This window comes from Undibacterium sp. Dicai25W (assembly GCF_049340505.1).
Taxonomy (GTDB): Bacteria; Pseudomonadota; Gammaproteobacteria; order Burkholderiales; family Burkholderiaceae_D; genus Undibacterium; species Undibacterium jejuense.
Genome location: NZ_JBMPOQ010000001.1, coordinates 420,975 through 478,645 on the forward strand (window position 1 = coordinate 420,975; position 57,671 = coordinate 478,645).

The 57,671-nt window shown below is 46.5% G+C and carries 49 protein-coding genes and 2 riboswitches (2 of these 51 cut by a window edge); of the genes, 29 read left to right on the forward strand and 20 right to left on the reverse strand.

What is annotated here, in order from left to right:
* Positions 1-890: the 3' portion of an HPr(Ser) kinase/phosphatase gene (hprK, locus tag ACO0KY_RS02040; RefSeq protein ID WP_186911134.1), read on the forward strand. It extends 52 nt beyond the left edge of the window; only the last 890 of its 942 coding nucleotides appear in the window; the start codon falls outside the window, past its left edge; the stop codon is at positions 888-890.
* 1 nt (position 891) lies between these two features.
* On the forward strand, positions 892-1,752 hold the full coding sequence (rapZ, locus tag ACO0KY_RS02045) for an RNase adapter RapZ (RefSeq protein WP_186911133.1): 861 nt from the start codon (positions 892-894) through the stop codon (positions 1,750-1,752).
* Positions 1,753-1,835: 83 nt separating this feature from the next.
* Here rapZ and ACO0KY_RS02050 read toward each other — a convergent pair whose 3' ends face one another.
* The 3 genes from ACO0KY_RS02050 to ACO0KY_RS02060 are packed head-to-tail and all read right to left on the reverse strand — an operon-like array spanning position 1,836 to position 5,259.
* The gene (locus tag ACO0KY_RS02050) at positions 1,836-2,999 is read right to left on the reverse strand and encodes an ABC transporter permease (RefSeq protein ID WP_186911132.1); all 1,164 of its coding nucleotides are present in this window, start codon (positions 2,997-2,999) and stop codon (positions 1,836-1,838) included.
* Positions 2,996-3,829 (reverse strand): ATP-binding cassette domain-containing protein, encoded by an 834-nt coding sequence (locus tag ACO0KY_RS02055; RefSeq protein WP_423043798.1) that lies wholly within the window; start codon positions 3,827-3,829, stop codon positions 2,996-2,998. Before ACO0KY_RS02055 ends, ACO0KY_RS02050 begins: the two co-directional genes overlap by 4 nt.
* Positions 3,826-5,259 (reverse strand): alpha/beta hydrolase, encoded by a 1,434-nt coding sequence (locus ACO0KY_RS02060; RefSeq protein ID WP_186911130.1) that lies wholly within the window; start codon positions 5,257-5,259, stop codon positions 3,826-3,828. Before ACO0KY_RS02060 ends, ACO0KY_RS02055 begins: the two co-directional genes overlap by 4 nt.
* 417 nt (positions 5,260-5,676) lie before the next feature.
* Here ACO0KY_RS02060 and ACO0KY_RS02065 point away from each other — a divergent pair, with 417 nt between their 5' ends.
* The 12 genes from ACO0KY_RS02065 to ACO0KY_RS02120 all read left to right on the forward strand — a co-directional run bounded on the left by ACO0KY_RS02065 (position 5,677) and on the right by ACO0KY_RS02120 (position 19,806).
* Positions 5,677-9,654, forward strand: a complete 3,978-nt coding sequence (locus ACO0KY_RS02065) for a DUF3683 domain-containing protein (protein WP_423043801.1) — start codon at positions 5,677-5,679, stop codon at positions 9,652-9,654.
* Positions 9,651-10,094, forward strand: a complete 444-nt coding sequence (locus ACO0KY_RS02070) for an HIT family protein (protein WP_423043803.1) — start codon at positions 9,651-9,653, stop codon at positions 10,092-10,094. The genes ACO0KY_RS02065 and ACO0KY_RS02070 overlap by 4 nt, the downstream gene beginning before the upstream one ends.
* Before the next feature lie 11 nt (positions 10,095-10,105).
* Positions 10,106-10,522 (forward strand): gamma-butyrobetaine hydroxylase-like domain-containing protein, encoded by a 417-nt coding sequence (locus ACO0KY_RS02075; RefSeq protein WP_186911128.1) that lies wholly within the window; start codon positions 10,106-10,108, stop codon positions 10,520-10,522.
* A gap of 148 nt (positions 10,523-10,670) precedes the next feature.
* A complete protein-coding gene (locus ACO0KY_RS02080; protein WP_423043805.1) occupies positions 10,671-11,177 on the forward strand; it encodes an energy transducer TonB in 507 nt (168 codons plus the stop codon).
* Positions 11,178-11,545: 368 nt separating this feature from the next.
* Complete coding sequence (ubiE, locus tag ACO0KY_RS02085; protein WP_186911126.1) at positions 11,546-12,280, forward strand: bifunctional demethylmenaquinone methyltransferase/2-methoxy-6-polyprenyl-1,4-benzoquinol methylase UbiE; 735 nt, start codon at positions 11,546-11,548, stop codon at positions 12,278-12,280.
* Positions 12,281-12,401: 121 nt separating this feature from the next.
* Positions 12,402-13,328 (forward strand): Tim44 domain-containing protein, encoded by a 927-nt coding sequence (locus ACO0KY_RS02090; RefSeq protein ID WP_422992000.1) that lies wholly within the window; start codon positions 12,402-12,404, stop codon positions 13,326-13,328.
* A 315-nt stretch (positions 13,329-13,643) separates the two neighbouring features.
* On the forward strand, positions 13,644-14,216 hold the full coding sequence (locus ACO0KY_RS02095) for a ubiquinone biosynthesis accessory factor UbiJ (protein ID WP_186911245.1): 573 nt from the start codon (positions 13,644-13,646) through the stop codon (positions 14,214-14,216).
* Positions 14,213-15,778: a ubiquinone biosynthesis regulatory protein kinase UbiB gene (gene ubiB, locus ACO0KY_RS02100; RefSeq protein WP_422992002.1), complete on the forward strand. Its 1,566-nt coding sequence runs from the start codon at positions 14,213-14,215 to the stop codon at positions 15,776-15,778. Before ACO0KY_RS02095 ends, ubiB begins: the two co-directional genes overlap by 4 nt.
* A 10-nt stretch (positions 15,779-15,788) precedes the next feature.
* Positions 15,789-16,397: a methyltransferase domain-containing protein gene (locus ACO0KY_RS02105; protein ID WP_422992004.1), complete on the forward strand. Its 609-nt coding sequence runs from the start codon at positions 15,789-15,791 to the stop codon at positions 16,395-16,397.
* A 93-nt stretch (positions 16,398-16,490) separates the two neighbouring features.
* Positions 16,491-17,849: a CDP-diacylglycerol--serine O-phosphatidyltransferase gene (gene pssA / locus ACO0KY_RS02110; protein WP_422992006.1), complete on the forward strand. Its 1,359-nt coding sequence runs from the start codon at positions 16,491-16,493 to the stop codon at positions 17,847-17,849.
* A 102-nt stretch (positions 17,850-17,951) separates the two neighbouring features.
* The gene (locus tag ACO0KY_RS02115; RefSeq protein WP_423043809.1) at positions 17,952-18,782 is read left to right on the forward strand and encodes a formyltransferase family protein; all 831 of its coding nucleotides are present in this window, start codon (positions 17,952-17,954) and stop codon (positions 18,780-18,782) included.
* Between the two features lie 199 nt (positions 18,783-18,981).
* On the forward strand, positions 18,982-19,806 hold the full coding sequence (locus ACO0KY_RS02120) for a formyltransferase family protein (RefSeq protein ID WP_422992008.1): 825 nt from the start codon (positions 18,982-18,984) through the stop codon (positions 19,804-19,806).
* 13 nt (positions 19,807-19,819) lie between these two features.
* On the opposite strand, the gene ACO0KY_RS02125 is transcribed toward ACO0KY_RS02120, so the two are convergent.
* The 12 genes from ACO0KY_RS02125 to ACO0KY_RS02180 form a co-directional block, all read right to left on the reverse strand.
* Positions 19,820-20,953 carry a GNAT family N-acetyltransferase gene (locus tag ACO0KY_RS02125; protein ID WP_423043811.1) on the reverse strand — a complete coding sequence of 378 codons (1,134 nt, stop codon included), beginning with the start codon at positions 20,951-20,953 and terminating at the stop codon, positions 19,820-19,822.
* A 291-nt stretch (positions 20,954-21,244) separates the two neighbouring features.
* Positions 21,245-22,255: a LacI family DNA-binding transcriptional regulator gene (locus ACO0KY_RS02130; RefSeq protein WP_423043813.1), complete on the reverse strand. Its 1,011-nt coding sequence runs from the start codon at positions 22,253-22,255 to the stop codon at positions 21,245-21,247.
* 510 nt (positions 22,256-22,765) lie between these two features.
* Positions 22,766-24,682 (reverse strand): potassium transporter Kup, encoded by a 1,917-nt coding sequence (locus ACO0KY_RS02135; protein ID WP_423043815.1) that lies wholly within the window; start codon positions 24,680-24,682, stop codon positions 22,766-22,768.
* 358 nt (positions 24,683-25,040) lie between these two features.
* Positions 25,041-25,646, reverse strand: coding sequence for a hypothetical protein (locus ACO0KY_RS02140; RefSeq protein WP_423043817.1), 606 nt, complete (start codon positions 25,644-25,646; stop codon positions 25,041-25,043).
* A gap of 98 nt (positions 25,647-25,744) precedes the next feature.
* Complete coding sequence (locus tag ACO0KY_RS02145) at positions 25,745-26,329, reverse strand: hypothetical protein (protein ID WP_423043819.1); 585 nt, start codon at positions 26,327-26,329, stop codon at positions 25,745-25,747.
* A gap of 119 nt (positions 26,330-26,448) precedes the next feature.
* Positions 26,449-27,396, reverse strand: coding sequence for a 4-hydroxy-tetrahydrodipicolinate synthase (dapA, locus tag ACO0KY_RS02150; RefSeq protein ID WP_186911115.1), 948 nt, complete (start codon positions 27,394-27,396; stop codon positions 26,449-26,451).
* A gap of 45 nt (positions 27,397-27,441) precedes the next feature.
* Positions 27,442-27,894 (reverse strand): hypothetical protein, encoded by a 453-nt coding sequence (locus tag ACO0KY_RS02155; protein ID WP_423043821.1) that lies wholly within the window; start codon positions 27,892-27,894, stop codon positions 27,442-27,444.
* A gap of 190 nt (positions 27,895-28,084) precedes the next feature.
* Positions 28,085-28,558, reverse strand: coding sequence for a potassium-transporting ATPase subunit C (locus ACO0KY_RS02160; RefSeq protein ID WP_423043823.1), 474 nt, complete (start codon positions 28,556-28,558; stop codon positions 28,085-28,087).
* A 55-nt stretch (positions 28,559-28,613) separates the two neighbouring features.
* The gene (locus ACO0KY_RS02165; RefSeq protein ID WP_186911112.1) at positions 28,614-28,772 is read right to left on the reverse strand and encodes a hypothetical protein; all 159 of its coding nucleotides are present in this window, start codon (positions 28,770-28,772) and stop codon (positions 28,614-28,616) included.
* A 110-nt stretch (positions 28,773-28,882) separates the two neighbouring features.
* The gene (locus ACO0KY_RS02170) at positions 28,883-29,143 is read right to left on the reverse strand and encodes a hypothetical protein (protein WP_186911111.1); all 261 of its coding nucleotides are present in this window, start codon (positions 29,141-29,143) and stop codon (positions 28,883-28,885) included.
* An 829-nt stretch (positions 29,144-29,972) separates the two neighbouring features.
* Complete coding sequence (locus ACO0KY_RS02175) at positions 29,973-30,770, reverse strand: beta/gamma crystallin-related protein (protein WP_423043825.1); 798 nt, start codon at positions 30,768-30,770, stop codon at positions 29,973-29,975.
* Between the two features lie 216 nt (positions 30,771-30,986).
* Positions 30,987-31,532: a hypothetical protein gene (locus ACO0KY_RS02180; protein WP_423043827.1), complete on the reverse strand. Its 546-nt coding sequence runs from the start codon at positions 31,530-31,532 to the stop codon at positions 30,987-30,989.
* A gap of 396 nt (positions 31,533-31,928) precedes the next feature.
* Here ACO0KY_RS02180 and ACO0KY_RS02185 point away from each other — a divergent pair, with 396 nt between their 5' ends.
* From ACO0KY_RS02185 to bluB, 5 genes are all read left to right on the forward strand, one after another.
* Entirely contained in the window at positions 31,929-34,274 is a 2,346-nt protein-coding gene (locus tag ACO0KY_RS02185; RefSeq protein WP_423043829.1) for a glycoside hydrolase family 65 protein, read from the forward strand.
* A gap of 22 nt (positions 34,275-34,296) precedes the next feature.
* Complete coding sequence (pgmB, locus tag ACO0KY_RS02190) at positions 34,297-34,953, forward strand: beta-phosphoglucomutase (protein ID WP_423043831.1); 657 nt, start codon at positions 34,297-34,299, stop codon at positions 34,951-34,953.
* Positions 34,954-35,050: 97 nt separating this feature from the next.
* Positions 35,051-36,319 (forward strand): MFS transporter, encoded by a 1,269-nt coding sequence (locus tag ACO0KY_RS02195; RefSeq protein WP_423043833.1) that lies wholly within the window; start codon positions 35,051-35,053, stop codon positions 36,317-36,319.
* Between the two features lie 371 nt (positions 36,320-36,690).
* Positions 36,691-39,180: a TonB-dependent receptor domain-containing protein gene (locus ACO0KY_RS02200; RefSeq protein ID WP_423043835.1), complete on the forward strand. Its 2,490-nt coding sequence runs from the start codon at positions 36,691-36,693 to the stop codon at positions 39,178-39,180.
* A 135-nt stretch (positions 39,181-39,315) separates the two neighbouring features.
* Positions 39,316-39,505, forward strand: a riboswitch (cobalamin riboswitch).
* Between the two features lie 43 nt (positions 39,506-39,548).
* Entirely contained in the window at positions 39,549-40,325 is a 777-nt protein-coding gene (bluB, locus tag ACO0KY_RS02205; protein ID WP_423043837.1) for a 5,6-dimethylbenzimidazole synthase, read from the forward strand.
* A gap of 13 nt (positions 40,326-40,338) precedes the next feature.
* Here bluB and ACO0KY_RS02210 read toward each other — a convergent pair whose 3' ends face one another.
* Together ACO0KY_RS02210 and ACO0KY_RS02215 are read right to left on the reverse strand one after the other, a co-directional pair.
* Positions 40,339-41,919, reverse strand: coding sequence for a diguanylate cyclase domain-containing protein (locus tag ACO0KY_RS02210; protein ID WP_423043839.1), 1,581 nt, complete (start codon positions 41,917-41,919; stop codon positions 40,339-40,341).
* Between the two features lie 503 nt (positions 41,920-42,422).
* Positions 42,423-42,743, reverse strand: coding sequence for a single-stranded DNA-binding protein (locus ACO0KY_RS02215; RefSeq protein ID WP_186911103.1), 321 nt, complete (start codon positions 42,741-42,743; stop codon positions 42,423-42,425).
* Between the two features lie 236 nt (positions 42,744-42,979).
* Between ACO0KY_RS02215 and ACO0KY_RS02220 the strand changes: the two genes are divergently transcribed.
* Entirely contained in the window at positions 42,980-44,188 is a 1,209-nt protein-coding gene (locus ACO0KY_RS02220) for a hypothetical protein (RefSeq protein ID WP_423043842.1), read from the forward strand.
* A gap of 37 nt (positions 44,189-44,225) precedes the next feature.
* On the opposite strand, the gene ACO0KY_RS02225 is transcribed toward ACO0KY_RS02220, so the two are convergent.
* The 3 genes from ACO0KY_RS02225 to ACO0KY_RS02235 all read right to left on the reverse strand — a co-directional run bounded on the left by ACO0KY_RS02225 (position 44,226) and on the right by ACO0KY_RS02235 (position 49,775).
* The gene (locus tag ACO0KY_RS02225) at positions 44,226-44,543 is read right to left on the reverse strand and encodes a DUF2322 family protein (RefSeq protein WP_423043844.1); all 318 of its coding nucleotides are present in this window, start codon (positions 44,541-44,543) and stop codon (positions 44,226-44,228) included.
* Positions 44,544-44,643: 100 nt separating this feature from the next.
* Positions 44,644-48,528, reverse strand: a complete 3,885-nt coding sequence (locus ACO0KY_RS02230; protein WP_423043846.1) for an AAA family ATPase — start codon at positions 48,526-48,528, stop codon at positions 44,644-44,646.
* On the reverse strand, positions 48,525-49,775 hold the full coding sequence (locus ACO0KY_RS02235; RefSeq protein WP_423043848.1) for an exonuclease SbcCD subunit D C-terminal domain-containing protein: 1,251 nt from the start codon (positions 49,773-49,775) through the stop codon (positions 48,525-48,527). The genes ACO0KY_RS02230 and ACO0KY_RS02235 overlap by 4 nt, the downstream gene beginning before the upstream one ends.
* A gap of 213 nt (positions 49,776-49,988) precedes the next feature.
* On the opposite strand from ACO0KY_RS02235, the gene pxpB reads away from it, so the two are divergent.
* From pxpB to ACO0KY_RS02280, 9 genes are all read left to right on the forward strand, one after another.
* Positions 49,989-50,681 carry a 5-oxoprolinase subunit PxpB gene (gene pxpB, locus ACO0KY_RS02240; protein ID WP_423043850.1) on the forward strand — a complete coding sequence of 231 codons (693 nt, stop codon included), beginning with the start codon at positions 49,989-49,991 and terminating at the stop codon, positions 50,679-50,681.
* Entirely contained in the window at positions 50,674-51,600 is a 927-nt protein-coding gene (locus ACO0KY_RS02245; RefSeq protein ID WP_423043852.1) for a biotin-dependent carboxyltransferase family protein, read from the forward strand. The genes pxpB and ACO0KY_RS02245 overlap by 8 nt, the downstream gene beginning before the upstream one ends.
* Complete coding sequence (locus ACO0KY_RS02250; RefSeq protein ID WP_423043854.1) at positions 51,590-52,366, forward strand: 5-oxoprolinase subunit PxpA; 777 nt, start codon at positions 51,590-51,592, stop codon at positions 52,364-52,366. The genes ACO0KY_RS02245 and ACO0KY_RS02250 overlap by 11 nt, the downstream gene beginning before the upstream one ends.
* A gap of 63 nt (positions 52,367-52,429) precedes the next feature.
* The gene (locus ACO0KY_RS02255; RefSeq protein WP_423043856.1) at positions 52,430-53,155 is read left to right on the forward strand and encodes a DUF969 domain-containing protein; all 726 of its coding nucleotides are present in this window, start codon (positions 52,430-52,432) and stop codon (positions 53,153-53,155) included.
* The gene (locus ACO0KY_RS02260) at positions 53,155-54,144 is read left to right on the forward strand and encodes a DUF979 domain-containing protein (RefSeq protein ID WP_423044150.1); all 990 of its coding nucleotides are present in this window, start codon (positions 53,155-53,157) and stop codon (positions 54,142-54,144) included. The genes ACO0KY_RS02255 and ACO0KY_RS02260 overlap by 1 nt, the downstream gene beginning before the upstream one ends.
* Positions 54,145-54,158: 14 nt before the next feature.
* Positions 54,159-54,806, forward strand: coding sequence for a pyroglutamyl-peptidase I (pcp, locus tag ACO0KY_RS02265; RefSeq protein WP_423043858.1), 648 nt, complete (start codon positions 54,159-54,161; stop codon positions 54,804-54,806).
* 85 nt (positions 54,807-54,891) lie between these two features.
* A riboswitch (cobalamin riboswitch) is annotated at positions 54,892-55,124 on the forward strand.
* A 297-nt stretch (positions 55,125-55,421) separates the two neighbouring features.
* Positions 55,422-56,081 (forward strand): energy-coupling factor ABC transporter permease, encoded by a 660-nt coding sequence (locus ACO0KY_RS02270; protein WP_423043860.1) that lies wholly within the window; start codon positions 55,422-55,424, stop codon positions 56,079-56,081.
* Positions 56,078-56,962: a precorrin-4 C(11)-methyltransferase gene (cobM, locus tag ACO0KY_RS02275; RefSeq protein WP_423043862.1), complete on the forward strand. Its 885-nt coding sequence runs from the start codon at positions 56,078-56,080 to the stop codon at positions 56,960-56,962. Before ACO0KY_RS02270 ends, cobM begins: the two co-directional genes overlap by 4 nt.
* On the forward strand, positions 56,959-57,671 hold the 5' portion of the coding sequence (locus ACO0KY_RS02280) for a sirohydrochlorin chelatase (protein ID WP_423043864.1). 289 nt of this gene lie beyond the right edge of the window; 713 of the gene's 1,002 nt are visible here — the first part of the coding sequence; its start codon is at positions 56,959-56,961; the stop codon falls past the right edge of the window. Before cobM ends, ACO0KY_RS02280 begins: the two co-directional genes overlap by 4 nt.

The following is a 57,671-nucleotide window of genomic DNA, read 5'->3' on the forward strand; positions in this document are numbered from 1 at the left end:
ACATCATGCAACTGGGTTGGTTTGCCGGTTTTGCAGGTGCAGATAAGCAAATTACTGGCGATGCAGCTTCATCAGCAGATCAGGTCGGCCACCTTAACTTGATCCATCCGGGACGCATACAAGTGCTGGGGCATCAGGAACTCGCTTATTACAACCGCTTATCCAACGCCTCGCGCGCAAATTTGATCCGTGAACTGGTCGCTGGCGGCCCACCTGCATTGATCGTAGCCCAAGGGCTGGAATCACCACCACCGTTTCTGACCACCTGCGACGACAATAATATCCCACTATTTTCTACGCCTTATCCATCAGCACAGGCGATTGATTATTTGCGAGTTTATCTGTCTAAAAAGCTCGCGCAAAGTATCACGATGCACGGTGTTTTTATGGACGTACTGGGCGTTGGTGTACTCATTACCGGTGAATCAGGTTTAGGTAAGAGCGAATTGGGGCTAGAACTGATTTCACGTAGCCATGGCTTGGTCGCAGATGATGCGGTCGAATTTTCGCGTATTGCACCGAACATGATAGAAGGTCGCTGCCCTGAATTACTGCAAAACTTGCTAGAGGTACGCGGTCTGGGCTTGCTAGATATCAAAACCATTTTTGGTGAAACTGCAGTGCGTCGCAAAATGCGTCTGAAACTGATTGTGCATCTGGTTCGACGCAGTACGTTGGAAGAAAATTACGAACGTCTGCCAATTGATTCGCAAACCGAAGATGTATTGGGTTTGCCTATCCGTAAAGTGGTAATTCCTGTCGCTGCAGGGCGCAATATTGCGGTTCTGTTGGAGGCGGCGGTGCGTAATACTATCTTACAACTACGCGGTATTAATACGTTAGAAGACTTCATGGAAAGACAACGTCGGGCGATGGAAGCCGGAGATTAATATGCAGATATTACTTATCTCAGGCATCTCCGGTTCCGGAAAGTCGGTTGCGCTTAACGTATTGGAAGATGCTGGTTACTATTGCGTCGATAACCTGCCCCCCAGCTTATTACCGGGTCTGATTAAAACTCTGAGCCAGGAAGATCATACCAACGCGGCAATCTCTATCGATTCCCGTAGCGCACATTTACTCTCAGGTTTGCCGCAAACACTACAGGATCTGCGTGATCTGGGACATGATGTCAGGGTATTGTTTTTAACCGCTAGCACCGATTCTTTGGTCGCACGCTTTTCCGAAACCCGTCGCAGCCATCCTTTGTCACATCGTCTGGCGATGGAGTTGGCTTCGAATGTCGACCTGAGTCTGGTTGAGTGTATAGAAGAAGAGCGGGAAATTTTGGCTGGTATTCAAAATTTGGCGCACGTAATTGATACGACAGATTTGCGCGCGAATCAGTTACGTGCTTGGGTAAAAGTGGTAGTGCAGATTCAACGTTCACCATTAACTCTGATGTTTGAATCATTTGCATTCAAGCGCGGTGTACCATTGGATGCCGATCTGGTTTTTGATGTCCGTATGATTCCGAATCCACACTATGATCCTCTATTGCGTCCTCTTACTGGCCGCGATGAACCAGTCATACGTTTTCTGGATAATCAGGAAATGGCGCAAGATATGTATCTGGATATCCTGAACTTCATTACTAAGTGGCTACCTGCTTTTAAACAAGATAATCGCAGTTACCTGACTGTTGCTATAGGCTGCACTGGTGGTCAACACCGTTCCGTCTATATGGTTGAAAAGCTGACAAAATATTTTCAGAAAACTGAGCAAGTATTGATCAGACACCGGCGTCTTTAACTAGGCAATACCGAATCGATGCGATATAAAAAAACCCCATTGATCATTGTTGATCAATGGGGTTTTTCATGTCACCTAATGCTCTAACTCATCACCACTTTACGCATTTTTTGTGCAATATAGGCAAGGCTAAGGAATGTCAATCCAGCACATACGAACAAAGCAATGGTAACTGTCAGATAATTCAATGCTTCCCCGCGCAAGACCTGATTCATCATTTGATTTTGCGCCAGTACCGGAATCCATTTGAACCACGCTGGCTCTCTTCCTGGAAACATGATGGGTATGAGTGAAACGAAAGGAATAAACATGGACACGATCTGGTTTCTGACTTGTGCCTCTTTGTAACTTTTACAGTCAAGCGCAACGGCAATTTGCATCGCTGCGACGCTCGCTGCCAGAGGTATCAAAATCATCAGAAAAAACATGGCGTCTTTAAAATTAAACTGAAACTCAGCCCTTAAGGTGTCATTTTTGATCAGCCATTGCGATGGAAAAAAGCTCGCTATTGTCAATATAACGACCCCCACACCCACCAGCGCAACAGCACTCCATTTACCGACCGCCAGTTGCCACCCATTGACCGGATTCATCATCAAAGGCTCGAGTGATCCGCGCTCACGTTCTCCGGCGGTCGTGTCGATTGCTGCATACATGCCACCAACAACAATCGCCATCAAAACCATCATCGGCAACATCTCAGTTACTGAAGTTTTTCGTTCTTCCTGTTTTTGTAAATACCGCTCTTTCACCTCTATCAATTGCAGCAGTTCGGATGAAATGCCACGCATGGTCAGCCCCATTAACATGACTTCCTGATTATAACTATCGAGCAAATGCCGTAGTGGACGGACACCAAATTCTGCGTTCCGATTCGAGGTATCGTAGGCGACTTCGAGATTCACTTTTTCACCGTGTGATAATTTTTCTTCAAAGTCAGCGGAAATGATCAGCACAGGTTGATCAATTTCTTTACTGCGCGACTTTGCTTCGTAATCAACAGGAGCAGTTTTAATCTGGTATCCCTGACGCAAAATAAAATTTTCTAACTGCGGTGCGTATTGCATACCGACCGCCAGCACCTGTCGCTTATCTTCTTGTGATTCGACTTGTGAAAGCACGGTAGAAAACACCAGCAATATTAACGGTGCGCCGAGTAATGAGCTAAACAACGCCGTCATTAAGGTCCGGCGATCACGCAACGCATCTTTTAGCTCTTTCCGGATGATAGCCAGCAACGCTTTCATTGATGACCTCCTTGAGTCAAGTTCTGCTTTTCTAAAAATGCTAAGCGCACGAAGGCGTCCTCAAAATTCGCCTCATTAGCCTGTTGCATCAATTCTTCTACACTGCCACGCGCCACATTGCGGCCCTGCGCCACGATCACGACGTCATCGCACAGACGCTCTACTTCTTGCATGATGTGAGTAGAGAAGATGATACATTTTGCACCGCCTTCCGGAGAGCGCAACCAGCGCAAGAATTCACGTAATGCCCGTGTGGCCACGACATCAAGTCCATTGGTTGGCTCATCGAGAATAATGTTTTTAGGATCGTGGACTAAGGCGCGTGCCAAAGCAGTTTTCATGCGTTCGCCCTGACTAAAGCCATCTGTGCGGCGATCCAATAATTGCCGCATATCCAGCCATTCGGCGAGCTGCTCCGTACGGTGAATAGTCATTTCCTGTGTCATGCCGTGTAAAATGCCATAGTAGTGGATGTTTTCACGTGCAGTCAGACGTGGATACAAACCACGGGCGTCAGATAATACGCCCATTTGCGATTGCGTCGATGACACGCCAGCCCGTACCTGAACACCATCGACCATGACGTCTCCCATATCGGGTTGCAACAATGCAGCCACCATACGCAATGTCGTGGTTTTACCTGCGCCATTGGCACCAAGTAAGCCTGTGATCGCGCCATCATTTGCGGTAAAGTTCACGCCATTGACGGCATAGACAACTTGCTCAGTTTTCTTTTGCAAACCAATCAGGCGTGTGAGGTCACGCAAGTTTTTAATGCTGGGGTTGTCGTGGCGGACAAATTTTTTATGTAAGTCATTGACGATAATCATGGTTGTTGCTCCTTAGATTCCTGCAACGGTTGCCAGGCTAAAGGGCGGGGTATAGGTCGCACGCAACTACTATCAATTTTCAGAGCATCACTATTTTGTTTCGTATTCAAAAAACGGTACACAACATCGCGTACACAACCTTGTGCCATCAATCCGTGCCCGGCATTGTTCAAAGTGACATGGATGGCATTTGCACCCAGTGCTGTTGCTACCGCCGCGCCATGACGTATTGGTGTCACCGGATCAATCCCACCGCTGAGCAAAAGCACAGGTGACTGTGCAGGGGGGATGGTGAAAAATTCTGGCGGAATTGTTGCGCGCGGCCAGTTTTTACACGTGCGCTCATACATGTGATTCATCATTTGTTCAAACTCATCTTTAGCCGGTGGCAACTGATGAGAGAAAGCTTCAGAACACCAGACAGAAAAGTGCATGCCATAATTAATTGAGCCTGGGCCAGGTAAATTGGTGGCACCGCTTAAAGTCACCAACGCTTGATAATTTCCATGTTCTGCCTGCGTAATTGCATAAGGCAAAGCACTAGTAGTCGTCGATGTGTATAAAGTTTTATGCACCAGACTCAGCAATAACTCGCGGCGCATTTCAAAGTTCAATGGCGTGCCTAAGCGTGGATGAATGACACTGATTTGTTTAGGCATACTCGCCAACAAATGCTGCCATCGATGCGCCAGATTTGGGTAGCTGGCATTACATGCAGTTTGCTTTGCACAATCCGCAAACACGCCATCAAGTGCCGCCTGCGCATCGCCCGATGGCAAACTCATCTCTGGTGGCACCACGCCATCAAGTACAACACGCTTCACTGATTGCGGAAACTGCCGCATATATTCAAGGCCAACCCGTGTGCCGTAGGATGCACCCACCAGATTAATTTTGTCGTAGCCTTGTTGCTTTCTGACCGCTTCTAAATCTTGCACCGCGATGCTGGTGCTAAAAAATCGTAAATCACCGTAAGGAAGCTTTTTTAACCGTGCCAGGCATGCCTCGGTTTTTTTCAGCATCTGATCTTCATTCTCGACATCAGCGGCGTTTTCAACTTCAGGACAAGCCAGCGATGCACTGCGCCCAGTACCGCGTTGATCAACAAACACGATATCACGACGTTTGTTAAGGCGACTCAGTATTGCTTGCCCAAAACTGGCGACATTGATTGCGCTTTGCCCAGGACCACCAGCGAGTAAAAATATCGCGTCTTGTAATTTATTTTTATCTTGCGATGGCAAAATGACATACTGAATATCGATTTTTTTTCCAGTGACGTCATCTGGATTTAAAGGCCGCTCGACTTTACCGCAACGAAGTTCTTGCGGAAAATCAGGCAACCGACATGGCGTAATTTCTGCATGTACTGCACCACACAATAGCAACCCTGATAATCCAAGCAGCCTACGGACAACATCTTTTAACAAAGTGATCCCCTGGTAAAAAAATAACGGAGTGACAGTGTAAAGCCAAGCTTGCACTATGTGTCAAATAGTACATACAAATTTCTGTGCTTGCACAATCACTTATCCCAGATGTAGACAGGTTTTACATGTTTTTAGACATTAAGATGCGCAAGTTTTAATAGGCTTCATAATTTGCATTGCTATCTTGCAACTAAAGACGGTTTTTGAAAATAAATCGTACATTTCCCCGAATAAGCTTTGGAAAATTGCCACAAATACCTATCATTGCCTTACAAACTTCAAGGCTGTTGCCGCATGGTGCATCGCAATACGCTAGAATGAGTCTTTAAATCCAGGACTGATACCACGCCGACTCAGTAAACCGCGGTTTGCTGAACTTTCAGGTATTGGTCTGCAATCCGTCTAACCACGTCTCTGATGAACGCTCCAGCCCACATTCAGGCCTTGCTTGCAGATTCGCCGCAAGGTGCCGCACCGACCCGTGTCCGGGAAATTCCGTATAACTACACCTCGTTTTCTGATCGCGAAATTGTGATCCGCTTGCTCGGCGAAGATGCCTGGCAATTGTTGGATCAATTACGTGGCAAACGTCAAACAGGCCGCTCCGCACGCATGTTGTACGAAGTGCTGGGTGATATCTGGGTGGTGCGTCGCAATCCGTATTTGCAAGACGATATGCTGGATAATCCTAAGCGCCGTCAGGATTTGATCGACGCTTTAAATCATCGTCTGGCAGAAGTCGAAAAACGCCGCGTCAACACAGCGAATGACGACGATGCGGAACGCAGCAATAGCGTAGAAACGCTAGTGCAGGCAGCGCGTAAAGCGGTTGCCGATTTTTCTAAAGAATTTCGCGATACCTACGATTTGCGTAAAAAAGCGAATCGCTTATTGTCACGCTATACAGCCAAAGACAATATCAAATTTGATGGCTTAAGCCGTGTTTCACACGTGACTGACGCAACCGACTGGCGCGTCGAATATCCATTTGTTGTGTTGACGCCGGATACTGAAGATGAAATGGCTGGTCTGGTCAAAAGCTGTATCGAACTGGGACTGACCATTATCCCTCGCGGCGGTGGCACAGGTTATACCGGCGGCGCGATTCCATTGACGCCCATGTCGGCAGTGATTAATACCGAAAAATTAGAACAACTCGGCGAAGTTGAAATGACGCGCTTGCCAGGTGTCGATCGTGATTACGCGACGATTTATTCCGGTGCTGGCGTGGTGACCAAACGGGTTTCTGATGCCGCTGAAAAAGCGGGATTTGTGTTTGCCGTTGATCCTACTTCTGCTGAAGCTTCATGCATAGGCGGCAACGTCGCCATGAATGCCGGTGGTAAAAAAGCGGTGTTGTGGGGCACGGCACTCGATAATCTGGCTTCGTGGAAGATGGTTGATCCAAATGGCGATTGGCTGGAAGTTACGCGCCTGGAACACAATCTGGGCAAGATTCACGATGTTGAACTTGCCAAGTTTAAACTGGAATGGACACACCCCGGTGAGAAGCAGCCTTTCAAAATCGAACAACTCGATATCAAAGGCCGCGTCTTCCGCAAAGAAGGTCTGGGTAAAGACGTTACCGATAAGTTTCTTGCTGGTTTGCCTGGTGTGCAAAAAGAAGGCTGCGACGGCCTGATTACATCGGCACGCTGGATTTTGCACAAGATGCCAAAATACGCACGTACTGTTTGTCTGGAATTTTTCGGTCAGGCACGTGACGCGATTCCTAGTATCGTCGAAATCAAAGATTACCTCGATGGCGAAACTAAAAAAGGCGGTGCGATTCTGGCTGGCCTGGAACATCTGGATGAACGTTATCTGCGTGCCGTTGGTTACACCACCAAATCCAAGCGTGGTGTATTGCCTAAGATGGCGCTGTTTGGTGACATCGTTGGTGACGATGAAAACGCGGTAGCGCAAGCAGCGTCGGAAGTGATCCGCATTGCGAACACGCGTGTGGGCGAAGGTTTTGTGGCAGTAAGTCCGGAAGCACGTAAAAAATTCTGGCTCGATCGCGCAAAAACGGCCGCTATTTCCAAACATACTAATGCGTTTAAAATCAATGAAGACGTGGTCATTCCGCTCGATCGTATGGGCGAATATACCGACGGCATTGAGCGCATTAATATCGAATTGTCGATACAAAATAAACTCGCACTAGTTACGGCTTTGCAAGAGTTTTTTGCCAAACCACATTTACCGCTAGGTAAAAACGAAGATGCAGAAGCGGATGAAATTTCCGCTGAAGAAATGCTGGAAGACCGGGTTAATCAGACCGAGGTCTTGCTGAAACAAACGCAGGCACGCTGGACTTACCTACTGAACAATCTGGACAAGCCCTTGGCTGAAGCAAAGGCAGATTTGCTGGAACTCGGTCTCGATAAGCTGGCATTTGTGTTTGATGAAAGATTACAACGTCAGCCAGATGCCAGCGTATTTTCTATCGTTCAGGATCGCACTGTTCGCATTTCATGGAAAACCGAAGTGCGTGCGCATTTACGCCAGATATTTAATGGTGCAGCGTTTAAATTAATTCTCGATGAGTGCGTAGCACTTCACAAGAAAATTTTGCGTAGCCGCGTGTTTGTCGCTTTGCATATGCACGCAGGCGATGGCAATGTACATACTAATTTGCCAGTTAATTCTGACGACTACGACATGCTGCAAGTCGCGCATCATGCGGTAGCGCGCATTATGGTCTTAGCACGTTCGCTCAATGGTGTGATCTCGGGTGAGCATGGCATTGGTATTACCAAGCTGGAGTTTTTGACCGAAGACGAAATCAAAGATTTCCGTTCGTATAAGTTACGCATTGACCCTGAGGGCCGCTTCAATAAAGGTAAATTGCTGAACCTGCCGGATTTTGCTGCGGATTTACGCAATGCTTACACACCTTCATTTGGCCTGATGGGGCATGAATCTCTCATCATGCAGCAAAGCGATATTGGTGCGATTGCGAATAGCGTGAAGGATTGCTTACGGTGTGGCAAATGCAAACCAGTGTGTGCGACGCACGTGCCACGGGCGAATTTGTTGTACTCGCCACGCAATAAAATCCTGGCGACATCCCTGTTAGTCGAAGCCTTTTTATACGAAGAACAAACCCGCCGCGGTATTTCGATCAAACATTGGGATGAATTTTCTGATGTGGCTGATCATTGCACGGTATGTCATAAATGCGTGAACCCATGCCCGGTCGATATCGACTTCGGTGATGTGTCGATGAATATGCGCAATCTGCTGCGTAAAATGGGTCAGAAAAAATTTAATCCAGGTACTGCTGCGTCGATGTTCTTTTTGAACGCGACGGATCCGGCGACGATTAATATGACTCGCGAAGTAATGATAGGCTGGGGCTACAAAGCCCAACGCTTTGGTCATGATTTGCTGAAAAAATTTGCCAAAAAGCAAACCAAAGCACCGCCGGCCAGCGTCGGTAAAGCACCGATCAAAGAGCAGGTAATTCACTTCATCAACAAAAAAATGCCGGGCAATTTACCCAAGAAAACTGCGCGCGCATTGTTGGATATTGAAGATGACAAAGTAGTGCCGATTATTCGTAATCCACAAACGACCAATGCAGATACAGAAGCAGTATTTTATTTCCCAGGCTGCGGTTCAGAACGTTTGTTCTCACAAGTTGGTTTGGCAACGCAAGCGATGTTATGGAATGTTGGCGTGCAAACCGTACTGCCACCAGGCTATTTGTGCTGCGGTTACCCGCAACGTGGTAGCGGCCAGTTCGACAAAGCGGAGAAAATGATGACCGATAATCGCGTCTTGTTCCACCGCATGGCCAATACGCTCAATTATCTGGATATCAAAACCGTCATCGTGTCATGCGGTACTTGTTACGACCAATTGTCGACCTATGAATTCGATAAGATTTTTCCGGGTTGCCGTATCGTTGATATCCATGAATATCTGATGGAGAAAAACGTCAAACTCGAAGGCGTCACTGGTACGCGTTATATGTACCACGACCCTTGCCATACGCCAATGAAATTGCAAGACCCATTGAAGACCGTGAATGCCTTGATTACCGGCAGCAATGGCGATGTCAAAATCGAAAAGAATGATCGTTGTTGCGGTGAGTCTGGTACCTTGGCAGTGACGCGTCCGGATATTTCTACACAGATTCGTTTCCGTAAAGAGAGCGAAATGACCAAGGGCGCAGATAAGTTGCGTGCCGATGGATTTACTGGCGATGTCAAAATTCTGACTTCGTGCCCGTCGTGTTTGCAAGGTTTGTCACGTTATAACGATGACAGCAATACCGACGCTGATTACATCGTGGTTGAAATGGCCAAGCATATTCTGGGCGAAAACTGGATGCCAGAATACGTTGCCAAAGCCAACAACGGCGGTATAGAAAGGGTCTTAGTGTGAGTATTGACGGTAAAGAAGTGCGGTGCGAACTCTGCGATAGTAGCCGTGGCGATGTGATTGTCAGTAACGCTCAGTTGCGCGTTATTCTGGTTGATGATGCAAATTATCCGGGATTTTGTCGTGTGATCTGGAATGCACATGTCAAAGAAATGACGGACATGAGTGATGCTGACAGAGGGGCTTTGATGCAAGTCGTATGGCAAACTGAAGCCGTGGTTCGAGAAATCATGCAGCCGCATAAAATCAATCTGGCTAGTTTGGGTAATATGGTTCCACATGTCCATTGGCATGTGATTCCACGTTATACCGACGATGCGCATTTCCCAAATCCAGTATGGGCGGCAGCAAATGCTAGCGCACCTGAAGTCAGCACCGTAGATGCACGGCGCAAACTCTTGCCGCAATTACGCGCAGCGATACGCGCTAAACTGAACAACTGAAACTGCAAACGATGAGTCACGACAAACCACAACCTACCGCCCTCAATGCACGTACTCAATCACGCGTGCTCGAAATTAGTTTTGACGACGGCAAAGCATTCTCTATCCCGTTTGAACTAATGCGCGTTTATTCTCCATCCGCTGAAGTCAAAGGGCATGGCCCAGGACAAGAAACCTTGCAAACCGGTAAGCGCGATGTGGGATTGATCGGCATAGAGCCAGTTGGCAATTACGCTGTAAAGCCAATGTTCTCTGATGAACATAGTTCGGGTATTTTTACCTGGGATTATCTGTATTGGTTAGGCGATAATCAGGCGCAGCTATGGCAAGACTATTTGCAGCGCTTGCAAGCCGCAGGATACCCGGATGAAACGGGGCGCGATGCACCTATGCAAGCAAAGGCGAGTTCTTGTGGTCACTCGCATTAGTCTATTGATAGCGATTGAATGATTTTTACTTTAAGTTACCAGATAGATGATTTTAGGGTCAGCGTCATGTCGGCAAGCGACGTTAACCGTATCAGTTCTAACTGATTAACAATAACTTAAAGGTCAGCGTTTTTTTCTGGAGACAATCATGAAAAAGCGTTTCATCATCGCTACGATGTCGGGTTTGCTGAGCGCCTGCGTTAGTCAATACCCGAATGATTTCTATACCAGACCGGCTCCCTTGCCCTCGGGTACTTCCGGTCGCAACATGGAAGTACAAAAAGCATCAAGTAGTACGCGCTCTGTCGCAGATTCTGTTGATAACTACAAAGTAGAAATTGCCAGCAAAATAGCGCAAATGAATGCCAATTTTGTGTATGTCGGCAATCCACAAGCGATGCTCCGTTCGGTCGTCGTTGTTCATTATGTGTTGGCGGCAGACGGTCGCTTAGTCAAGGCTGAAATAGTCCGCAGTAATCAGGATAAGTATGCGGAAACGACGGCGCTCGCTAGTCTGCAAAATAGCGCGCCATTTCCAGCTCCAAATCCTCGGTTATTACGAGGCGGTCGTTTTGATGTTTCCGAAACCTGGCTGTTTAACGACGATGGTCGCTTTCAATTACGTAGTATCGCGTTGCCTCAAGCAAGCGAATAAAGCTTAACTCAATAACATGAAATCCTCGGATTAACATGAGCATCAGAGTGATTGATCATGCGCAAAAATAGTGTCTAAGAAACCTTCTTCCGCAAGCGGGAGGAGGTCAGAGACGAGGGCAGGGACGAAGGGGCGTGATATACAGGGAGCTAAAAAAGCTGATAGATAAAGCTTTTCTCGGCCATTAAGTTTTTGCCTCGGCTCTCACGACAGGTCAAATTTTGTCCCTCATTGTTAACAAATCTGCGCGCCGTGATAGCTCATACAAAGGAATAATATTGTATTAATTGCAATTTTATTCCTTTCCAATTGATGCCTTTCGCAACTACTTCCCCTATAATGCCGCATCCCATAGGAGTCTTGAGATCATGAGCAATACTACCCATTTCGGTTACACCACAGTCGAAGAAGACCAAAAAGTGCATAAAGTTGCCGAGGTATTTCACTCGGTTGCTGCCAAATACGACATCATGAACGATGTAATGTCTGGCGGCTTGCATCGCATCTGGAAGATTTTCACCGTCGCCCAGGCTGGCGTGCGCCCGGGCTTCAAAGTGCTCGATATCGCTGGCGGCACTGGAGACCTGACCAAAGAGTTTGTCAAACAAGCTGGTAAGACGGGCGAGGTCTGGCATACCGATATTAATGAGTCCATGCTGCGAGTTGGACGCGATCGCCTCTTGAATAAAGGCTTGATTACCCCCACCTTGCTCTGTGATGCCGAAAAGTTACCATTTCCTGATAACTATTTTGATCGCGTCACGGTGGCCTTTGGTCTGCGCAACATGACACACAAGGATCAGGCTCTGGCAGAAATGCAGCGTGTATTAAAACCGGGTGGAAAATTATTAGTTTTGGAATTTTCTAAGGTTCCTGATGTCTTACAAAAACCGTATGACTTGTACTCATTCAAAATCTTACCTTGGATGGGGCAAAAAATTGCAGGAGACGCCGAAAGTTATCGTTATCTGGCGGAATCCATACGCATGCATCCGGATCAGGAAACCCTGAAAAACATGATGGAAACTGCTGGGCTTGAAAAAGTTCAGTATTTCAATTTAACAGCTGGCGTGGCAGCTTTGCACACTGGCATTAAGCTGTAGCAGCATACCTGTTGTGTGCTGCGAGAGGAATCTCAGCTTAGTTTGCAGGATAATTTGCGACTTAGTTCGCAATTTAGTTCGCAATTTAGTTACTACTCAGCACTCTGAAGGAATGAACAAAATGAAAAAATTTTTAATCGCCATGGTAATGGTTGCCAGTACATTGGCAATGACGATGCATGACGCCGACGCAAAACGCATGGGTGGTGGTGGCTCTGTTGGCCGCCAGTCAAACAATGTGTCTCGTCAGGCAGCACCGGCGACACCGTCCAATACCAATAATCTGAATCAACAACGTCCGGCTGCGCCTGCAGCGGCTCCGGCGGCACCACAAGCACCTGCTGTGCCGCCTAAGCCAGCCAGCCCTTGGAAAGGTATTGTTGGCGGTCTGGTTGGCGGTGCCTTGTTGGGCGCAGCTTTGTCACACTTTGGCTTTGGTGGCGCGGCTGCCGGTATGCTGGGTTCCTTGTTGACGTTTGCCTTGATCGGTCTGGCGATTTTCTTTGTCATTCGCTTATTCCGCGGCAACAATAATGCCCCAAGCTCTGTATCACGCTTTGATCAGCCTGCGTATGCTGGTATGAGCAATACTGCAACGCCTGAGATCGGTTCGCGTATTGACCCGCAACCTATGCAAAGTGCTGCTGCAGCGCCAGTATCGGCTGCAACCTGGAGTATTCCGGCTGATTTCGACGTACCAGCATTTTTGCGCAATTCAAAAACCTACTTTATTCGTTTGCAAGCCGCGTGGGATAAGGCAGATATCAATGACCTGCGTGAATTCACCACACCGGAAATGTATGCTGAATTGAAATTAGAAATTCAGGAACGTGGTACAACGGCAAACGTTACCGATGTCGTATCTATCGATGCTGAATTGCTGGGAATCGAAAATACTGGTAATGATCATCTGGCCAGCGTTAAATTCACAGGCATGATCAAAGAGGCACAAAACGCACCGGCAGAACCATTTACGGAAGTCTGGAACTTGACTAAACCAGTCAATGGACAAGGCGGTTGGGTCTTAGCAGGTATTCAACAGCTCTGATCAAATACACTTATCCTGACGCAGATCGAAGATCGAAGATCAAAGATCAAAGATCAATAATTCGATTAGCTGTTAAACTTGAGACCGCCCGCAGATTTGCCGGGCGGTTTTTTATAGGGCTTATACAAAAATAGCGTTGTCTTAGTGGTTTTTTGGATAACATGGGTGTTAAGACATTGTCGGTCCTGCTACAACGCTCATTTTGCATAATTCTTGTTCCAACTGAAAATAAGCATTTCTGTTACACCGTCTTAGCCAACAACGTAGCAGGGCTTATCCTCAGGAACCATTTTGCTATCGTCTTTTCAACCCGATATGATCTCAAGCGCACCCTTTATTAATCATTTGCTGGCACAAGAAAAATGGGCCAGAGATAAACTTCTTCCGCACGCTGGAAAAATCGCTTGTATTGATATACAAGTAATGCAAATACGCTTAAAAGTGGCTGCGGATGGCTTATTAGAAAATGCTGAAGCATCCACCACACCTGATGTGACGATACGCGTTAAACCCAGTGATTTACCCTTGATGGCACAGAATCGCGAAAAAGCCTTTTCGTATGTAAAAATCGAAGGCGATGCTGACTTTGCCAATACAATTTCTTATGTAAGTCAAAATTTACGCTGGGAAGCCGAGTCAGATTTAAGTAAATTGTTCGGTGATGTCGCGGCTGTGCGTATGGTTTCTGGAGCTAAGTATCTGGCCAAAACTGCACAAGAAACGCATCAAAAAATCCAGGAAAATCTGGCGGAATATTTTCTCGAAGAAAACCCTTTGCTGGTACGCCCAGCTGAAGTAAATTCTTTTGGAACTCTGATAAATAAAACTCGCGATGATGTTGAACGTTTGATCAAGCGCATCGAAAAACTAGAAAGGATGCGTGGATGATTTTCAAATTTTTGCGCTTAATAAAAATAGTCCGTGTAACGCTGCGTTATGGTATCGACGAGATTGCGATCTCGGGTCTTAAAATTCCTCGCACTGCAAAATTCGTAGAAACCTTGTTGTTCTGGCGTGATTTATCCGCGCCCCGGGGCGAGCGTCTGCGCAAGGCGTTAGAAGATCTGGGACCGATTTTCGTTAAATTTGGTCAGGTGCTTTCAACACGTCGTGACTTGATGCCGCCAGATATCGCTGATGAGCTATCTAAGCTGCAAGACCGCGTTCCGTCATTTGATCCTGATCTGGCGATTGCCCAAATAAAAAAATCGCTAGGCGCGCATCCGGATGAATTATTTGCCAGCTTCGAGCGCATTCCCGTCGCTTCTGCATCGATTGCTCAGGTTCACTTTGCCACGCTCAAAGATGGACGTGAAGTGGCCGTCAAAGTTCTGCGTCCTGGTATGAAGGACACGATAGATAAAGACGTTGCCTTGATGCAGGTGGCCGCTGGGTGGTTAGAAACCTTGTGGGCAGATGGCAAACGCTTAAAAGCGCGCGAAGTGGTCGGCGAGTTTGACAAATATTTGCACGACGAATTGGATCTGATGCGTGAGGCTGCCAATGGTAGTCAGTTGCGCCGTAACTTCCTGGATTCTGACTTACTGCTGGTGCCCGAAATGCATTGGGATTATTGTTCATCCTCTGTCATTGTGATGGAACGGATGAAGGGTATTCCGATTTCGCAAACAGAACGCTTGCGCGAAGCCGGTGTTGATATGTCAAAACTATCGCGTGATGGTGTGACGATATTCTTTACGCAAATTTTTCGTGATGGTTTTTTTCATGCTGATATGCACCCCGGAAATATTCTGGTGTCGACCGATCCGGCAACGTTTGGTCGTTATATTGCACTCGATTTTGGTATCGTTGGTACCTTGAATGATTTTGACAAAGACTATTTATCGCAAAACTTTTTAGCGTTTTTCCGTCGCGATTATAAGCGCGTTGCTGAAGCGCATATTGAGTCAGGCTGGGCGCCAAAAGAAACCCGCGTAGACGAATTAGAAGCGGCGGTACGTGCTTGCTGTGAACCGATTTTTGATCGTCCATTGAAGGACATTTCATTTGGACAAGTGCTATTGCGCCTGTTCCAGACATCACGTCGCTTCAATGTTGAGGTTCAGCCGCAATTGGTGTTGCTGCAAAAAACTTTATTGAATATTGAAGGACTAGGACGGCAGCTGGATCCCGATCTGGATTTATGGAAAACCGCGAAACCTTATCTGGAACGCTGGATGAATGAGCAGGTAGGCTGGCGCGGTTTGTTGGATAAACTGAAAGCAGAAGGTCCACGTTACAGCCATATCTTCCCGCAGTTACCACGTCTGGCGCATCAGGCATTGACCAGAATTGGCGAGCGAACTGACAATTCAGACGCATTAAATGCATTGCTGATTGAACAGCGTCGCACCAATAATCTATTGCGCGTGATCGTCTATTTTGGTGCTGGATTATTCATCGGTATTATTGCCGCACAATTATTGCTGCATTTTTATTTCGTCGAATAAGCGGACGATCATGGCAAATTTTATGCAACGCGATCCTACCAATCCAGACTTTTGGGATGAACGTTTTGAGAAAAATTTTATGCCTTGGGACAATGGTGGTGTACCGCAAAATTTCAGAGATTTTGTGGCGTCCAGACCTGCTGCGCTACATTGTCTGATACCCGGTTGTGGTAACGCCTATGAAGTGACATTGTTAGCTGAAAAAGGGTGGGATGTCACTGCCATTGATTTTTCACCCGCAGCCGTGAAGAGTGCCCAGTTAGCCTTAGGTAGTTTGGGTAAGCATATCGTTCTGGCAGACTTTTTCACCTATGTACCCAAACAGCCTTTGGAGCTGATTTATGAGCGTGCTTTTTTCTGTGCCTTACCACCGGATTTGCGTCCACAAATTGTGAATTGCTGGTCGCAATTGCTACCCGCTGATGGTTTATTGGCTGGCTATTTCTTTTTTGATGATGCGGCTGACGCCAGTAAGAAAGGACCACCATTTTCTATTCATAGCGAACGCTGGAAAGAACTGCTTGAGCCGTATTTTGAGATGTTAGAGGACAGTTCAGTTTCTGACTCCATTCCCGTGTTTGCTGGCAAAGAACGGTGGCAAGTCTGGCGCCGCCGTTAATTTGTATTAAAAAAGACAATTTTTTTGCGTGGAGACTGTTTTAGCCTCAGTCACAATGCTACTATCAGCGTGTTTTTAACTAACGATTCCGCTATGCGCTTCCAACGTCCTCGTTCTGCACTTGAGCAATTACCCGCTATTCCATTGAAGCCGGAATCGGTCAAGACCTTGCTGAGTGCGACAGAGTATCGCCAAGAATTACTGAAGCAAATTTCCAAAGCGAAGCACCGGATTTACTTATGCAGCCTTTATCTGCAACATGATGAAGCAGGTGCTGAAGTGTTGGCCGCCTTGTACGCTGCAAAAGCAGCACGTCCCGCTCTGGATATCGCATTATTGGTAGATTGGCACAGGGCACAGCGTGGCTTGATCGGTGAAGCAAAGCAAGTTGGTAAGATGATGGGCAATGCCGCCTGGTATCAGGAACAAAGCGCCCTACATCAAGGATGCATACCCATTTACGGCATTCCGGTGCAGACCAGCGAATTGTTTGGCGTTTTGCACTTAAAGGGATTTGTCATTGATGACGGTGTCATTTATAGCGGCGCCAGTATCAATAATGTCTATTTGCATCAACAACAAAAATACCGGCATGATCGCTATCTGCTGATCCAAAATGCGACCTTGGCGAACACGATGGTGGACTTCATTCGCCGGCATTTATTGTGTAGTGCTGCGGTTCATCGCTTAGATAGAATTGATTCACCAGGCACGCGCAGTATTCGTGCTGAAATACGCGATTTTCGGGCGAATTTAAAAAAAGCACGTTACAGTTTTGATGCAGATATTAAGCAAAACACTGACGCATTGAGTGTGTCGCCACTGGTTGGTGTTGGTAAAAATAATCCGCTTAATCGCGTGATATGCCAGTTGCTCGCCGCAAGTAAAAAACAAATTACGATTTGCACACCGTATTTTAATTTCCCGTTAGCTGTCACACGGGAAATCAATCGCGCTTTAAAGCGTGGTGTGAAGGTCGATATCATCGTCGGTGATAAGGCAGCAAATGATTTTTACATTCCACCCGATCAGCCGTTCAAGGTGATTGCCGCGCTACCGTATTTGTACGAAGCGAATCTGCGTCGTTTTGCGAAATCACATCAGTCAGAAATCAAACATCAGCAATTGAATTTGCACTTGTGGAAGGACGGGGATAATACCTATCACCTGAAGGGGATGTGGATTGATGACGATTATGCGTTAATGACAGGGAATAACCTTAATCCACGTGCTTTTCGACTAGATTTGGAAAATGCGTTGTTGATCCACGATCCTCAGCATCAATTGCAAATCCAGAGAAATGCCGAACTGGTGAGTATCATCCAACATACTTCGGTGATTACCCATTATCGCCAGTTGGAGAAGGTGCGCGACTATCCGCATGAAGTGCGCAAGTTGCTTGCACGTTTAAGTTCCGTCCGACTTGATCGTCTCGCTTATCGGGTATTGTAAGTGATGGCAATGATCGCGCTTACATGTGAAGATAAAGCGGGGGAGTTGGTTAAATTGATGTCTGTATTTTCGCAAAACCGTCATTCACTTTGAGCTTATTTTATGCGCTTTGCTTTTGCAGGTTGCGATAGAAATCTGAGCATCTTCGAGGCACTGGTTGCTGCATCGTGGCAACCAGTCAAAATTTTCTCTGTTCCTGAACAAGAAGGCATTGCTTATCACGGCGCTCTGCTCGCTTGTGCTAACGATCATCACATCTCATTGCAACTCGATCCCTTGCGCCCACATGATTTGCTGGCGCTGGAAGCGCTTGCTTGCGATATTTTGGTCGTTGGTAGTTACAACTATAAAATTCCTGACTGGAATGAGCATTTGCCGTATGCAATCAATTTTCATCCATCGCCATTGCCAATAGGACGGGGTCCATATCCTTTAGTAAATGCGATTTTGCACGAACATCGCCACTGGGCGGTCACTTGTCATCGGATCGACGCCACCTATGATACAGGGGCAATTCTTGCAGCCCAGACATTTGCAATCGATCAATTTGATACGCATGAAAGTTTGAATATTAAAATTCAAATCGCTGCCGCCCAACTAGCGGCACAGATTGGTCAGAAATTCGGTGCTTTATGGGACGCAGCTAGCATACAGTCAGAGGGCGATTATTGGCCCTTGTTTTCAGCGGCTGATCGCACCATCGATTTCGCTACTTCTGTGCATCAGATACGCTTGCAATTACAGGCTTTTGGCAAGCTTGAATGCTGTGCGAGAGTCAATCATCAGGAAGCCCGCGTGAAAAGCGGCTATGCGTGGTTTGAGCCGCATAATTTAGCGATTGGTCAGGTGGCGCATGAATATGCGTCTAACATTGTGATTGCATGCAAAGACGGCTTTGTCGTTTTCAATGATTGGTATTTCGTCAAAGGCTAATTGTCGATCATAAACTTAGCTTCATGTAATGGTCTCGGGAACATAAAAGCTTTTATACATGCCGATCCAAAAAGTTACAAGACAAGCAGGTAAATGAAGCATCATAACGATGATGCCAACGGCGCTAAGTGCAAAAATTTAGTGTTGGGATGAGCAGAGTATGGGGCCGTCGCGTCTGCGCCCAAAGAACGAGAAAATCATGCGCTTTGCATTTGCCGGTTGTGACAGAAACCTTAAATTATTTGAAATGCTGATGCAGGCAGGATGGCAACCTGTCAAACTTTTTTCCGTTCCTGAAATTAATCTTTTGAGCAGTAACAAGGCAATAGTGGCTTTGTCGCAGCTAAATAAAATTCCTATTCAGCTATCTCGCATCAATGAGCAAGAGTTAGCCGCGTTAAAAGATGTAGGGTGTGATTTGCTGGTGGTTGGCAGCTACAATTGGCGCATACCTGACTGGCGTTCTAGTTTGCCGTTTGCGATTAACTTCCATCCAGCGCCACTCCCGCTTGGACGTGGACCTTATCCTCAGGTTAAAGCGATTTTAGAAAAGCATCAGCGATGGGCGGTGACTTGCCACAAAATAGAATACGAGTTTGATGCAGGTGCAATTCTTGATAGCGAAAATTTTTCCCTCGACGAGTACGATACGCACGAAAGCCTGAGTATCAAATTACAGATGGCAGAAGCTCGTCTGGGTTTGCGCGTGGCATTAAACTTTATCAATTTGTGGCAAAGTGCAAAACCGCAGACCGAAGGTGAATACTGGCCACTGTTTAAAGATGAAGACAGAACCTTAGATTTTTATCAGTCTGCTTATGTCATCAAAAAGCAATTGCGAGCCTTTGGTCTTTTGGAGTGCATTGCCTACGTCAATCAGAAACGACTTTTTGTCAAAGCCGGTTATGCCTGGGATGAGCCACATACCCATCAAGCCGGGCAAGTTGTTCAGACGAGTGGATTAACGGTGGTTGTCGCTTGCCAGGATGGCTATGTTGCTCTTACTGATTGGTATCTGGGATAGATAATTGATATTCTCAGGCCTGATTTAATTTTCTGAGCAGGGTATTTTTTCGCCATTGTCGCAAGCGGTATATATGTTGTCCAAAAGTGCGTCGTAGAAAATTATTTCTCACACAATGATATTCCACATAATTGATCACCTCAGGGCCCCAGCGGGTCTTTGAAACATCTTCTCCAACAGACAAATTAATGCGTTGAATTTTTTGCGTTATCGCCCATTGAATGGTTTCTGCAACCAATGTGGTCATCACGCTATATTTGCTATAAGTGAGATCATAGCCTGAGTAGTATAAATACAACTCATCGTTCATTTTAAAGCCCAAGCGCATAGCGACAGGTTCGCCATTTAATTCCAGGCTAAACAGGATACAACGACGGGAAAACTCAGAATCAAGAAGTGCAAGGATAAAATCCTTGTGTTGAGCTTTTGCAAAATAGTCAGGATGTGACACATCAGCATCCGCTGAAGCGCGCGCAGTGTGTAAGGCAAAAAACTTTGTGATGTTTAGCTTCAGATTTTCTGAACCATCGATCAGCTTTAATTCTGGATGTAACTGATCACGTTTTAATGAGTTGTAGCAGTGCCTGAGTGATTCTTTGATATTACGCTTGAGCTTCGTTTTAAATGTGTGCCAATCGTCGTTCAGGTGGAGAACAAAATTAGGAATAGTACGACTACTTAAAGGATGTATTTCTTGATTATGCGTCAAAAAATGTTCAGCATGCGCCTGCGTATGAATCAATTGAAACTCCGCCAGGCCAACTATTTCTTGCCTCGACATGGTCTCCCAAAATCGCAAAATGCTATCTTTATATGCTGGCAATGCAAGAGGTAATCTAAGTTCGGTTAAATTGGGATCAGCACCGAACGGACGGACATAACGATAAACATGAAACCGGTAAAAACCTATGTGGGTATTGCATAATGGCATTACCGCAACCAGTTTTTCATTTTCATACATCGCACAAATAGCTAGTTCATCGCGGTGAAACAAAGAAGTATCTGAGAAAAAACGCCACCACAGGCGATTCCAGTCGAATGTTTGAAACGGCAGCAAATCAGGAATTTCAGCTTCAAGCGTGCGCCAATCTGACGCGAGTGCATCGAATCCAGTTTCAGTCGTGATGATGGTATGTCTTAATGTCATGTGGAACCAGGCAAGCTGAAGCAAAAAAATTCAAATTCTCTACGTCAACTGAAATCGCAAAGCTACATTATTTTTCTTATAGGAAATATTATTATCTTGCAAAGTGGACTACTTGAGTAGCGTTATTATACTTTGTTACAACTAGCTAAGTTATTGATTATTTTGGTATATTCCTTTAATTTTTAAAAATTGGTATTTATTCATATCGCAAACAACGATACAGGATGCAAGGCAACATGAATTTTAAAGTCGCCATTTATTACTGTGTCTTAAGATTTTTTATGCCAACTGTCAGGTTTCACGTTTTACTAACAAAGTCGGTAACATCTCCGATTCAACATGCTCTCCTTGAATCAGCGACAGAATTTTTTTCGCCAGCAGAACGCCGCCATCGTGCAGGTATTGATGCACACTGGTCAGTGGAGGGACAAAACTAGCCGCACTAGGAATGTCGTCATAGCCAACCACTGAAACCTGTTTAGGAATATCTAAGCCGTGTTCAGTTAAAGCACGGATCGCTCCCATCGCCAGTAAATCACTGGCAGCAAAAATGCCATCGAACGGAAAATTTGGTGCTTGTAATTGTTGAAGTAAGCAATCGTAACCAGCTTCAAAAGTGAACGCAGTTGGTTGCATCTTCTCAACTTGCCAACCAGATTGCGCAACAATATGTTCAAACCCTAAATATCGCTGTTCGATTTCAGCGTGGTTAATATCGCCAAGAAAAAGAAATTTCTTGCGACCATCTGCAAGAAAATATTCAGCAACACTGGCACCGCCAGCATAATTATCACTACCGACGACGATACAAGTAAAATCCTTGTGTGGCGCACCCCAGACCAATAGCGGCAAACCACATTTCTGTATTTCTTTTAGCGCTTCGCCATGCGAACCCTGACCAAGCAGAATAATTCCATCCGCACCTTGCACCGGTGAGGTATTAATCAGTTGTTTGGACGTCAGTACCGCACTGTACCCGGCAGAAGTCAACTCTTGCGTGATTCCGCCTAATAATTCCAAAGGATAAGAGCCCGACATAGGACGATCTTTAGCTGGCGTCATTTCAACCACAACCGCGATCGAATAACTGCTACGCAGGCGCAGATTGCGGGCGCTCAAGTTCAGGCGATAGCCTTGTGCTTCAGCAATTTGTTGAATTTTTTCACGGGTTTTTTCCGTAACCAAGGGGCTATTTCGCAAGGCGCGAGAAACGGTGATCGACGAGACCCCAGCGAGCGCCGCTAAATCTTCCATCGTGCGGTTGGTGTCGGTTTTTTTTGCGGTCTTCGGCTGATTTGGCATTCCGGTTCTTTCAGTATTGCGGGGCGATCTGTGGGGCAATGGCAGTGGTGTTGATTATGGCAGATTAATTGATTTTAAACCAAGAGGACTTACGTAAAACCGCCCCAACTGCGTTATGACTCCTTGCCGTACTAAAGTACTGTCTACGTCGTCATGCCTTGCTGGGACGATTTTACGTAAGCCCTCTATCCGGAAATATAAAACCGCCCTAACTGCGTTATGACTCCTTGCCGTACTAAAGTACTGTCTGCGTCGTCATGCCTTGCTGATCGCAGCTTATTCATTGCGTAGGGAGGCGGCAACCCGTGCTCGTTCCGACACGTTGCGATGCCGTTTGGGAAGGAAAGCGTCCATTTTATTGCTATTCTGCATATGGCAGAACGTTACCATGTGGTGACGAGTTTGGCTTTACATTATGCGCAGAAAGGGCAACGATTGAGTTGCCCCATCAACACTTTTAAGTGCATTAAGGAAGATCGATCTAAAACTGAATAACTATGTTGTGTTGAATTAGCGTGCTTCACTCAGTTCTAATCTTGCCCCCATCTCGACTACACGGTTAGGCGGAATGTGGTAGCGTGAAGTGGCATCATTTTCGTTTTTTCGAAACCATATAAATATATTCAATATCAGCCGACGAAGTAAGTTGCCGCTACCCTCATTGATGACCAGCGTCTCATGACCGAGATAGAACGACGTAGTCATCTCATCAAAAAAATGGTGTCCTGTTTTTAGCTCTGCGAGTTCCAACATGCGTGGGACATTTGGTTCTTCCATATAACCATGCCGGGCTACGATGCGGATGAAACCAAGTTGTAATTCATTAATCACCAATCGTTCATTATCATCAACTCGTGGAGTTTCATCGGTTTTTAAAGTCAATATAATCGTTTTTTCGTGCAAGACCTGATTGTGTTTCAGGTGGTGGAATAATACGGTTGGTACGTTGACTATTTGTTCAGTCAAAAACACGGCTGTTCCTTTGACTTGATATGGAGGTGATATTGCAAGGCTTTCAACCAGACTTTCAAGGCTGATACCTGAGTTATCACGCAAAGAATACAGTACCGAGCTACCTCTGAACCAGCTATAGGTAATCAGTAAAACACCAGTACCGATGAGGACTGATAACCAACCACCTTCCATAAATTTCAAGCTATTTGCACCAACGAACGCGAGGTCGATGGTGAAGAAGACGCCGGCAACGGCGGCAATTTTCCAGTTAGACCACTTCCAGCGGCTTTTTGCCAGTGCGGTAAATAAGACCGTCGTAATCGCCATCGTCGTCGATACGGCAAGTCCGAAGGCCGCCGCTAATTGCGCGGAGGAGGGGAACATCAACACTACGGCAATCGTACCCAGCATTAATACCCAATTCAGTCCTGGCAAGTAAATTTGACCAACGGTACTGTCAGAAGTGTGCACGGTTTTAACGCGTGGTGAAAGTCCCAGATGACTTGCCTGACTGGTTAAAGAAAATACTGCAGTTATTAAGGCCTGTGCTGCTACGATGGTAGCTAATGTCGCCAGAATCACCATAGGATATAAACCCCAATCTGGTACTAGTGAATAGAATGGGCGACTGGCTGCGGCTGGCTGACGCAACAGCAAAGCGCCCTGACCCAGATAATTGAGTGCCAATGCGGGCAAGGCGACTGCGTACCATGCAAGACGAATTGGTTTGCGGCCAAAATGTCCCATATCGGCGTACAGCGCTTCTCCACCAGTTAAACAAAGTACCACCGCGCCAAGAGCGATAAAGCCTTTACCGCCGTTCTCTTTGAAGAAGATTGCGCCATAAATAGGATTAAACGCTTTCAATATTGCGGGTGTCTCAAATATTGAGACGATCCCCATGGCACCAATAACGATAAACCAGAGTAGCAGAATCGGACCGAACGCCACACCCACCTTGCCTGATCCATAGGGTTGAATTGCGAATAAGCCAATCAGAATGACAATCGTCAGTGGAACTATATAAGGATGGAAAGCGGGCGTCGCGACTTCTACCCCTTCAATCGCACTCAAGACTGATATCGCAGGCGTAATCACTCCGTCACCATATAGCATCGCCATGCCAACCAGCGCTAATAAAATCCATATGGTTTTTTTCTTTGACTTACCGGTCGTGCTATTGCCAACCAATAAGGCCATGAGCGCCAGAATACCGCCTTCTCCGCGATTGTCAGCACGCATTAATACAAACACGTATTTTAGACTGACCATCAATATTAATGACCACAAAAAGAGCGATACGATGCCGGTGACATTAGCTACGTTTGGCAATACCGCTGCGCTTCCTTCAAACGCTGCCTGTAACGCATAGAGCGGGCTCGTACCAAGATCACCAAAAACAATGCCGATGGCAGCCATGGCGACAACAACGGTAGATTTAAAAGAAGTGCTTGTGGCTGGGTTTTGGGTCATGTTTAAGCTTCACTTCCGCAGGCGTTGAGAAAAAAGAATAAAGTGAAAAGTGAATCGCGTTGGAGGTACTATGCATTTGAGCAATTTTCCGCCTCAAATACTAAATGGTTAAGTAGCGCCGTGCAAATCTGATGGCAGTGAAGTTGATGTGCATCGTTGTTTCCGTGATCTGCGAAGAGTTTAGAAATATTTGAGGCTGAATTTTGTTCAACACGGTTTAACACCTCTATGGAAAAATCATTGGTATTGGTGCCACATGGACAGAATGTCGCGATCAGGCTATGGACAAGTTACATACTATTCCAGTCGGACTTTGCTATCTCCGATATTCGCCACGGAAAAAATCGCTTCTTCATCACTAATGCTGATTGATGTGACAGATTTCGTGATTGCGGAATACGATTTGATACAAGTCTTTCGCTATGCTGTCGAGACTTTTACCCTTTCCATAAAAGAGTAATTGAATTGAGAAATGTTGCTTTATGGATTTGAGATATAACTGCGTATTTTTAGCTAAATCGTTAGCGTCGGTGGTATCGTCAGTAGTATTGGAATTAACGACAATAACCAGCGTATGCTTTTTTGAGGATGAATTTTCTTCTTTTATTTGCTGTCTTAAATTCTCTAAATTTTCTTGACTCAGATAAGAAGCGTCGGTATTCAGAATTGTCATATCGCTGATTTCGCTCAACGGCTTAGCGACCTGATGATGCAGAGGAGAGGTTACAAATACATCGTTGTAATAGGGGCGTACCCGTTCCAGCTCTGTGAGTAAATGTCCAGATACTACGTTGTACGGCGTCGGATAATGTTTTACTTCGTAGATATTCCACACGGGTTGTTTCTGTGAAACAAAAAGAACATTGCGACCTGCATTAGCACGCTGCAGACTCAAGGTTTTGCTTAGCTCGGAGGCATAAAGATAAGAGAGTTCGCCGGGACTGGCAATGATATTGACCAGCATCAGATTCTCCATAGAAAAAGAATGATATTCACAAACAGGATTTTCTCTTTTTGAGTCATGCAAGCTGATTTTTATTCATCTTGATTAAGCTGAGAAAGTCAAGAAAAATACAGATGTAATCCTCGCAGAATTTTTTCAATCGCAATTGCACATAGCAGTAATCCCAGGGTTTTTTGTATGCTTAATATCAGCATTAAAAATGTGTTGCATTGGCCCCATTTATTCGAAAATTGCTCGAAGATGACAATCGCCGCTGCCATAGAACAGAAGCTCATTAGGTAATCATTCAGACCGCTGTTTTGCGACATACATAACAAAACTAAGACTGCAACGCCGCTCATCATGCCGGTGTTTTCTACTATTCTGGTGATTTGTTGTTGTCGAATATTTTCTTTAATGTGAGGTGTGAAATTGGTCTTTATGGCGAGTAAAAACAGCAAGATGCCGGCACCAATTTGTAGGCTGGCCTGGTTGGTTTTGTCCCAGACAGCTAACGACGAAATGACGTACGCACAGATCAAACCAATTAACAGGATCGATAATAAAAATAAACGGTTTTGGTCACCGGAAGTTCTTGTCGGTTCTAACTCAGAGGCCTTGTTAGTTTTTAGCTTGAAATTTTTCACTGTGGATGAAGAGATCAATACAAAAAGTAACACGACGAAGGACGTGATGGAAATCATGGATATACCATCACGCTTCTGCCAGAACTGACACGCAAAGTAGCGCGAGCGTCAGCTAACATTGATTGATCTATTTGCCCGTTGTCATTGGTGATAGTAACGATCATGATCTGCGCCGCTTAGTGGATTAATGCAGGGTGATACGCATAGGAGACTTTTGGTGGTGTTATTTCTGGCTTTTTGATTGCCATAAATACTTCTAATTCTCTGGCCAGAAACTGCTTTCCAACTTTTGACATGGGAGTCATGGGCAGGCGGCATTCTTCTTGAAGATAGCCTAACAATGAGAGAGCAGCTTTGATAGGCACAGGATTCGGTTCGCAAAACAACAGCCGTATCATTGGCAGCATTTGATTAAACAGCAGCACGGCGGCGGAGGTTTCTCCGGCAATGATCAAATGTCGTAGATACGAAAATAAATCTGGACGTAAATGTGCGGCAGCGGAGATCGCGCCATGACCACCTATCGACAAAAAGTCAAACAGGCTGACATCATCACCGCATAAGACTTGTAATTTCGTTTGTTTGATCAGACGCGCCGTTTGTTCCAGTTTGCCGTTGCACTCTTTGATCGCCAGGATTTGCTCATGCTGTCCATATTGCGATAGAGCTTTCACTGTTTCAAACTCAATATTGACGCCCGTTCTGGATGGAACGTTATAGATGATGATAGGCAGCTTTGTTGCTGCGCACATCGCTTCAAAATGCAAACGTATGCCTTCCTGTGAAGGTTTTACATAGGCTGGAGCAGAAATCAGGTAAGCAGCTGGGGGTTGTCCAAAATTTTCTAATTTGGTGAGTTTTTCCGCAGTACTGCGAGTATCGCTACCTTGAATTCCCATAGCGAGAGGGAACGTCGAAGGGACGACCTCTTGTATGGCTGCCAGGATTTGGGCTTTTTCGCCTTCGTCTAACATCGCGGCTTCTCCTGTGGTGCCACAGACGACGATACCGTTGACACCGGATTTGTACAAATCTCCCGCAAGCTTTTGTATCGCGTTAAGATCAACTTCTTGTCGACGGAACGGTGTCACGATTGGCACCCAGATGCCTTCAAATATACTCATGCTGCTACCTTTGTTACCAAATAAGTTTCTAATTTTTTTATGAAATCAGTGACGTAATGCTGTATTCAATGGTGTCATACGACCGAATTCTGCATTGGGTAAGGTACTAACAATTGCATGAATGATTTCGTCGGCAATTGGCTTGGATAAACATAGCCAGACTTTAAGGCGGCTCGCATGTTCAATTGCTTGCATGCGCATAAAGGTTACTTGTTCACCACAAGTGTTGAGAATTAAATGCCTGAATTGACTGGCGCTGTCGCTGTCTATTGTGATGCGCATCATGAAATCCTGTTGTATGGTGTGACGTTTTACGCGATAGGCCACTGCTGTGACATTAGGCGCTGTGACATTAGGCGCTGTGACATTAGGCCCTGCGACATTAGACCTATTGTTAGTCCTGAAATTTGGTGTACTGTTGACGGCATTACTTTGACTATTACCATAGCTATTCCATGGAAAGCGCGCTTGCTGTGAAGCTGATTTTGTATGATTCATGTTGTGCTCAGTGATTATTGGCGACCTGTTAAAGATAGCCCTATGTACGTAAAGAATCTCTAAAATGCTGATGATGCCCTGTAAAAGTGGCGTAAAAATGGAGACTAATTTTGATTTAAGCTTATAGGTGGGAGGCAAGGAGTTCAAATGAAACGATTTACTATTGCATAACCATGGATTGCATTAATGGCTAGCGGCCTGATTTCTTTACCTGGGTCAGACTTAAATCTTCTTTATGGTTTGCTTTGTTGGTGACATACAGATCAAGACAGAGATTGAGTACAAGCAGATTCACCTGATACTCACGACGACTTGCATCAGCAGGCATTTGGCTTTGTCGCACCAGCTCATTCAACGCAGAAGGTTCAATATGCCGCAAGCGTGCAATTTTTGCGACTTGGGCTAACGCCTCATTCAGAGAGATATTCAGCGGATTTACATTACGCTGATTGATGCTTTTTGTGTTGGCTATCGCAGTGGCGTAGGGAACTATCAAATCTGCTTGAGAATCTTTCTCGATCTCAGAAAAGTACATTCCTGGCAATGCTGGCAATGGATGTTTGAGTGCAGCTTTTTTTCTGCTTACGATATCCGCGCTACAGATCATCAGCAAAAATATCCCAGCTAAACTAAAGCCAGCGACGAGTGAACGCAAGGTGCTCATGGATATTTTTGCACGATTATGTCAGTGCCGCGGTGGCACAACATAACAACGTACCTTAGCTGAGATTTGTTGCCAGGTAAGCGATCAATACCACTGCGATGACTTCGACCAAAAGATAGACCTTAAGGGTTTTTAATTTCTGCGCGTTCTCAAAGCGCTCTCTGGCACTGAGCATTGAACGGTCATCATGATATTTAAGTTGTGAGAGACGCATAATTTACCTTTTAAGTAAAATGAATATGGCCTCTATCGTAATAAGTATGAACTCAAGATGTTGCTAATTTTTGGCGCGAATTTATATAGATTTTATCAAGAAGCCTCAATTTATTTCACCAGATAATTTGGCCAGAAAAATGCCCACCATAAGGTTTTCAGTGCGCCAATCACATCGATACGCTTTCTGTCTGGTGCAGGAAAAGGAATCCGTTTTGTGACCATGACTATCAATCCAATATTGAGCCAGCCGATCATCATTAATTCGGTTTGAGATTCATACATAAAATCAACCAGCATCGGTAAAAATAAAACGATACCGTAAGCAATGGCCATACCGCACAAGTGATACATTGTCGGTTGAAGTTTCATATGGATAACGAGAAAAAATAATTGACTGATTGTCAGAACAAATATGGCATATTGTTGGCATAAGTCACTAATTGACTGAGCCAGTCTAAGTATACAAAAGTACGTACAAAGAATTTACAAAAAAATAGCCGATGTCTGTAAAGAAACTATCAAGATACTGTTCATCTCAAAGTTGTCGATAAAATTTTTTTTCTTTGATTCTGTATGAATGGTCCGGAGAGTGCGATCTGCCTGCTTTGGGAAAATAACCCAGGCATTCACAGAAAAATTGGCCGATATTTGTATTTGCTGCTCAGCCTTGCGTTGATGAAAATCATCTTTTATCTATGCAAGAATCCGGAGTTCTTCGCTTGGTATTCAAGGGTGAATGAAACAAAGAAATTGCTGACCAATTGCGGATTTCTGATTCCATCGTCTAAGTTTATCGGTGCTGTAATATCAAAACAAGGAGGTTCGTAGTTTAGCTGAATTAATATTGATTACTACGCAACTAAGAATTTTTGGTGTTGAAAATAATCCTATCGTTTATCAAGGATCCGCTAACGAACGCGAATGAGGTTAGTAGCGAAGAATGGAGTTTTTACGTAGGACGTGTTGAATCAAAGCGATAGAACGCGGTGGCATTACCCGAGCGAAACCTCAATTTTAAATTGAAGTTTGATATATTTTGATATTCAATCTCATCGATAGCTTAAGCATGATTTAATCGTAGGACTAGTTGATTATGTTGTCGAAGCTGAACGTGAATTTGTTATTGATAGTTTCTATTCAGTTCCTGTGAGCCCAATAATGCTCAATCTTTATGCTATCAAATACTTCAGAAGAAACTTTATTGCCGAGGTTCACCATTGCGGTTCACAGAAATGGTCGCTCCTGGCGCATGGCGTGTTTGCATACGGTGTTCATAACCACCAAAATCGTAGGTAACGTCCCATGAATCGGGTTCTTGATTTGGTACCGTCCGACAACGCTGAACGTTTTTTGAATAGCTTTCTCCAGAGTTAGACCCAACGTTGGAACCAAGAACTGCGCCCGCAACGGCGCCGCCTGCAGTGGCGATATCACGACCGGTTCCGCCGCCTATCTGATGACCAAGCACGCCGCCGAGGATGCCTCCAACGATTGCGCCACCGACATTGTTATGGGAAGGTTCATTAACCTGTTGACGTTCGGTCCAGCAGCGCTGTTCTGCAGCACTGTACACTGCATGTACTGAGGTAACTTGCGCCTGAAAAATATCTTCATCTGGACGACGGCGATATTCATATGCAGGTCCTGTTTGCTGTGGCACCTCATTATCGTAGTGATCGTTATGATTGACGGGCCTTACTGAGGATATCCGGTCATTCATGCCCATAGCACTTAGAGAGGGATAATTCCCCTTTTGGAGAATCATGCATTTGCCTCCAAAACCTGCGTTATCGCATATTTCCCAGCGGCCATTCTCGACAATGATTGACGAGGCTTTATCATTGAAACCATACCGATTCAAATCGCCAATTTCACGTGAAGTTGAAAAGACACGTCCGCGCCATTCGTTATTTTCATAAAGCGTGATTTGTGCCATCGCTTGTGCTGACAAAGTCAGGGTCGCGGTCATAAAGGCCGTTTTGAAAAGCAGGTTCATTGTCTTCTCCAAAGCATGTTTTATTCATGACGGAACAAATTGTAGAACGTAAAATTATTGGTTAGTGCTCCCAGAGATTCCGGGCATCGATCATCGCCGCTTAAGTTGGATACATGCTCAAAGAAGGAACAAAAAGCTGGCGAAAAATGTCGCTGTGCAGTGCCATTTTTTACCTAAATTTCGGCTACTGCACTGCGTTTTTTTTAGCCTATGCGACTATTGTCCGTATTTTGTTTTAGCAGAATCTATGCAAGTATTTTTGCTTGCGCCAGATAGTGTATCGCACTTCTCTACTGCGACTTTGTAATTAGCTGTTTGCTTATCATCGCGTGCGTCAGTGCGCGCGTCGATCACTTTTTTATCAGCGGTTGCGTCGGCTTTGGCAGCCTTCATGGTCGCCTTGGCTTGCTTAATACATACGTCTTTTTGATTGCCACCTTGGTTTTCGCATTTAGCTTTATCTACATCATAGTTAGCATTTGCAATGTCTTTGCGGGCATTGCTTCGTTCACTTACAGTACCTTTGTACACCGCTTTAGCATTGGCTTCGATTTGAATGCGTGCAGCCTTAGCTTCCGCAACACAAACATCTTTTGCATTTCCCGCCATTCCGTCGCATCGCGCATTGGCAATTTTATAGTCTGCAGCGGCGCTATTTTTTGCGGCATCATAGGTTGTATGGGCTTCGGCCGTTGCTGCGATTACGGGCGCAGCGAAGGCAATTGAGCCTCCTACCAATAGCAATGTGATTGCGATTTTCATTTTAAATCCTTTAATTGTGAGGAGTAGCATTTTTTAGCCTGTTTCGAACCGTCGGCAAAGTGCGTCTTGTAATTCGAACCGCATGCAATTACTTTTACATGTTGTTCAGCATTGGTTCTGTTCGGCAAAGCACATAGCTAATTTCAATGATTACTTCTCAAAAAGCGTCCTGTTTGCTGCCAAATTATTTCATGTTGACTTTGCTTGTGATGAATATGCTTGACTGCCATCAGCAGAGACCATGGGGATAAGTTAGTTATCTTTATTGCGCTTTCTTTATATAAATTAATTTAAATGTAACTATTAAAACGGGATTTTTTTTTGATTTAATTTGAATTGACATCGATAACATTTTTTGTTTCAATGAACGTAATTTCAATTACAGAGACAATTACCGTGTCATTACCTGTTGATTCTCATCACACGTTTGCGCTTGATTCCTGGAAAATTTCCGAAGGAAGTTACGATGTTAAAAATAACTATTTGTTGGAGAGTTTATTTGCGCAGGGCAATGGCACGATAGGGCTGCGTGGGACGCATGAAGAGTCATATTGCGGTCCGGCGGGTAGTTCACAAGAGGGTAATTATCTCAATGGCTTTTATGAGTCGGAACCTATTACGTACCCTGAAAATGCGTTCGGATTGGCAAGAAATAATCACTTTATGCTTAACCTGCCGAATGGCAAAGGGTTGGAGTTGTGGCTCGCGGATGAGGTGTTTAATCTGGCGAATGGGCGAATTCTCAGTTATCAACGTGAGCTGGATTTTAAAACCGGAATATTGACGCGCATCGTACGTTGGGAATCGCCCAAAGGGCGTCAAATTGAGGTGCAATCTGAACGGCTCGTGAGTTTTGTTGAGCGCCATTTGTACGCGATACGCTATCGGGTAACGGCACTGAACTTCAATGCGACATTACGTCTTGTGTCGACACTTGACGCCAATGTACAAAATTTAGCAGCCGGGGACGATCCGCGCGTTGGTTCTAAAATCAGCACGCCGCCATTAAAGATCCAGCGGTATCAAAATACGCCAACGATGCAGGCGATGGAGCATAAAACGACGCATAGTGAATTTCACCTCGTGAGCGCCATTGCACATGCCAGCGAGGATTGGGCAGCAGAAGAAACCAATGGTAGCGCCGAGCAGCAGGTGCTAGAACGCTACTTCAGTGCGCAGATTGAACAAGGCCAATGTCTGTCCTTATGCAAATTTGGTAGCTATTTCTCATCTCGTGATTATCCTGCAAACGAGTTGATGCAACGTAGTGTTGAATATCTTGAGCGGGCATGTGAGCAAGGGTTTGAATACCTGGCGACACAACAAGCGGCGTATTTGGATGCGTTCTGGCAGAAAGCAGATGTAGAGATTGCGGGCGACCCGGCGCTGCAACAGGGAATACATTTTAACCAATTTCATTTGTTGCAATCGGTCGGGCGTGATGGACAAACTAATATCGCTGCTAAGGGTTTAAGTGGCGAGGGATATGAGGGGCATTACTTCTGGGATACCGAAATTTACATCCTGCCTTTTTTCTTATATAGCAAGCCAGAAATAGCCAAAAAACTTCTTGAATATCGTTATCGCGGTTTAGCGCATGCGCGTCAGCGGGCGCGAGAAATGGGTCATCAACGAGGCGCGCTCTATCCTTGGCGGACGATCGGAGGCGAAGAATGCTCGGCGTATTTTCCCGCTGGCTCGGCGCAGTACCATATCAATGCCGATATTGCCTATGCGGTCAAACAATATCTTGAAGCCACCGGTGATAGTGATTTTATCGTGAACGGCGCTGCCGAAATGGTGTGGGAAACAGCGCGTATTTGGCTAGGTCTGGGGCATTATCCGACAAGCCGACCTGAGGTTTTTTGCATCAATGAAGTAACCGGCCCCGACGAGTACACAGCGTTAGTGAATAATAATTACTACACCAATGCGATGGCAAAAGCGCACTTAGAGTTTGCCTTGCGTCTGGTAGAACAATTACAGCAAGAATCTGCGGCTGACTACTCGCGGATTAAGAAACAGATCGGCTTGCAAGATGAAGAAATCATCGCGTGGCGTAAAGCCGCGCAAAGCATGTACTTGCCGTATGACGAAGCGTTAAAAATTCATGCCCAAGATGATAGCTTTCTGAGTAAAAAAATATGGAATTTTTCAGATACAACGGATGATAAATATCCGCTCTTACTACATTTTCATCCCCTCGTTATTTATCGCCATCAGGTTTGTAAGCAGGCTGATTTGCTTTTAGCAATGTTATTGCAAAGCGATCAGTTCACACTGTCTGAAAAACGTCGTAATTTCGACTATTACGAAAAAATAACGACGCATGATTCATCGCTTTCTAGCTGCATTTTTAGCATTATCGCAGCAGAAATTGGTGAACACGAAAAAGCCTATTCTTATTTCATGGAAACTGCCCGCCTCGATCTTGATGATACGCATGGCAATACCAAACATGGCATTCATACAGCTGCGATGGCAGGCACCTGGATGTGTATCGCTTATGGCTTTGGCGGTATGCGGGTGATCAACGGAGAACTGCATTTTTCACCCAATTTACCTCAGCAGTGGCAGCACTGTCAATTTCAAATTAACTTTAAGCGTGCCACATTAAACATCCGGATAGATAAAGAGGGCACCGAATATCGCCTGGTTGATGGTGACGAAATACATTTTCATCACGGTGAACAAAGTATGCACCTCAATACGGAACAGCGACGTGTTGTTATTTTGAAATAGACAAAGAAAGATGAGTATGAGGATGAATAAGCAAGCAATTGAAGCCGTTATTTTTGATTTAGATGGTGTGCTCGCGGATACGGCGCACTTCCACTTTTTAGCATGGCGAGAATTGGCGCAAACACAGGGGATTGATTTTGATGAAGCCTTTAATGAGCGCTTGAAAGGTGTCGATAGAATGGCATCGTTGGATCTGATATTGCGTCAGTCATCTCGCAACTACACGCATGAAGAAAAGCAAGTATTGGCGAACAAAAAAAACCAGCATTATCAGCAACTCACTGCCACAATAACGCCTGCCGATCTTTTACCAGGAGCTCGCGCAGCATTAGAAGCAGTGCGTTCTGCTGGCTTGAAAACAGGTCTTGCATCAGTAAGCAAAAATGCTTTTTTTATTCTGGAAAGATTAGAAATACGTGATTGCTTTGACGATATCGTTGATGCTGCTTTTTTGACGCATACGAAGCCGCATCCAGAAATTTTTTTAACAGCAGCAAATCATCTTGGCGTCGATCCAAGCGCATGCATCGGTGTTGAAGATTCCTTGGCGGGAATTACATCGATTAAGGCTGCGGGTATGTTTGCACTTGGTATTGGTTCTGCAAATGTGTTGACAGACGCAGATCTGGTTATTCCAGATTTGCGACATTTTTTGCTAAACGATTATGCCGTCAATTAGCGATTTAAAGTTTCGATCATGCATACGAAGAGATGCAAGCGAATGTAATACCTGACAATGCATAAAAATATATAACATCAGAGACAAGAGCTAACAAATGAAAAATTCACGTATTGGCATCGCGCTATTCCTGATCTATTTTCTCTTCGCTATGCTACTGAACAGCGTCGGCACCGTCATTTTGCAAGTGATCAATAGTTTTGATGTCAGTAAATCAGATGCCAGTATTTTGGAGGCATTTAAAGACTTATCAATTGCTGCTGCCTCGTTTCTCGGTGCCGCTTTTTTACCGCGACTTGGCTATAAAAAATCGATATTGATCGCGCTGGGGTTGATGTTTTTTGCGTGTATTGCCATGCCTTTGTGGCCAGGCTTTATGTGTACGCGTTTGTTTTTTATGTGTTGTGGTATCTCATTTGCTTTGATCAAGGTATCGATTTATTCCACGATTGGCCTCATTACCAAGGGGGCGCAAGAACACGCGCAGTTCATGAATATGCTTGAGGGAATATTCATGCTTGGTGTACTAAGTGGCTATTGGGTATTTTCATATTTCATTGATTCTGCTGACATGACATCGCGTCATTGGCTGCAAGTGTATTGGGTGCTGGCCTGCTTATGCGCTGCGGCGTTTATGTTGCTCGCAACAACGCCACTTGATGAAAGTGCGGCGCGTCCGGATGGCAGGATAGCGGGTACCTCCGAATCGAGAGGCTTCTCGCTGATGTGGATACTGACTAGAAAATCCCTCGTATATTTATTTCTGATTGCAGCTTTTTTATCGGCTCTGGTGGAGCAAGGGATTACCTCCTGGTTGCCAACGTTTAATAACGAAATTATGAAATTGCCACTCAGCTTGTCGGTGCAAATGACAAGTATTCTCGCCGCATCGAGTGCGATTGGCCGTATGGGATTTAGTTTATTACTCAAAAGAGTTCACTGGTTTACGATGTTGAGTGCTTGCCTGTGTCTGATGGCGGGATTGATATTCCTGACCTTGCCATTGACCCATGCATTGAATGCCGAAGCGGTGACCGGATGGGGAAATGCACCTTTAGCTGCGTTTATTTTTCCATTAATTGGTATATTTATGGCGCCGATATATCCCGTTATTAATTCTTTGATTTTGAGTGCTCTGCCGACCTATCAACATGCGGCGATGACAGGACTCATTGTCATTTTCTCGGCACTTGGCGGAACGACGGGATCATTGATTACAGGATTAGTGTTTGCCCATTTTAGCGGACAAACGGCGTTCTATCTGACGCTGATCCCGCTAGGTATTATGGTTCCCTCATTGTTCCTTTTCAGAAGGGCGTTAGACGCTCAATCAGAAGTCGAGCAGGTCAGTCTTGGCGTGGCATAGCAAAAAAAACTAGAACCGTCGGTTGACTAAGCTTGCTCTCTAAAGTTGATTTGGCCGCACTGTCGCAGTGGTTTCAGAGTTTGTATTTCAGAAATTTTTCAGTAAAAAGCAACATCAATTTAAATCAAATGTTATCGATAACAATTAAAGATTGACATCGATAACATTGGCTGTTTCAATATGCTTATCCATCACTGTTTGATCAAAACATTGATCAGGTTACAAAAAAAGATCGTGACTAAAAAGTGATCAGTAAAAAGAGCGCACAAACAATTTAACGCAACAAAATAGAAGTCGTCCCTGGGCGAATTTCTCAGTTTCACCAAGGTTCAGGATAGAACCACCTTTTTAAAAATTATCGGAGACACCTTATGCAAGTTCATCGTCCATTTTTACTTTCCAGTATCACTTTGGCCGTGCTTAGCCTGATTAATCAGGCGAGTGCGGCGGATGCCACACCAAATTCCAGCGAAGTCAGCAGCACTGTCGTTGCACCAGAAAATAAACCTGCCGAAGCGCAACAAGTCGTTGTCACTGGTAGCGCCTTGGGGCGTGGTTTGCGCAAGGTCGACGCGCCTTATTCCATCACCACTGCGACAGAAGAACAGATGAAAGAAGCTGCGCCCCTCTCCACCGCAGACTTATTTAAAATCGTTCCGGGCGTGTATGCAGAAACCTCTGGTGGGCAAACTGGCCCTAACATTGAGGTCGCAGGTTTTCCAGGTGGCGGCGACGCCAATTATGTGACCATACAATTGAATGGCGCACCGATCTTTCCTGCTCCTACCTTGTCCTTCATGGATAACTCCTCGATGTTCCGTCTTGATGACACTATCGATCATATGGAAGCCTTAGTCAGTGGGCCAAATACCGTACTGTCGAACGGACAGCCAGGCGCAACGATGAACTTTATTCTCAAGACAGGAGAAGGCGGCGATGAAGGTTTGCTCCGTACCACGTTTGGGACGGGAAATGCACGACGCTACGATGCCTATTATGGCGGCAAAATTTCGGATGGCTGGTTTGCGACGATCGGCGGTTTTTATCGCACAGATAACGGCGTTCGTGATAGCCAGTTTCCTACCAATGATGGCTACCAACTCACCGGTACGCTGACCCGTTTATTGGAGGATGGCAAAGTGACCTTATATGCCAGGACGTTGAAAGATAAGAATTTATTTTTCACAGCCATTCCGGTCAGCGCTTCAGCGGCGGGCGTACCCACTGGTGCCTTTCCCGGGTTTGATCCTTTAACCGGATCCTTGTACGGAAATGAAACACGCTTCTTCACCATACAAACGGCTCCCGGTCAGACGCAAAACATTGATATGGCAAACGGACGTGGTGCTGATGTGCATACGTTTGGCATTGACTTCAATCAAAAAATTCATGATTGGGAAGTCAGTAACAAATTGAATTACGTCAGCGGCGATATGCAAACCAATGCGTTTTTCACTGGTAGTGTTCCGCAGACGATGAGTAGTTACCTCAATGCCGCCCTGACTAAAGCGAACGGTAATAGCGCAACTGTGATAGCCGGTGGCCTCGCAACTGGCGGTACCGCTACCTACACAGATGGCAGCGGTGCCGTAGATCCTAACCAGCAAGTGCTCAATGCAGGTGCGTGGTACGTCGATAAACAAATCAGATCGACAACCGATGAACTCAAATTTAGCAAAGAATTGATGAAGGATCATACCTTTACGTTTGGTACGTTCCTGGCCGATTATTCTTCACAAGATTTGTGGTACCTCGGCAATAGCGTGTTGATGACAGCGACGTCCAATCCTAAACCTATCAACGTCATTTTGAATAATGGTGCGGTGATTTCAAATAATGGTATCGATGGTCCGGTCTCGTATGCGCAGCATGATAGCTACAACGGGCAAAAAACGGCGTTTTTCATGGCGGATCAATGGAAGCTGAATTCTCAACTGACAGTGGATGCAGGTCTGCGCTATGAGACCCAAAGAGTGAATGCAACCTTAGGAAATATCACATCCGGAAATATCGATAGTAACCCGCTGCATCTGTATAACCAGGGCGCAAGTATGCTTACGGGTACTTATCAGTCCGTCACTCAGACAGACCATGCGACTTCCCTGACAATTGGTGGCGGTTACAAACTGACTCCGAATGTGAATCTGTATGCGCGCATCAATTCGGGCCATTTAATGCCACAGTTTGACGATATCCGTGGTGATGCAGGAACATCTGCCACAGCACCAGTGCAGGATATCAAGACCTATGAAGTTGGGATTAAGGCAGTCAATTCTGATTTTTCGCTCTATGCCTCAGTGTTCCATAAAGACTTTACAGGTATTCAACAAAGCCAGATTTTGACGAATGGCTCTACGGTCTGGTACAACTATGGATCACAGACTAATGGTGTCTTGTTTGAAGGTGCATGGCGTCCTTTTACGAATTTCCAGTTGGCATTTTCGGGAGATTATGAAGATGGCAAATATACCGGATTTCAAGGCATCGATAGCTCTACCGGCACAAGCAATAACGGTAATCAACTGCAACGTCAGCCAAAATTCCAGTCACGTCTGACACCGAGCTATCGTATTCCAACTTCCTGGGGTTCTGTCAAGATGTATGGTACCTACAGCTACATTGGAAAACGCTATTCGGATATTCAGAATCAGCAAGTTTTACCTTCTTACAACACGCTGGACGCGGGTATCCTTGCTGTCGTTGGCGACAAGCTTGAATTCCGTTTAACTGGTACCAATCTCAACAATACCTTGGGTTTGACAGAAGGCGACTCTCGTGTGTTGGGCGCTGGTTCTGGTGTGATTATGGCGCGCCCTATTTTTGGTCGTGCGTTTGAGGCATCGGTTACTTATCGCTTTTAATTTAAATTTGTCATTTAGTACTTACCCTTTTTCCGGATCAACTCCCCCTGTTGATCCGGTTTTTTTTTAAATATGTCGAAATTTTCAGAAATGACTTAAGTCCATCATTGGCTTGACAATCGGGGGCATTCCACCGCATCATCGCCCACTTCAGGTGCCTGGCAACCATGCCGGGAGAATCGGGAAGGCGGTGTGAATCCGCCACGTGCCCAACGCTGTAAAGAGGATGAGATTGGCAAAATGCCACTGCGACATAAAATGCGCGGGAAGGTGCCAGTCTCAAATGAATCTGAGTCAGAAGACCGGCCTGAAAATGTCACCGGGAGCTTGGTCAGGCTGCCCCCAATTTATTTGCATTAGGGGAATTCATGCAAACAACACCAGTTTCCGACACCTCGGATATTCACGCTTTTTCGCAAGAAGCGCGTGATGCGATCTACCACACGATTTTTTCCAGACGTGATGTGCGTAGTCAGTTTTTACCGACGGCAATCGATGATGCGGTGCTAAGTCGCATCTTGACTGCGGCACATTTCGCTCCCTCTGTCGGTTTTATGCAGCCATGGAATTTTTTACTGATCAAATCGGAGGACGTTAAAACCCGCGTGCAGCAAGCGTATATATCAGCCAATGCCGAAGCATTGACGATGTTTGAAGGAGAAAAGCGCAATACCTACCAACAGCTGAAGTTAGAGGGCATACGTGATGCGCCGATAGGCATTTGCATTACCTGTGACCGCGAACGCACTGGCAGCGTGGTGCTTGGACGCACGCATATGAAAACGATGGATTTATACAGCAGCGTTTGTGCTGTTCAAAATCTCTGGTTAGCGGCGCGGGCAGAAGGACTCGGTGTAGGCTGGGTCAGTATTTTTCATGAACATGAATTGCAAGCGGCGCTGGGAATCCCAGAACATATCGTTCCGATTGCTTATTTGTGTGTAGGCTATGTGAGCCATTTTTACCCCAAGCCAGAATTGGAAACCAAAGGTTGGTTACCGCGTTTGCCGATTGAAGAGCTGGTGTATTTTGATCAATGGGGAAATGCCGATGCCAATCAGCCTTTGATTGCCCATTTGCAGCGTGATCAGATGGCGGCGCAAGACATTGCAAATCGTGCCGCGATGCCATTACCCAAAGAATGAATTCGTTGATGAACTATAGTGAATTGTTGGTAGTTGTGATAGTAGCAAATTGAACCTGATCACGCCCACCATGTTTAGCTTTATACATCGCTTCATCGGATTTTGCTGACAGCTCGCTTTCACTCGTACCATCATCTGGGTACATAGCGACGCCTATGCTGCAAGAAATGGCTAAGTCATGCTCTTCGATTTTAAAGTTTTTGGCATGGCTTATACGAACTTTTTCTGCTACCAATAAAGCATTTTCAGTTGTGTTCACAGACCGCAGCAAAATGACAAATTCATCACCGCCAACACGTGCCACAATATCTGAGTCACGCACGCAGCGAGATATTCGGAGAGCCACTTCTTGCAATAATTTGTCACCGACCTGGTGGCCAAAACTATCATTGACTAGTTTGAACTTATCCAGATCGATATACAGTAAAGCGAAGCGGGTCTGATCTCGCTTTGCAACCATCATTGCTTGTTGTAGCCGATCAGAAAATAAGGCGCGATTGGCCAATCCGGTGAGCGGATCGTGATGCGCCATTTTCCGCATATTAACTTCAGCTAATTTAAGATCCGTAATATCGGCGATGACACCGACTAACTGATGCCCGACTTTTTGACCATCATGCATGTGGGTTGCGGTCAACTGTCCCCAAAAATGACTACCGTCAGGCCGACTATATTCACGCTCCAGTTTGAGAAAAGAGATTTCACTACTGAGTAATTTTTGTAGTTGGTCATGCGCTTCATCTTTTTGCGCTTCCGCGACACAGTCCAAATAAGGGCTACCGATCAAGCTATCTATCGTGCGGCCAAACATTTCTGCCATACGTTGATTGGCCATACTGATATAGCCATCGTCATTTGCCAAAAATATGGCGACACTTGAAGTATTAAAAATATTGGTGAGCAAGGTTTCTCTGATTTGCAATTCATTGACTGCGATGGCGAGGGCATCATCGCTTTGTTCCTTGAGTAACAATAAAAAACCAGCACCACCAACCAAGGTAAATGCAAATGTCATCAAGTAGGTGAAAGCCTGAATCGGCCCATTTTGAAATACCGATATTTGATTGGGATAAAGAACGGCATAAGCAACGCGGCAGGCAAGCATGATACTGAAGGCGATGTAGAAACATGCAACCAGAACACGTAAGCGAGAGGCCTGTATTGAGTACAGCATCAATATCGCCGTCATTGCGGTAATTGATCCGACGGACGCTGATGAAAGTGCGACTCTCAGTGCTGGCGTGGTACTAAACATCGAAAAAAGGAAAATGCCCGTGATGGTCACGGCGGCATACAAACGGGTGAACTTTTTTTCGCGTCGTTCCAGCAGGACAAAAGCCAGCCCCTCAAAAGCAAATCCCACGTACAGACTGCCATTGCCAACATCTGCCGATAGCCAGTCAGGGATGGTGCCTCGCGCACCGATCAGCATCCAGGCGAGTGCTTGAAAAATTTTTCCTGCGATATAACGACGGTAAGCTAACTCCAGACCTTCTTTGCGGCGATAAGCACTCAGCATCACGATCGCTAGCAGGTTGCCAGCAAATAGCAATAAAATGACCGTGCGTATATCTGGTGAAAGTAAGATGCTCATCGCTTTACCCGCAGCAAGAGGTACTAAGTGTCCTCCTGAGATTTACTGCGGTCAACTAATTTTTCTGACTTTTAAATAATTTTTTACACCTATAATGAAAGGCATTTTAATAATGCTATTTATATGAAAAAAGGTTAAATAATGTGCGATCGGAACTAGACTTCAATTATTCTTTTTCGTATTTTTCTGCGTATTGTTTTACCGTGTTTTATTGTTGATAAATAAAGTAAAAAAACTGAATTCTCTCCTCTGAAAATTAAGTCCCCATCAATTTCAGGCTACACCGATCAGCAAGTCATTGCGGCCAGTATATAAAACTGGAACCGGCATATGAAGATTTTCTAAATGCAAATATGAGCGACTCAGTTTGCGTGCGGCGTTTATGCAGTAAGGGCGTAACGGTTTGCCGTAATTTACATTGTGAGTGCAGCCTCGGGCTTTGCTTAAAAACCACACGAATCAAAGAGGTAAAGAAAAACAAAGACGAAGAACGGGCTTTGAGATTATTCGAAGTCCGTTTCTCTTTGTGTCAAATGACTCGTCAACACTGCGTGCGCGATTAAGTCAACGGCAGGTCTTGTCTTCCCTTGTTTATCGGTCCACACTTTTGGTGTCAGTGCGCCTGAGAGTGCTACGCTTTCGCCATCCTCTAAAGCGAGCAAGGTGTTACGAACGTTATCGTTAAAAGCAATCACATTGCACATCAGCGTATCGCCTTCGTCGGTCGTGGCGCGTACTTTGCATGTCACATACAATGAACCACCTTGTCCGCTACGCTCATCAGCGCGACCGTACATTCTTCCTGAAATTAAAGCATCTATCATGTTTCATCTGTCGAAAAAGTGAAGGTTTGCCCACGCAAACCCGAAAGCCGAATTAGACGCTGAATGTAAATATAAATCAATACGTGTTCGGTTCAATCAGTGCTGCCGCCTACATTTACTCGCTACCAGCCTAATGGTATATGCTTACGACTTCGAGTACATTTTTAAGATTTGTGCTTACTGTTGAGAATTATTCTTCTCCCTTCAATTTTTCAAAAATCTGAAACGATCAAGGTATGAATCTAAATCAAATCGCCGAAGCCTACGTCAAATTGGTGCTCGCTGTTGGTCAATATGACGACAGCTACGTGGATGCCTATATTGGCCCTGCAGAATGGCGTGAACAAGTGATTCAGAAACCACTTTCTGAATTGCAAGCGCACGCCGATGAGTTGTTGGAACAAGCAAAAAATTTACCTGCCGCTCCCGCTGACCAGGTTGAACGGCAAGCGTTTTTGATTTTGCAACTGCGTGCCGTACGTGCCCATGTGGATCGTTTGGCAGGACATACGCTGGCTTTCGATGATGAGACCAAAGCTTTGTATGATGCCGTGTCACCCCATCTGACTCCGGCAGATCTGGATTTGACGCTGGCGCAGTTAAATGATTTATTGCCCGGCACCGGAGAGTTGAATTCCCGTTTATCCGCCTACAATAAAGAATTCGAAATCCCGCGTGAAAAACTCGATGCCGTCTTTACCGCAGCAATTAACGAAGCACGTGCCCGCACTAGAAAATATATCGCTTTGCCTGAGCATGAAAGTTTTCAGATTGAATACGTGACCGATAAAGTCTGGAGCGCTTACAACTGGTACAAAGGCAATAGCCATAGTCTGATTGAAGTGAATACCGATTTTCCGATGTTTATTAGTCGCGCGATTGATCTGGCCAGTCACGAGGCGTATCCGGGGCACCACGTATTTAATGTATTGATCGAGAACGAATTGGTGAAAGATAAAGCCTGGATTGAATATGCAATATCACCTTTATATTCACCCATGTCTTTCCTCGCTGAGGGTAGCGCCAATTACGGAATCGAAGTCGCTTTCCCGCATGCCGAACGTATGAAATTTGAGAAGCAGGTTTTGTTTCCTTTAGCGGGAATCGATCCTGATAAAGCCGAGCGCTATTATGAAATTCAGGCGGTGCTGCAAAAATTATCTTATGCCGGGAACATGGTCGCCAAGCAATACCTTGATGGTGAAATAAATCGTGATACAGCGATTACCATGTTGATGAAATACAGTTTATCGGATGCTGAACGCTCAGAGCAACGTGTGCGCTTTATCGAAAATCTACGCTCCTATGTCATTAACTACAATCTGGGGCAAGACGTGGTGCAGGCGTACATAGAGAGACGTGCAGGTACGCAAGATCAGGATTTACGTTGGCAGGTGTTGACGGATTTATTGCGTAATCCTAAGAGTGCTTCGATGATGGTGTAAGAGTTACGCCAGGGCGGCTTGCACCCGCCCTAAAAAATTACGCTTGTTCCAAAGGGATAAGCTTTACCATCCATTGCTGATTCTCTTCGACACTCAGCAAGCGGTCGATGTTCGGATGCTTACCCGGAAACGCAATCGCGTCAGCGGTATGCTCCGCGTACAAGATCAACCCCTTCGCTGCCGCAGCAGCATTGATCACTTCAAACTCCTGCGCTAAGGCATGATAGACACGCACACTGCCTGCCGAGCCAGGTTTGTTGTCGATTCTCGCTATCAAAGTGTCGCCATCAAATAATTCGATCGCCGCCAGATGGTTGATCTCTGGCAGGGCAGATAAAACTTCATTAAATTGCATGCTGGATTCCTGATAATTTAAGCTTTTGGTATTTTAATGCTGACTGATGTTTTATGCATAGGTTGTTTTTTCTGATACCTAAAACGTTTGTGAACTCTTGTTACCCCACGCTAACCACACTTCTTCCCCCCGCCGTTCTCTGTACCATAATCTTGGTCGCTATGCGTTCCGTCATTTCTTGCACATGCGAGATCACGCCAACTTTGCGGCCTTGGGCTTGCAGGCTGTCGAGGGCGTCCATGGCGACTCTGAGGGTGTCGGCGTCGAGGCTGCCGAAGCCTTCGTCGATGAACAGGGATTCCACTTTGACGCGGTTGCTTGACAGTGATGCGAGTCCAAGTGCGAGTGCCAATGAAACAAGGAAAGATTCACCGCCCGACAGTGAATGGACCGAACGATTTTCATCGCCCATGTCCTGATCGATGACCATCAGACCCAGGCTATCTTGTATGCGTTGCAGGCGGTAGCGGCCGGCGAGTTGATGCAGGTGTTGATTCGCATAAGCGAGTAAAACGTCGAGCGTATATTGCTGCGCATAGTTACGGAATTTTTTACCATCGGCAGCGCCGATCAAATCATTTAATTGCGCCCAGATACGGTGACGATTTTCTTGTGTTTGCAAGTCTTCAAGCAGGTCAGCAGCGTGCATACGGCGTTGATCATCTTGCGTGATATTTGCTTGTAGCTGAATCAGACTTGCCTGTGCTTGCTGCTGACGCTGACTTAACACCTCCCGGCGTTCTTGCAGAGCAGACACACTGAGCATATCACTCTGCGTTGTGGAGCGTTCAGAGGCATCTATCGTATTGTTTTCTTCGTCGGTCGCAATTTCCAGCGTTTCGCCATCAGTGCCCATGTTCGCGGGCAAGGCAGCTGGTAATTGCTCACGGTGTGCCACGCTTTGTTGATGGCGTTCTTGCCATACGGCGCGCGCATGTTGGCTGGCATTGGCGATGACTTGCAATGCCTGACGTTCAGTAGCAATCCATTCATTGCTATGTTGCAGCAAGGCGTTTAATCCGGTTTCATCCAGCACACTGCCTGTATTTTTTTGATGCTGTTGTTGCAGCCAATGATTTAACTGCTGTTGCGTCTGCCCTTGCTCTTGCTGATGTTGTGCGAGTCGTTGCTGTGCTTGTGCCAGAGCTTCATTTGACCGAATCAGTGCTTGTTGTTGTGCGCTCAGATGTTCGGTGTTTGTCGTTACTTGCGATTTTGCACTTTGTATTGCAGCGTTGAATTTCTCTATCACTTTGGCGACAGCTTCACCTTCAAATAAGTGCAAACGTTGTTGCTGAAGCGTTTGCAATTGCTGTACACACATCTGCAATTCATGGCTCAGGCGTTGCTGCTCTTGTTGCGCGTGTTGCTGGGTGCTGGCGAGCGTATTAAGTGCTAATTGCAGTGCTGTCAGTTCTTCACTCGCCTGTTGCAGATGATGCTGTTGGCTATGCCATTGTTGCGCTTGTTGTTCGCAATTTTGCTGAAACGCCAGAGGTGCAGCCTGCCATAGATCACGCCAGGTATCGCGCAGATTGTTTTCATTGTCCTCGACATCGCTATGTGCGTTGCGGACGATAAAAGCGGCATCCAATTCATCAAGCGTATGACCTAAGGCTTGTCGTGCATTCAGCACCTGTGTTGCAGCGTGGTCGCGTTGCGTTTGTGTGTGTTGTAAGGCGAGCTGCGTCGCTTGCAGTGCTTCTTTAGTTTGTGTGAAAAAAATCTGACATTTATCCCACGCGGCTTGCGCTGCATCTTTGGCACGCATTGCTTGCTGGTGTTGCGTCTCGCTATTTTTTAATGTTTGCAGTTGCTGATCAACGTCTCTCAAGGATTGCTCCAACCACACCAATATCGCCTCGCTTGCCGCTAATTTGATTTTCTGTGCTGTCGGGTGCAGAGGGTGTTGTTGCCATGCCTGCTCGTGCGTCTGACATTGAAAAAGTAAGCTATTGGCTTCTTGCTGCAAACGCTGGCGTAATTGGCTTTGTTGGTTGGCGATAGTCTGATGTTGATGCAAATGGTCGCGATGATATTGCTCTTGTTGCCGGCATGCTTGCAGTTGCTCTTGCAGTGTTTTTAGCAGCGTATGTAATTGTGGTTGTTCCACCGCATACGGATGCTCAGTTGCGCCACATACCGGACAGGGCGCGTCGTCTTGCAATTGATGTCGCAAGGCTTCAACGTTTGCTGCGCAGGCCAGTTCGGCAGCTTTGAGTGCTTGTTCCGCTTGTTGTTGCGCGGCGCTTGCTACCGGAAGTAGGGTTTGCGCTTGCTCTGCTTCACGATTCGCTTTTTTGATTGCCTCGTCTGACTGCGCTATCTGTGCTTGCAACTTATCTACGCGTTGTTGGTGTTCGTGTCGTTGATGCGCCAGCTGCATGGCAGAATGAATCTGATCGCGTTTTTGTTCGGCGCTATGCTTTGCGTCTTGAAGCGCAGCAAGATCAAAATTTGCATATACCTTTGCTGACGTTTGCCGTTGCAGTTCTGCGGCATTAAGTTGCTCTTGGGCGTCAATGAAGGTGCGTTGCTGTAGTTCCAACGTCGCTTGCTGTGTTTGCTGGAACTCTTCAAAGTGCGCAACGCGCTGCTGCTGCGTTTGAAGTTCATGTTGGGTTTGTGCCGCTTGTTTAAATAAGCGTTCCCAAACTGGCCATTGTTCTGCTAAGACCCTTAGTGATGCATGTTGTTGCAACCAGGTCTGCGCGTTTTGCAGGCGTTTCTCGCATTGTTTTACCAGGACTTGTTTATTGCTAAAGCTGGAAATTGCTTGCTCAGCTTGTTGCGTTGCTTGCGCCACTTGTTGTTGCAACGTCTGACGTACTGGCTGCAAGTTCGCAATGTGAGCGTCAAGCAGTTTTGCCTGGTCCAGATCACCTGCGGCGTTTGCCTGGGCTTGTTCGCTTGCTTGTAATTGTACTGTGGCGGTTTGCAAAGCAACTTGTGCTAACGCTTCTTGTTGTTTGATTTCTTCCAGCTTGATGAGCGTACTTTGGATACTCGCCGTATCTTGCGTAATGCTGTGACTTAAACGCTGGAGATCCGCGACGATAGGGCGCGCGCTCTGCACGGCATCCAATTGTTGCAACAAGGCGTAACGCGGAGCGCAGGCTGTTTGTGCTTGTTCAGCCTGTAGTGCACCCTCCGATGCTGATTGTTCTTGCTGCGCCAATTTGGCGGCATCTTGATGCCAGCGCAAATGTAAATCGATTGCTGCCACATACGCATCAAGCTGTTTCAATTTTTGTGATGCAAGCTGGATATCTTTTTGCAGTTGTTCGCGATCTTCGTCATTGAGGGGCTTGTTATCAGCCAGACGCAAATGAAAACGGTCTAGCGCGTCACGCTCATCTTTGGCGCGTTGAAATGCGCGTTTAGACAGTTCTTCATAAATCACACTGCCAGTTAAGGTTTGCAGTAATTCACCACGCTCATTGTCATCGGCTTTTAGAAAGCTGGAGAACTCATTTTGAGCCAACAGTACCGCACGGGTAAATTGTTCAAACTTGAGCCCTATACGTTTGACGATTTCTTCTTTGACTTCTGTTTTCTTACCGCCAATCGGTAGCAGCTCGGGTAGCTGGTGCAGAGTCATGGTGGTTGGTTGCAAGCTACCGTTGGCTTTATTGCGCGAACGTCGGACGCTCCAGCGGGCGCGATACTGCACACCATCGTTACCGACAAAATCCACTTCGGCGTAACCATCGCCAGTGCCACGACGTAAGAGATTGCCGGTATCTTGCTGCGAGATCAGTTCTTTGCCATCTGGCAGCGTTTTGTTGCCGCCAGCCCTGACCAAGCGTGGTGTGTTTTCATACAAGGCCATGCAAAGGGCATCGAGCAAGGTGCTTTTTCCTGCGCCGGTTGGACCGCTAATCGCAAACAGGCCAGCCGAACGCAGCGGTTCTTGTTCAAAGTCGACGGTGAATTCGCCTGCCAGTGATGCCAGATTTTTTCCACGGAGGGCGAGAATTTTCATGCCTGGTCTCCGCTTGTTCCCAGCATCAGTTCGGCAAATGCTTTGCTTAATTCTGGTGGTGTCGGGGTGCCTTCTTCAGTGCCATATTTGCTTTGATACAAGCGCTCAAAAATCTGATCAGGTTGCAATTTTTCCAGTTCAGCCATGGTGTTGTTATCGCTGACTTGCGCATTTCTTTTGACGAAAGTAGTTTCGATTTTCGCTAATCGGACAGGTTTTCCTTCCAGCGCCTGTTCTATGGTGGCGCGCAAACCAGGTTCCGGAGCGTCAAGTAAGACACGCACTTCTAGAAACGGCATACGATCGGCAGGGGTATCACGTGGGATATCGAGTGCGGTTAAAGCCACCAATACCTTTGCCAATACCTGAGGCTGACGCGGCACCCGCAACAGTTCCACCGCGCGTGGCACAAATAAGGGTGTAATGTCGCTGACGCGCTCGCCATCCAGATCAACTTGCAACACCTGATGTTGATAATCAACTTCGGCAAATGATAGGGGAATCGGACTGCCGCAATAACGCAAATGGTCTTGTTTACCGACTTTTTGTGCCAGATGCAGATGCCCTAAAGCGGCATACGCAACATGACTGTCAAAGATATTTGCCGACAAGGCTTCAGTGCCGCCGATGACAATGCGGCGTTCTGATTCTTCTGAAATTTCACCGCCTGTCATGTGGCAATGTCCGAGCGCGATAATTGCTTGTTGCGGTTGGCGCAGGTGCAAAGCGTATTCCAGTGTCTGTTGATAGAGCAGCGCAATACCTTCCATATATGGATCGTTGGCGTCCTCAATGCGCGGCACGTCCCCGGGGCGCAAAAATGGAATCGCCAGACAGTACGCTGTAATCGCACCTTCGGCATTGCGTAGTGGTACCACTAATCGTTGCAGGTCGATATTTCCATCCAGATCGCGCGGCACGAAGCCGATGACCGTGACGTCGAGACTTTCCATCAGTGGTGCAGGTGCTTCCAGACGCCCCGGAGAATCATGGTTGCCGGCAATAATCACGATTTGCAGATGCGGCTGCGCGGTTTTGGCTTGTTGCAGAAAGCGATAAAACTGCTTTTGTGCTGCAGCTGAAGGGTTGGCGGTATCAAAAATATCACCGGATATGAGCAAAGCATCGGCTTTCTGATGAACCAGCGTGGCCGTCAGCCAGTCGAGAAAAGCCTGATGCTCTGTGTTACGTTCAAATTGATGCAGTGTCTGGCCTAGATGCCAGTCAGATGTGTGGATAAAGCGCAAGGAAAGTCCTTCCTGGGGGAAAACCGGTGCAGAGATCATTTATTGCTGAGAATATATCGTAGAAGCGGCCTGAATGTAAGCGCCAATTGCGTTGGCGATAGAAAGACAATACGCGGCGACAGATAATTTTTTTTGTTTTTTCACCGTCACGCAATTCTGTTAGGATTCTTGTCTGAATTCAATTTCATCCTCAGCGCAAATGACCTGGACAATATGAAAGATATCCTGCCGCAAACATCCGTCGATTTTTATTTGTCTGGCGAAAACGCCGCAGTCTTGTATTCGCGTTCCCCGGTCGATTTAGATTGCCAACGCCGCATCTGGGCGATCGCGCAGGTGATCACCAGTGAGGCCGTATGTATCGATGTGGTGCCGGGAATGAATAATCTGACGCTCATTTTTGATCCCGAACTTCAACAAGGTCAGGCCTTGCTGGCGCGCCTCAAAACGCTATGGGAATTGGTCGAGATAGAACAATTTACACCACGTGAAGTTCAAATTCCGGTTCATTATGGCGGGGAATATGGCCCCGATCTGGCAGATGTGGCAGCACACACGGGGATGACTGAACAAGCGGTTATTGCTGCGCATAGTCAGGCGGAATACCGGGTCTATTTTTTAGGTTTTCAGCCAGGTTTTGCCTATTTGGGCGGGCTACCCTCTACACTGACAACGCCAAGACGTGCCGAGCCGCGCTTGGAAGTACCTGCCGGATCCGTTGGGATAGGTGGGCAACAAACTGGCATTTATCCGGTAACCAGCCCGGGTGGCTGGCAAATTATCGGGCGCACTGATTTGCGCTTATTTGATTTGCAGCGCCGGGCTCCCAGCCTTTTGCAAAGCGGCGATATCGTGCGATTTGTACCCGTAGACGCTTCAGAACAGACGGGGGCTAAACATGCTTGAGATTCTACGTGCAGGCATACAAACTACCGTTCAGGATCAAGGGCGTAGCGGTTTTCGCCACATGGGCGTCGCCCAGGCAGGAGCATTGGATGCGCCTGCGATGTGGCTGGCGAATCGTCTGGTAAATAATGCTGGAACTGCAGCAGGTTTGGAAGTGGTTGCTGGCCCATTTGAAATTCGCTTTATGCGCGACGGCTGGGTCGCTTTGTGTGGCGCTGATTTTGATGCAACGCTGGATGAACAAGCCTTGGTATGTGGTTGGCGTTATCCAGTTAAAAAGGGGCAAAAATTACGCTTACGCGGCCCCAAATCGGGCACCCGTGTTTATCTGGCGTTTGATGGCGGGATTGATGTACCGGTTGTGATGGGATCACGTTCTACCGATCTCAAAGCCGGGTTTGGCGGTCATGCAGGGCGCGCTTTGAAAAAAGGTGACCGCTTACCGCTTGGTGTTACCTATCCATTAAAAAATAAATTAGGAACGCCGCAACGACAATGGACGCCCGAAGTCAGGGTATTACGTGGACCTGAATTTGATCAGTTTGATGAAGCCAGCCGTCAAAGTTTTTTTAAACAGGCATGGACGGTCAGTACCCAAAGTAATCGTATGGGATATCGATTGCAGGGCACCGCTTTGCAAAAAAGCGAAAGCACCGATTTGTTGTCACATGGCGTCTTGCCCGGCGTAGTGCAGGTGCCGCCCAATGGGCAGCCCATCGTATTGCTGGCGGATTCCCAGACTACTGGCGGCTATCCGCGCATTGCAGTAGTGATCGCTGCCGATTTGTGGAAGCTTGCACAAGCGCCGTTGGGGCGACAATTCTGCTTTGTAGAAACCGATCTGGACGGCGCAAAAGCTGCCCGTAAGCAATGGCAAAATGAGCTATATCGGTTTGAATGGAGTTTGTATGGAAAATAAAACCTTGAACAATATAACGATAGATTTAAACGCTGATTTAGGTGAAGGCGGTGCTGATGATGCCGCGATTCTGGCGTGCGTCAGTTCAGCCAATATCGCTTGTGGCGGTCACGCTGGTGATACGCAAAGTATGCGCATTGCAGTCCGTGCGGCGATGGCGTGCGGTGTTGCGATCGGTGCCCATCCTAGTTTTGTTGATCGTGAAAACTTTGGTCGTACTGAGATGCATTTACCTATGCAACAAGTTTATGACGAGGTGTTGGAACAAATATGTGCGTTGCAGGATATTTGCAAAATGGAAGGCACGCAGCTAGTACACGCCAAACCGCACGGCGCTTTATACAATCAGGCGGCACGTGATGTCAGGCTTGCCGAAACGGTAGTTAAAGCGATTGCTGCCGCTGGCTCACAACTACGTGTAGTAGGTCTGGCTGGTAGTGAGCTAATTCATGCCGCCCGCCGCGCAGGAATGACCGTTGCAGAGGAAGCATTTGCAGATCGTCGCTATCACAGTGATGGTAGTCTGGTGTCGCGCAAACTACCCGGTGCAACGATTGATGAAGTAGAGTTAGCTCTGCAACAAGCAATGCGCATGGCCGAGCAACAGAGCGTGGTCAGTATTGAAGGCAAAGAGATGCAGATGAATATAGACACCCTTTGCCTGCATGGCGATGGCGCACATGCATTACAACTTGCACGTCGTTTGCGAGAGCAATTGCAGCAACGAGGGATCACCGTCTGCAAGGCGGGTGCCATCTGCCAATAGTCACCTAGCTAAAATCCACGCGGGTTGCATCTGCAATACAAAAAAATAGTCGGAGACAAATACATGGATATACAACTTTATTTACCGCTCATCGGCATTCCCATCATCGTACTGGGATTTGCTTTTCGCTTTAATCCTTTAATGGTCGTCACGCTCGCCGGGCTGGTGACAGGGTTAGCGGTAGGTCTGGATTTTGGCACTTTATTAGAAACCGTTGGCGAGAAATTTTTAAATAGCCGGCAGTTGTCCAGTTCTATTCTTATTCTGCCCATTATTGGTCTTTTAGAACACTACGGCTTACGCGAGCGCGCGCAAGAATGGGTCAGGGGCATACGCAGTGCCACCACCGGAAGAATTTTGATGCTGTACTTTGTTGTGCGTGAATTAACTGCGATGCTGGGTTTGTTAAGCTTAGGTGGACAAGCGCAGACAGTACGTCCTTTGTTGGTACCGATGGCAGAAGGTGTGGCGCAAAATGCTTACGGTGATTTGCCACCAGAACTCCGCGACCGGATTGCGGCGCATGCAGCGGCCTGTGACAACATCGCCTTGTTTTTTGGTGAGGATGTCTTTATTGCGTTTGGCGCTGTGTTATTGATGACGACATTTTTGAAAGAAAACGGCGTTGGCCAGATTGAACCATTGACAGTCGGCTTATGGGGCCTGCCAACCGCGATTGCCGCCTTGTTGATTCATCTGGTCAGACTGTCACGTCTGGATGCAAAAATTGCGACCGAGGTTCAGGCATGGCGTCTGGCGCAGCAAGCAATTGTGAAAGCGAGCGCATGATGAATAGCATATTCAATATCCACTTTATTTTTTATGTCATCGGTACGATTTTGTTGTTGGTCGCATTGATGACCTGGCGCGATGAATCAAATCCAAAACGCGGAGCAACCGGCTTGTTCTGGTTTTTGTTCAGCTTCAGTTTTTTATTCGGTGACCTGATGGTCGCGCAGCTTGGCAAATCACTCGCTTATCGCATCAATGGCGTTATCGTTTTATTGCTGGCGCTGATTGCGGGATTTAATTTTCTAGGTGTGGGCGTGCATCGTTTTTTGCCGGATGCAGAATTCCAGGAGAAATTAAAAAAAATAGGCATGAAAATTTTCTTGCCCGCGTTAGCGATCCCCGTGTTGACCGTGTTGCTGACCTTGTTCGGTAAAACGATACGCTTCGGCGATTGGTATTTGTTGGATCAATCTAATTTGACGCTGGCTTCTTTGATTCTTGCTTGTATTGGCGCATTGGGTTTCTCATGTTTAGTGACACGTGGCACTCCGTTGCAGGCAGTGCGCGAGTCTCGTCGTTTGATTGATGCGCTGGGGTGGGCTTTGGTGTTGCCACAATTGTTGGCGATGCTGGGTGGGGTTTTCGTTGCTGCGCATACCGGTCAGTCCATACAAACTCTGGTCAGTATGGTGGTTAACCCTGATAGTCGCCTCAGTCTGGTGGTTGCGTATTGTGTTGGTATGGCGATCATGACGATGATCATGGGAAATGGCTTTGCTGCATTTCCGATTATGACCGCCGGGATAGCATTACCATTTTTGATTGTTGGTCAACATGCAAACCCGGCGACTGTGGTCGCGATAGGGATGTTCTCCGGTTATTGTGGTACTTTAATGACGCCAATGGCCGCCAACTACAATATTGTGCCTGCCGCATTATTGGAGTTAAAAGATAAGTATCTTGTGATTAAGACGCAGATACCAACGGCGTTGATGGTATTGGCTTGCAATATCGTGCTGATGTACTTTTTAGCTTTTTCTAAATAAAGTGTGATGGTTTTATGCGTAAAATTTTATTGACCGGTTTTGCCCCGTTTGGTGCGGAGACGACGAACCCCTCGTGGGATGCGGTGCAGGTGCTCGATGGCCAGATGATCGACGATGCACAGATTGTCAGCCTTCAACTTCCATGCGAGTTCGATGTTTGCTTGCAAGTGCTGGAGGATGCAATGCATGAGCACCGGCCTGAAGTCGTGTTGAGCATGGGACAGGCTGGGGGGCGTGTCGATATCACGGTTGAGCGGGTGGCAATCAATATTAACGATGCCAGAATCCCGGATAACATCGGGCAGCAACCGATTGATACGCCGGTAGCAGAACATGGCCCGGTAGGCTATTTCAGCAGTTTGCCGATCAAAGCCATCGTACAAGCTTTGCGAGAGCATGGGATTCCTGCTTCGGTGTCACATACCGCTGGTACTTATGTCTGCAATCACGTGTTCTATGGCCTGATGCATTTATTGCCTAACCACCCAAGCGTAAAGCGTGCGGGGTTTGTTCATGTTCCGTATTCGCCCGATCAGGCTGCTGCTCATCCGGGGGCTGCAAGTATGGCAGTCACGACGATGACGGTAGCAATACGATTGATGTTGGAAACAACGCTGCACACGGCGCATGATATTCACGTCAGCGGTGGAATTACGCATTAAATCGCATTCAGAATTTTTGTGTTGTAAAAGCGGTTTGAAAAATCAGCGCAATAAGTTGTTTCAGATTCATAAAAAAATCAGGTAGAATTCCTGTCGTGTTAAGGTGTTTTTTTGTTTTCCGCAAAAAAATTAAACGGGAAGCCGGTGCGCAGATGATTTCAGTTTCATCGCAAACCCGGCACTGCCCCCGCAAAGGTAAATGAGTTAACTTCGGTTAATGCTGCGCAATATGCCACTGTGTTTTTTACATGGGAAGGCGCGTCAGCTGGAATTTTTCCGCTCATCAGTCCTGATACCGGCCTTATGCACTAGCGGCAATTTCGCGGTGGGCGATGCTTGCGTAATCCGTGCTCGCGCACGCGTTCCGTATCCATTTCTTTTCCCAGATTGCCATTTTTTGCCACGCGGGTGTGCGGGTGGAAAATGACGTTCGTACTCTCAATTGGCGTTCCTGAGTTTCCATGGCTTTGGCTTTTGCTATATGCTGTTGCGCCTTTGTTTTGATTTTGATTCTGGCTAAGCTAAGGATCAAAGAGAGATGTTATTTTTTTCTATTCATCATTATCGATGATGACACACGCTGGCGATGATTGACTCTTTTGATGAGGAATCGCTATGCATATCGAACCAGGCATGATTGCTCCGGCTAAACTGGCTTTTGCCGCTGTGACTGCATCCGCAGTATATCTCGGCTATTTACCGCAATTATTTCGTCGCCCCGCTTTGCTATTGCGTACAGCGCTGGCGGCCATTTTCTTCTCTATGTTTATGCAGGCTTTCCACATGCAAGTGGGGCCATCGGAACTGCATTTTATTGGTGCTATTCCTATTTATCTGAGCTTTGGATTTTTGCCTACTTTGTTTGGCTTTGCACTAGGTTTGCTGTTGCAAGGCGCTTTGTTTGAACCACAAGATCTGGTGCATCTGGCAGTGAATAGTCTGAGCCTTGCAGTGCCTCTCATGGCGATGCATTACAGCTTTGGACGCAAGTTGCAGAGCGTTAATGTCACCACCTTACTCAAGTTAGATGCGATGTATTACAGCGGCGTCACTTTGATGGTGGGTTTTTGGTTGGCTGTCTCCAATCCTGCGACCTCGTTTTTGGCATGGGCTCAATTTGCTTCCAGTTATCTGAGCTTGGTGTTGCTGGAGCCGGTTTTTAGTTTGGGTATTTTATGGCTGATACGTCGTTTCTCGCATAGAAAATTAGTGGCCTTGTGCTTATACGAAGGCACGCTGTCTGCTTCTTCCATCGCTTCTAGTTCTGACGTATGAAGCAGATTGCGACGACTGACAAACCCGGCACGGTTTGGTTTGTTGGTGCGGGGCCGGGTGATCCTGATCTGTTGACAGTCAAAGGACGCGATCTGATTGCCCGTGCTGGCGCCATTTTATTTGCCGGGTCACTGGTGAATGAAGCGGCCACGCGCTGGGCGCCACCTGATTGCGTCATTGCTGATTCTAAAGAAATGACGTTGGAGCAAATGGCGACATGGCTGATAGTGCAGGCACATCAACACCAAACCGTGATACGACTGCAAACCGGAGATCCGGGTTTATATGGTGCGTTGATTGAAGTCGTTCAATCGCTGGATGCGGCGGGGATTGCGGTACAGGTCGTACCTGGCGTGTCATCGGCAATGGCATCCGCCGCGGCTGCGGTCGAGAGTCTGACTTTACCCGAGATCACCCAAACCGTCATTTTGACGCGAGTGGAAGGGCGTACGCCGATGCCAGAAGGTGAATCGCTGGAAGAACTTGCCAGTCATCACACGACCCTGTGCATTTTTTTGAGTATCACTTTACTCGGACGCGTAACCAAGTCGCTGATCGCCGCTGGCTGGTCTCCTGATGCACCGATATTAGTGGTCCACAAAGCCAGTTGGCCAGAACAGGAAAAAATCATCCGTGGCACGATTTCAACGATACAACAATTGTGTCGTGAAGCGAAAGTGGCAAGTCAGGCCATGATTATTGCCAGCCCGACGTTAGGGGCGCGGCAATGGACGACTCTGATCAAATCAAAACTGTATGACGCTAGTTTTACTCATCGTTTTCGTCGCGCCAGTGTCACGGCGACCACCAATGCTGATGCTGCCCCTTTGCCGCCTGATGCAAATAGCGCGGCCACTCCTTATTCAATAGAGAGTTTATGAAAAAAGATACGATTTTGTTAGTCGGACATGGTTCCCGCGAGGCTTCCGGCAATGATGAAATTTTAGACTTCGCTGCGCAATGGCGTTTGCGTCAACCTGATTGGCGCATTGAGGTTTGCTTCATCGAATTTTCTGAGGTCACGATGAGTGTTGGCCTGGCACGCGCCGCAGAACACGCAGATCGTGTATTGGTATTGCCGCTCATTCTGAATGCGGCGGGGCATGTGAAAATGGATATTCCGCAAGCGATTGATGGCGCGCGGATCAAGTTTCCGCAAACGCAGTTTTTATACGCACCGCACCTTACGGCTTGTGATCCTATCCTGAGCATCCTCAAACGCCGCTTACGCAAAGCGATGCAAGCTTTAGATATGCCCGATCCGACGACGACAGGTGTCATCGTATTGGGACGCGGTTCGTCTGACCGTCAGGCTAATGGTGACATGGCAAAAATGGCGCGCTGGTTAATGGAAGAAGGAGATCATGAGTTAGTCGATCTGGCATTTACCGGCATCACTTATCCTCGTATAGAAAAGGTCGTTCAACGGCAAAACATGCTGGGAATGACGCAGATTGTTGTGCTGCCTTATTACTTGTACAACGGTACGCTGGTCGAACGCATCAAACGTCAGGTTGAGCATTTGAAGACGCAATATCCACACATACGCTTTACCGCGAGCACTTATTTTGGATTTGAAAAAGAAGTCTT

Excerpts from the sequence above, each read along its gene's own strand:
- rapZ (WP_186911133.1), top strand. The coding sequence starts at position 892 with ATGCAGATATTACTTATCTCAGGCATCTCCGGTTCCGGAAAGTCGGTT.
- ACO0KY_RS02050 (WP_186911132.1), bottom strand. The coding sequence starts at position 2,999 with ATGAAAGCGTTGCTGGCTATCATCCGGAAAGAGCTAAAAGATGCGTTG.
- ACO0KY_RS02055 (WP_423043798.1), bottom strand. The coding sequence starts at position 3,829 with ATGATTATCGTCAATGACTTACATAAAAAATTTGTCCGCCACGACAAC.
- ACO0KY_RS02065 (WP_423043801.1), top strand. The coding sequence starts at position 5,677 with ATGAACGCTCCAGCCCACATTCAGGCCTTGCTTGCAGATTCGCCGCAA.
- ACO0KY_RS02075 (WP_186911128.1), top strand. The coding sequence starts at position 10,106 with ATGAGTCACGACAAACCACAACCTACCGCCCTCAATGCACGTACTCAA.
- ACO0KY_RS02080 (WP_423043805.1), top strand. The coding sequence starts at position 10,671 with ATGAAAAAGCGTTTCATCATCGCTACGATGTCGGGTTTGCTGAGCGCC.
- ubiE (WP_186911126.1), top strand. The coding sequence starts at position 11,546 with ATGAGCAATACTACCCATTTCGGTTACACCACAGTCGAAGAAGACCAA.
- ACO0KY_RS02090 (WP_422992000.1), top strand. The coding sequence starts at position 12,402 with ATGAAAAAATTTTTAATCGCCATGGTAATGGTTGCCAGTACATTGGCA.
- ACO0KY_RS02095 (WP_186911245.1), top strand. The coding sequence starts at position 13,644 with ATGATCTCAAGCGCACCCTTTATTAATCATTTGCTGGCACAAGAAAAA.
- ubiB (WP_422992002.1), top strand. The coding sequence starts at position 14,213 with ATGATTTTCAAATTTTTGCGCTTAATAAAAATAGTCCGTGTAACGCTG.
- ACO0KY_RS02105 (WP_422992004.1), top strand. The coding sequence starts at position 15,789 with ATGGCAAATTTTATGCAACGCGATCCTACCAATCCAGACTTTTGGGAT.
- pssA (WP_422992006.1), top strand. The coding sequence starts at position 16,491 with ATGCGCTTCCAACGTCCTCGTTCTGCACTTGAGCAATTACCCGCTATT.
- ACO0KY_RS02115 (WP_423043809.1), top strand. The coding sequence starts at position 17,952 with ATGCGCTTTGCTTTTGCAGGTTGCGATAGAAATCTGAGCATCTTCGAG.
- ACO0KY_RS02120 (WP_422992008.1), top strand. The coding sequence starts at position 18,982 with ATGCGCTTTGCATTTGCCGGTTGTGACAGAAACCTTAAATTATTTGAA.
- ACO0KY_RS02125 (WP_423043811.1), bottom strand. The coding sequence starts at position 20,953 with ATGACATTAAGACATACCATCATCACGACTGAAACTGGATTCGATGCA.
- ACO0KY_RS02130 (WP_423043813.1), bottom strand. The coding sequence starts at position 22,255 with ATGCCAAATCAGCCGAAGACCGCAAAAAAAACCGACACCAACCGCACG.
- ACO0KY_RS02135 (WP_423043815.1), bottom strand. The coding sequence starts at position 24,682 with ATGACCCAAAACCCAGCCACAAGCACTTCTTTTAAATCTACCGTTGTT.
- ACO0KY_RS02140 (WP_423043817.1), bottom strand. The coding sequence starts at position 25,646 with ATGCTGGTCAATATCATTGCCAGTCCCGGCGAACTCTCTTATCTTTAT.
- ACO0KY_RS02145 (WP_423043819.1), bottom strand. The coding sequence starts at position 26,329 with ATGATTTCCATCACGTCCTTCGTCGTGTTACTTTTTGTATTGATCTCT.
- dapA (WP_186911115.1), bottom strand. The coding sequence starts at position 27,396 with ATGAGTATATTTGAAGGCATCTGGGTGCCAATCGTGACACCGTTCCGT.
- ACO0KY_RS02155 (WP_423043821.1), bottom strand. The coding sequence starts at position 27,894 with ATGAATCATACAAAATCAGCTTCACAGCAAGCGCGCTTTCCATGGAAT.
- ACO0KY_RS02160 (WP_423043823.1), bottom strand. The coding sequence starts at position 28,558 with ATGAGCACCTTGCGTTCACTCGTCGCTGGCTTTAGTTTAGCTGGGATA.
- ACO0KY_RS02165 (WP_186911112.1), bottom strand. The coding sequence starts at position 28,772 with ATGCGTCTCTCACAACTTAAATATCATGATGACCGTTCAATGCTCAGT.
- ACO0KY_RS02170 (WP_186911111.1), bottom strand. The coding sequence starts at position 29,143 with ATGAAACTTCAACCGACAATGTATCACTTGTGCGGTATGGCCATTGCT.
- ACO0KY_RS02175 (WP_423043825.1), bottom strand. The coding sequence starts at position 30,770 with ATGAACCTGCTTTTCAAAACGGCCTTTATGACCGCGACCCTGACTTTG.
- ACO0KY_RS02180 (WP_423043827.1), bottom strand. The coding sequence starts at position 31,532 with ATGAAAATCGCAATCACATTGCTATTGGTAGGAGGCTCAATTGCCTTC.
- pgmB (WP_423043831.1), top strand. The coding sequence starts at position 34,297 with ATGAATAAGCAAGCAATTGAAGCCGTTATTTTTGATTTAGATGGTGTG.
- ACO0KY_RS02195 (WP_423043833.1), top strand. The coding sequence starts at position 35,051 with ATGAAAAATTCACGTATTGGCATCGCGCTATTCCTGATCTATTTTCTC.
- ACO0KY_RS02200 (WP_423043835.1), top strand. The coding sequence starts at position 36,691 with ATGCAAGTTCATCGTCCATTTTTACTTTCCAGTATCACTTTGGCCGTG.
- bluB (WP_423043837.1), top strand. The coding sequence starts at position 39,549 with ATGCAAACAACACCAGTTTCCGACACCTCGGATATTCACGCTTTTTCG.
- ACO0KY_RS02210 (WP_423043839.1), bottom strand. The coding sequence starts at position 41,919 with ATGAGCATCTTACTTTCACCAGATATACGCACGGTCATTTTATTGCTA.
- ACO0KY_RS02215 (WP_186911103.1), bottom strand. The coding sequence starts at position 42,743 with ATGATAGATGCTTTAATTTCAGGAAGAATGTACGGTCGCGCTGATGAG.
- ACO0KY_RS02220 (WP_423043842.1), top strand. The coding sequence starts at position 42,980 with ATGAATCTAAATCAAATCGCCGAAGCCTACGTCAAATTGGTGCTCGCT.
- ACO0KY_RS02225 (WP_423043844.1), bottom strand. The coding sequence starts at position 44,543 with ATGCAATTTAATGAAGTTTTATCTGCCCTGCCAGAGATCAACCATCTG.
- ACO0KY_RS02230 (WP_423043846.1), bottom strand. The coding sequence starts at position 48,528 with ATGAAAATTCTCGCCCTCCGTGGAAAAAATCTGGCATCACTGGCAGGC.
- pxpB (WP_423043850.1), top strand. The coding sequence starts at position 49,989 with ATGAAAGATATCCTGCCGCAAACATCCGTCGATTTTTATTTGTCTGGC.
- ACO0KY_RS02245 (WP_423043852.1), top strand. The coding sequence starts at position 50,674 with ATGCTTGAGATTCTACGTGCAGGCATACAAACTACCGTTCAGGATCAA.
- ACO0KY_RS02250 (WP_423043854.1), top strand. The coding sequence starts at position 51,590 with ATGGAAAATAAAACCTTGAACAATATAACGATAGATTTAAACGCTGAT.
- ACO0KY_RS02255 (WP_423043856.1), top strand. The coding sequence starts at position 52,430 with ATGGATATACAACTTTATTTACCGCTCATCGGCATTCCCATCATCGTA.
- ACO0KY_RS02260 (WP_423044150.1), top strand. The coding sequence starts at position 53,155 with ATGAATAGCATATTCAATATCCACTTTATTTTTTATGTCATCGGTACG.
- pcp (WP_423043858.1), top strand. The coding sequence starts at position 54,159 with ATGCGTAAAATTTTATTGACCGGTTTTGCCCCGTTTGGTGCGGAGACG.
- ACO0KY_RS02270 (WP_423043860.1), top strand. The coding sequence starts at position 55,422 with ATGCATATCGAACCAGGCATGATTGCTCCGGCTAAACTGGCTTTTGCC.
- cobM (WP_423043862.1), top strand. The coding sequence starts at position 56,078 with ATGAAGCAGATTGCGACGACTGACAAACCCGGCACGGTTTGGTTTGTT.